Origin of the sequence: Collimonas sp. OK607 (genome assembly GCF_900111995.1) — a bacterium.
Classification (GTDB): Bacteria; Pseudomonadota; Gammaproteobacteria; order Burkholderiales; family Burkholderiaceae_D; genus Collimonas.
The window spans coordinates 1-57,671 of record NZ_FOKF01000031.1 but is presented as its reverse complement, the minus strand read 5'-3'; the positions used below and the strand labels follow the sequence as shown (position 1 = coordinate 57,671).

The window sequence follows — 57,671 nt, the reverse complement described above, 5'->3', positions numbered from 1 at the left end:
AATTCGGCGCCGGCTGCGACCGGTTTCATGCCGGCGCTACGGACACCGGTTTTAGTCAGTCCATGCAGCAAAGCGCCGGCGATCAGCGTCTTGCCGATTTCTGTATCGGTGCCGGCGACGAACCACGCGGCCTTTTGGGTACTTACGATAGCGTTAGTCATGATCGATCACGCTTTCGAAAACCGCGGCAGTGCGAGTTGCCAGCAACTCGATTTCTTCATCGTCGAGAATATACGGCGGCATCAGGTAGACAGTTTTTCCGATCGGCCGCAGCAGCAATTCATGTTCCACCGCGCTGCTGAAAAACCGGCGTGAAAATGTCGCGGCGTGCGCCTTGTTGTCGATGACGGCATCAAAGGCCCAGATCATGCCGCGCTGACGGAAATGCTGTACTTTCGGGTGCTGCGCCAATGGCGCCAGTGCCGCAGTGATGCGTTCTGCCCGCAGACGATTGACGTTGATCACATCGTCTTCCTCGAAAATCGCCAGTGTTGCCAGCGCAGCACGGCAAGCCAGCGGATTACCGGTGTAGGAATGCGAGTGCAGGAAACCGCGCGCCAGGGCGTTATCGTAAAACGCCTGATAGATTTCGTCGCGCGTCATCACCAGCGACAAAGGCAGGTAACCGCCGCTGATGCCTTTCGACAGACACAGGAAATCCGGCCAGATTGGCGCCTCTCCCGGCGCAGCCGCTTGTTCGGACGCGAAAAAAGTGCCGGTGCGACCGCAGCCGACTGCAATTTCGTCAAAGATCAGATGGACTTTGTAGCGGTCGCATAGAGCACGCAATTCGCGCAGATAAACCGGATCGTGCATCGCCATTCCGGTGGCGCATTGCACCAGCGGTTCGATGATGATGGCGGCGATATGGCTGGAACGTTGCTGCAATAATTTTTCCAGTGTGGCAGCCGCCCGGTGGGCGACGTCGGCAGCGCTCTCGCCGTCGCGTGCGCCACGCGCATCAGGTGACGCCACCACATGCGCCTGGCGCAACAAGGGACCATAGGCATCGCGAAACAGAGGCACATCGGTCACCGCCAGCGCACCGATGGTTTCACCGTGATAACTGCCTTTCAGGCACACGAATTCCTGCTTGTCGGCGTAGCCGGCGTTACGCCATGCATGGAAACTCATCTTCAGGGCGATCTCGACTGCCGAGGCGCCATCGGACGCATAGAAACAATGCCCCAGCACATTGCCGGTGCGCGCCGCCAGCTGTTCCGACAACTGCACTACCGGTTCGTGCGTAAAACCGGCCAGCATGGCATGCTCAAGCTGATCGAGCTGATCCTTCAATGCGGCGTTGATACGGGGATTGGCATGGCCGAACAAATTGACCCACCAGGAACTGATCGCATCCAGGTAACGTTTGCCGTCGGTGTCATACAGCCACGCGCCACGGCCGCGGCTGACCGCTATCAACGGTACCGATTCATGGTGTTGCATTTGGGTGCACGGATGCCAGACACTGTTCAGGCTACGCTGAACCAGATCCGACTGTGGTGCATGTGTATCTGTACTATTTTTACGCAATTTTGTTCCTGGCATAATTGTCGGCCAGCACATGCAACGCGCTGACCAACTGATCTATTTGTTCGATGCTGTGCGCCGCCGACAGCGATATGCGCAAACGCGCAGTGTCTTTCGGCACGGTCGGCGGCCGGATCGCCGGCACCCAGATGCCTTGCTCGCGCAGCCCGGCCATCAAGTCCAGCGCCAGCTGATTATCTTCAACGATCAATGCTTGCACCGGAGTCTCTGACGGCAGCAAAGGCCAAGGCAAGCTGGCCAGTCCGCCGCGCAGCCGCGCGATCAAATCGCGCAAGTGCTGTTGCCGCCAATCTTCGGTCTGCATCAGCTTGACTGCTGCCAGCAAAGCGCTCGCCAGCAAAGGTGGGCTGGCGGTAGTAAACACGTAGGTGCGCGCCCGTTGCAGCAGCCATTCGATAAGAAGCGCATCGCCGGCGACGAAGGCGCCGGCCACTCCCGCCGCCTTGCCCAAGGTGCCCATATACAAGATGCGTTGCGACTGCAATCCGAAATGCGCCAGGCTGCCGCGTCCTTGCGGACCCAATACACCGAAGCCGTGGGCATCGTCGACCAGCAACCAGGCATCATATTTTTCACACAAGGCCAGCAGTTCAGGCAACGGCGCGATATCGCCATCCATGCTGAACACGGCATCAGTGACGATCAGCTTGCGCGGGTGGTCGCTCTTGGCCAGCAATTGTTCCAGCCTTACCACATCGGCATGCGGGTAGATGCGGAACTGCGCGCCCGACAAGCGCGCGCCATCTATCAGGCAAGCATGATTCAGGCGATCTGAAAATACGACATCGCCGGGGCCGACCAGCGCCGGGATGGTTCCCATATTCGCCATGTAACCGGTCGAAAAATGCAAAGCGCGCGGCATGCCGACGAACTCTGCCAGCGCCAGTTCCAATTCCTCGACTACGCGGGTGTGGCCGCTGATCAAGGCTGATGCACTGGCGCCGACGCCGTATTGATCGAGCCCCGCCTGCGCTGCGGCACGCAGAGCCGGATGGTTCGCCAGTCCGAGATAATCGTTGCTGCAAAAGGACAGATATTGCCGGCCATCGACATCCAGCAACGGCCCCTGCGGACCGTCGACGATGCGCCGCTTGCGCAGCAGCTTCTGCTCTTGCAACGCAGCCAGCTGATCGCGGATCTGGGTCAGCAACTCAGGCATATTGGACTTCCGCTGGTGTTGCCGGTGTCGCTTGTTCTGTCGCTGACGGCCGTGCAAATTTCAGCGACAGCCGGTTCAGGCTGCGATATACCGCGTTGCCGCCCCATGATTGCGTAACGCCGGCCAGTTGTAGCTGAGGCAAGCGCTGCATCACGCTACGCATCGCGATTTCTGCTTCCAGATAGGTCAGCGTCGCACCGATACAGACATGCGGGCCATAACCGAAGGACAGATGTGCGCCCTGATTACGTTCGATATCGAGCCGGTCCGGATCTGTGAATTTGGCGGGATCGCGATTGGCGGCGCCGATCAGCGGAATCACCAGATCGCCCTTTTTCATCAACTGGCCGTGCATCTCGACATCGACCTTGAGCCGGCGGCCGGTATATTGCACCGGGCTGTCGAACCGCAGTAATTCTTTTAAAGCAGACGGCAGCAGCGACGGCATGTTTTGCAGCGCTTGCCATTGTTCTGGATGTTGCAACAGCGCCAACATGCCGTTACCGAGCAGGTTACGCGTGGTTTCATGGCCAGCGAACAGCAATGTACAACACTGTGCCAGCAATTCCTTGGTGGTGATGATGCCGCCTGTGGCTTCAGCACGTATCAGCTGGCTCATCAGATCGTCGCCCAACGCTGCGCGACGCTGCGGCAACAGCTGGCGGAAATATTCGTTCATGGCGATCAGGCTGACCTGGGCCGCGCGGGCGATTTCCAGCGTCGGCGTCGGGCTGCCGATGAAGGCGGCGATATCGTCGGACCAGGCGACAAATTCACTACGGTCTTCGGCGGCGATGCCTAGCATGCTGGCGATTACCAACGCTGGCAAGGGACGGGCGAAATCGCGCATAAAGTCGAACTCGGCCAACTCCCCGGACCCACTGTCAGCGGCCTTCGTTAATACCTGGTCCAGCAGGCGATCGACAATCATCTGGATCTGCGGTCCCAATTCCTGCAATGCCGCTGGCTTGAAGCCGGCATTCATTACTTGCCGCAAGCGAGTGTGCTGCGGCGCATCCACAAACAATAGCGAACGCGAAAAAATCCGTTTGAATTCGCGTAGTTCGGCCAACGCGCCCGGGCCGCTGCTATTGGCCCAACCGCCGGCGCGACGCACCGAGAAACGCGGATCGCGCAACACACTGGCGACGTCCGCATGGCCGGTCAGCAGCCAGGCGCCGCCGCAGAACTCCGGGCTCCAATGCAACGCGCCTTGGACACGCAATGCGTGATAAGCCGGGTAAGGGTCGTTCAAAAATGCTTCATTAATCATTTGCTATCTTTTCCGGCAATTAAATCTCTGCAAGGACGAGATTGTATGTGATCACAGCAAAGTCACCGCATGATCACTGCAGCCAGGACGGTTTGCGCTTCTCCAGGAAGGCGCGCACACCCTCCCGTCCTTCGGTGGAAGCACGGATTTTGGCGATCTCTTCGACCGTATCGGCAATCAGCACCTCCGTCAGCGGCTGGCCAGCAATCGCACGCACCAGACGCTTGGCTTCGGTGACAGCGTTGGGGCTGGCCGCCAACAACGCCTTGAGCAACAAACTCACGCTTTCATCCAATTTCTCTGCGGAAACCATCTCATGCACCAGGCCGAGCTTTTGCGCGGTTTCGGCAGAAAATCGTTCTGCGGTAATAAAATAGCGGCGCGCAGCCGATTCACCGATGGCCTTGATGACGTAGGGCGAGATGGTTGCCGGTATCAAGCCGATCTTCACTTCCGACAAGCAAAACTGCGCCGTATCAACCGCCGCCACGATATCGCAGACAGCCACCAGGCCAAGTCCGCCGGCATAACAATCGCCCTGCACCTTGGCGATCACCGGTTTCGGACATTGGTAAATGGTGCGCAGCATGGTCGCCAGCTGGGCGGCATCGGCGCGATTCTGTTCCGGCGTGTAATCCGCCATCGCCTTCATCCAGTTGAGATCGCCGCCGGCGCAGAACGCTACGCCATTTGCGGCCAGCACGATCGCCCTTACTTCGGCGTTGCCGCCCAGGTCGGCGAAGGCATGCGTGATTTCCGCGATCATGGTTTCGTTGAAGGCATTACGTACCTCGGGCCGATTAAGAACGATAGTAGCCACCTGCGACGCATGTTGTATTGCTAAATTCTGATAAGTCACTTGTTCATCTCCTTCAACGGCTCCGCGGAAAATCCATTTCGCCCAAGAAAATCCGCCACCACCGGCTCCCAGATGCTGAGACCGGATGAAAACAATAAATGCCCGTTCTTGGCAAACGGCGGCAGTAATTTGAATTCGGCCTGGCCGCCCGCCTGGTTAAACGCGGTGTACCAGGCCTGGCTGTATTGCGGACCGAAATACAGGTCATTCTGGGTATATACCCAAAGCATCGGTACCTTCGCAGTTTTGCCGAATTGCGCATACATGTTTTCCAGCTTGGCGCCCTGGCAAGGCACCCCTGGATGCACCTCGGGATCACCACCGGCGCCGCCGGCAAAATTGATCGCCGCCACCAGGCCTTGCGGCATCCTGGCTGCGGTAGCGGTAGTGGTGTAGCCGCCAACCGACTGCCCCACTAACAACACCCGCCCGGGATTAACGTATGGTTGTTGCTTGGCATAATCAAGTACGGCCAGCACTTCGCTGCTAGCTGCCTCGGCCATCGGCCCGTAGTCTTTATCGCGGCAGCCGCCGCTATCTTCAGGGTCGGGCTCGACACCGGCTTCGCCATAACCCAGCCGGGTCGGCACAAACACGGCAAAACCACGCTCGATGAAGAAGCGCACCTGCGGCGTGTAACGGAACCGCGGCGGCTTGGAGCGATCGGTGCCGCTCCGGCCGTGGTTGATGATTACAATCGGAAACGGTCCGACACCGGCAGGCTTGAATTGCGTCACTATGACATTGCCGCTGACGGGCCGGCCGTACAGATTCTTGACAGTGACCGGCAAGCGGGTGACAGCTTCGTTCAAATCCTGCGCCAGGGGCTGATCCGCTGCTTGCGCGCACCATGCACACAGACACAGGCATGCAGACGCCACAGCTTGTGTCACCGATATTTTTTTCATTGTGCGCATGATTGCTTTCTGTTCGCTATCCGGTTTTACATCCGGAACACGCCGAACCTGGTTTCCGCAATCGGTGCATTCAAGGCTGCGCTCAAACCCAGCCCAAGTACCCGGCGCGTATCGGCCGGATCGATCACGCCGTCGTCCCACAAGCGCGCGGAGGCGTAATACGGATGGCCTTGATGTTCGTACTGATCGCGAATCGGTTTTTTGAAAGCTTCTTCTTCTTCGGCGCTCCAGCTGCCGCCCTTGCCTTCAATGCCATCGCGTTTGACGGTTGCCAGCACGCCGGCAGCCTGTTCGCCACCCATCACCGAGATACGGGCATTCGGCCACATCCACAGGAAGCGCGGTGAATAAGCGCGGCCGCACATGCCGTAATTACCGGCGCCGAAGCTGCCGCCGATGATGACTGTCAGTTTAGGTACGGCAGTGGTTGCCACCGCGGTCACCATCTTGGCGCCATTGCGGGCGATACCTTCATTTTCGTAGCGGCGGCCGACCATGAAACCGGTGATGTTTTGCAGGAATACCAGCGGAATCTTGCGTTGCGAGCAGAGTTCGATGAAGTGAGTGCCTTTCACGGCCGCTTCTGAAAACAGAATGCCGTTGTTGGCGACGATGCCGACCGGCATGCCGTAGATATGAGCGAAGCCACAAATCAACGTGGTGCCGTAACGCGCCTTGAATTCATCGAATTCGCTGCCGTCGACGATACGCGCGATGACTTCGCGGACATCGAAGGGCTTGCGGGTATCGAGTGGAATCACGCCATACAGTTCATGGGACGGATACTTCGGTTCGACTACCGGGCGCAACAACGGGCCTTGCGGTTTCTGGCGATTCAGGTTGGAGACGATGGTGCGCGCCAGCGACAAGGCATGCATATCGTTTTGCGCCAGATGATCAGCCACGCCGGACAAGCGGGTATGGACATCGCCACCGCCCAGGTCTTCGGCGCTCACCACTTCACCGGTTGCAGCCTTTACCAGTGGCGGGCCGGCCAGGAAAATCGTGCCCTGGTTCTTGACGATGATCGACTCGTCGCTCATCGCCGGCACATAAGCGCCGCCTGCCGTGCACGAACCCATCACCACCGCGATTTGTGGAATGCCTTTGGCAGACAGGTTGGCCTGGTTGTAGAAGATTCGGCCGAAATGGTCACGATCCGGGAACACTTCATCTTGATTCGGCAAGTTGGCGCCGCCGCTATCGACCAGGTAGATGCAAGGCAGATTGTTTTGCTCGGCGATCTCCTGCGCGCGCAAATGTTTTTTGACGCTGAGCGGATAGTAGGTGCCGCCCTTGACGGTTGCATCGTTGCAGACCACCACGCATTCCTGCCCCGCGATACGGCCGATGCCGGTAATCACGCCGGCGGAGGGCGCTGCATCGCTGCCATCCTTGTCTTTGTAGACGTGATACGCGGCCAGTTGCGAAAATTCCATGAACGGCGTGCCGGGATCAAGCAGCATCTGCACCCGCTCGCGCGGCAGCAACTTGCCGCGCGCCACATGCTTTTTGCGCGCAGCATCGCCACCACCCTCGGCGATCTGCGAGACTTTCTGGCGCAAATCGTCAACCAGCAGATTAAGCGCGCTGGCATTTTCCTGGAATTCTTCGCTGCGTGGGTTCAGCTTGCTTTCTAACTGGGGCATTGCGATGTCCTTTGTGTCTAGAATTTTGAATCATCCTTTTGGAACGATTCTTTTGGAACCGTTCTTTTGGAACGATCTTTATGCGGTGTGGATATCGTTGAGTTTCAACTCATCCTTCATCGCTTCACGGATCTTGAATTTCTGTATCTTGCCGGTCACTGTCATCGGGAAAGCATCGACAAAGCGGATATAGCGCGGCACCTTGTAGTGCGCGATCTGGCCCTGGCAAAAATCACGCACGGATTGTTCGTCCGCGGTTTTCCCTGGGCGCAAGATAATCCAGGCGCATAATTCTTCACCGTATTTCTGATCCGGCACGCCGACTACCTGCACATCCTGGATCGCCGGATGACGATATAAAAATTCTTCGATCTCGCGCGGGTAGATATTCTCGCCACCGCGAATCACCATGTCCTTCATGCGGCCGACGATATTGACGTAACCTTCGGCATCCATGGTCGCCAGATCGCCGGTATGCATCCAGCCTTCGCTGTCGATCGCTTCGCGCGTCTTTTCTTCATCGCCCCAATAACCGTGCATCACAGAATAACCGTGTGTGCATAACTCACCTGAACTGCCGATGGGCATGATCGCGCCCGATTCCGGATCGATGATCTTTACCTGCAGGTGCGGCTGTACCTGGCCGACGGTGGAAACCCGTTTCTCGAGCGGTGTATCGGTCATGCTCTGACAGCTGACGGGGCTGGTTTCGGTCATGCCGTAGGCGATGGTGATCTGCGCCAGATGCATGTCGCGCACCACACGTTTCATCACTTCGATCGGGCATGGCGATCCGGCCATGATGCCGGTGCGCAGTGTCGACAGATCGAATTCGGCAAAGCGCGGATGATCCAGCTCTGCGATGAACATGGTCGGCACGCCGTGCAAACCGGTGCAGCGTTCTTCCTGTACTGCCTGCAGCACCGACAACGGTTCGAAGCCGTCATTCGGATAAACAATAGTCGCGCCGTGCGTCAGGCAGGCCAGATTACCGAGCACCATACCGAAGCAGTGATACAAAGGTACCGGAATACAGAGTCGGTCCTGCGCCGTCAGCTTCATCGCTTCACCAATGAAAAAACCATTGTTAAGAATATTGCGATGGGTCAGCGTCGCGCCTTTCGGAAAACCGGTGGTGCCGCTGGTGAACTGGATGTTGATGGGATCGCTTGCTTGTAATTGCCCGGCGATTTCTGCCAGTTGCGAATCGGACGGGTCGCCACTGGCGATAAAATCGGCAAAGCGCAACATGCCCGGCTGCGCATCGCTGCCAAGCTGGATCACGGTTTTCAACGTCGGCAGACGCGCCGCCTGCAAGCTACCCGCAGTGGCGTGTTCGATTTCAGGCGCCAGCGTGCGGATCATGTCCAGATAGTCGCTGCTCTTGAAACTGGTCATTGAAATCAACGCCTTGCAGCCGACATTGTTCAACGCATACTCCAGCTCGCTGACGCGATAGGCCGGATTGATATTCACCAGCACGATACCGGCATAGGCCGTGGCCAGTTGCGTCAACAGCCACTCGGCATTGTTGTGCGACCAGATGCCGATGCGGTCACCCGGCTGCAGCCCAAGCTTGAGCATGGCGCTGGCCAGCTGCCTGGCCTGGCTTTGCAGTTGCCGATAGCTCAGGCGGATCTGCTGATGGCGCGAGACCAATCCGTCATTGTCGGCGACCCGCTCCACCATCTCGTCGAAAAAGCTGCCGATGGTCTGTTCGATCAGCGGCAACTCCTGGCTGCCGCGATCGATGCTGGAATTCAGTTGCTTCATGATCTTGTCTCCTGTTAGGACCTGCTAATGCTTCCCGCAATGATTTTTATTTTTCGGGGAAACTGCCATCGACATAAAACCAGCGTGGCTGATCTTCTGCGCCAGGTTCACGCTCGCGCACAAAGCGGCTTACTTCGTGCAAGCGCTCTGCACGGCCGCCGATCTTGTAACGCGCTACAAATTCCACGATAGCGCTGTCGCCGTCGGCCTGATGCTTACGAACTTCAAGGCCCAGCCATTTCAGCCCGGCTTCGGCCACGATCGGCTCGGTCGGCCTGGTACTGCGATGCCAGGTCGCTTGCAAATAGGCGCCGTTGTCCATGACGTAGGCGCTGTAACGTGAGCGCATCAGCGCCAGTGCGGACGGCGCCACCTCGCTGCCATTGTGATAGCGACCGCAGCACTGTGCGTAATTGCCGCCACCGCAAGGACAGTCATCAACCTTATTCTTCAAATCTTGCCATCCCTCAGAAATGCTTCGAGTTGGTCGAAACGGTCGAAACCCCAGAACGGCTCGCCATCGACAATCATGAACGGCGAGCCGAACACGCCGCGCGCCATCGCCAGATCGACTTCCGCTTTCAGCTGATTCTTGATCGGCACGCTGTTGATGCCTTCGCTCAGGCCGGTGGTGTCGATGCCGCTGTGATGGCCGATCTCAAGCAGCTTCATCGGCTCGGCGATATTCGTGCCGTCGACAAAATAAGCTTTGTAAATCTGCTTGGCGTATTTGATGGCCTTGTCTTCACCTTGCTTGCCACGTACCCACAGCACGGCGCGTGCCGCTGCCTGGGTGGAAATCGGGAAAGCGCCGGGACGTTTGTACGGGATGCCGTGAAATCGCGCGCTGCGCTCGAAATCGTGGAATGAGTAATCGCCCTTGATCGGCACCTGCGGCAAGGGTGCCGAGCCGGTGGTCTTGAATACCGGCCCTAGCAAGATCGGATGCCATTCGACATCGCGCTTGTATTTTGCCGCCAGCTCGTCGATACGGGTGGCTGCGAAATAACCATACGGAGAGGAAAAATCAAAGTAGAAATCAATTGCTGCGGCCATCTTCTTATACCCTGTCTGAAATGGTAATTATTATTGCGACTATTGTGATTATTGCAATTCACGAAGACCGATAACAAAGATCAGCGTGAATTCGCGGAAAGTCCGCGAAAACCGCTGATCCATTTGATGCCTGCTACTCAGTTACATCAGAACTTGTTATAACGCATCAAACCAGTTCGACTGCGATGGCAGTACCTTCACCACCGCCGATACACAACGATGCCACGCCGCGCTTGCCGCCCTTAGCCTTCAAGGCGCCCAGCAGAGTGACGATAATGCGCGCACCGGAAGCGCCGATCGGATGGCCGAGAGCACAAGCGCCGCCATGGACATTGATCTTGTCGTGCGGAATATCGTGTTCTTTCATCGCGGCCATCGGCACCACGGCAAACGCTTCGTTGATTTCGTACAGATCGACGTCGCTGTTCTTCCAGCCGACTTTCTTGTACAGCTTTTCAATCGCGCCTACCGGTGCGGTAGTGAACCATTCCGGTTCTTGCGAATGGCTGGCATGGCCCAGAATGCGGGCAATCGGCGTGCAGCCGAGTTTCTTGGCAGTCGATTCGCGCATCAATACCAACGCGGCAGCGCCGTCGTTGATGGAGGACGACGAAGCCGCCGTGATGGTGCCGTCTTTCTTGAACGCTGCGCGCAGCGACGGGATCTTGTCGATCTTCGCCTTTTGCGGGCCTTCGTCCTTGTCGATCACCACTTCGCCGGCACGGCTGGTGACGGTCACCGGTGCGATTTCCCACTTGAAGGAGCCGTCGGCAGTGGCGGCTTGTGCGCGCTGTACCGACGCGATCGCAAACGCATCCTGGTCGGCACGGCTGAAATGGTATTTGGCTGCGCATTCTTCACCGAAAGTACCCATCGAACGGCCGCCGCCGCTTTCACCCTTGGAGTAAGCATCTTCCAGGCCGTCCAGCATCATGTGGTCGAAAATCGTGGCGTGGCCGATGCGATAGCCGCTGCGTCCTTTTGGAATCAGGTAAGGCGCATTGGTCATCGATTCCATGCCGCCGGCGACCACTACTTCATTGGTCCCCGCCAGCAAAGCATCGAAAGCGAACATCGTGGCTTGCATCGCCGAACCGCACACCTTGGAAATGGTGGCCGCATTGGTAGAAACCGGCAAACCGGCTTTGATGGTTGCCTGCCGTGCAGGCGCCTGGCCTTGGCCGGCTTGCAATACATTGCCAAACAACACGCCATCGACTTGCTCCGGCTTCAGCCCGGCGCGCTCAACTGCAGCCTTGATCGCCACGGCGCCCAGGTCACTGGCGGTCAATGCCGAAAAATCACCTTGAAACGCCCCCATTGGAGTACGTGCTGCACCGACGATAACGATTGGGTCATTCATGTTGCTTCTCCAGATTACGACAACTTGGTAAACCGCCTCAGGAATCACCGGTACTTCTCTGCGATTCGCGTAAGCGGCTTTGCTGCCTGGTTGGTTAAAAATAAAATGATTTGCGTAGTTCGGATGCTTCAATTTACTGCGTTTGTTACCGGTCAATCAACCTTGTGCGTAGGTAAAACGGCATTCTTGCGGATACGGGAAAACGTCGTCGAAATGTCCCTCAAGAATGTGCTGCTTGTGTTGTTGCCAATATTGCTGGGTCAATAGATCCGCGTGATGTTTTATAAAGTATTTCTTCACGTTTTGATTTCCGAGAAGAAATACACCGAATTGTTCCGGAAAGACATCGTTCTTGGCGATGGAATACCATGGCTCGGCAGACATTTCGTCTTCCTCGTTACGCGCCTGCGGGATAGTCCTGAAATTGCAGTCTGTAATGTATTCAATCTCATCATAGTCGTAAAACACGACACGATTGTGACGCGTCACGCCAAAATTTTTGTACAACATGTCGCCAGGGAAGATATTCGCCGCGACCAGTTCCTTGATAGCGTTACCGTATTCGGTGATGCCATGTTCCAGCGCTGCCTGGTCGTTGTTTTTCTCGGCGTTGTTCAGATAGATATTCAGCGGCACCATGCGCCGTTCGATATACAGATGCTTGATGACTATTTCGTCGCCATCTTCTTCGACTACCGACGGCGCTACCAGCTTCAATTCGGCTAGCAGTTCGTCGGAAAAGCGCGCACGCGGGAACGCCACGCTGGAATATTCCAGGGTATCGGCCATGCGGCCAACCCGATCATGATGCTTGACCAGCAGGTATTTTTCCTTGACCAGCGCATTGGTGGTTTCCTTCGGCGCCGGGAAATAATCCTTGATGACCTTGAATACATAGGGAAACGACGGCAAGGCGAATACCACCATCACCATGCCGCGAATCCCGGGGGCGCTCTCAAAATGATCCGACGAGTGCCGCAGATGGCGCAGGAAATCGCGATAAAACAATGCTTTGCCGAGTTTTTGCAAACCCAGGATGGTGTAGATTTCACTGCGTGGCTTGTTTGGCAACAGGCTGCGCAGAAACTGTACATAGGCTGACGGCACTTCCATGTCGACCATGAAATAAGCGCGCGTGAAAGAGAACAGGATCGTCAGTATCTTGGTGTCGAACAGCACCGCATCCAGCACCAGCTTGCCATCCCGGTCATGCAGGATAGGCACCACAAACGGATACTCGCGCGGGCCGTTGATCATCTTGCCGACCACGTATGCGCCCTTGTTGCGGTAGAACAGGTTCGACAGCACCTGGATCTGGTGATTCGGCTCCAGCGCGACGGTGCCGAAGGCTTGCTCTATGCGCTCTTCTGCCATTGAGACATCGCGGTCCAGGTCTGCGAACGGCCGCTGCAGCTGGAAGTTGGTAATCAAGCGCTTGAGCGTGTAATGCAAGCCGTCCTTGGATGGGTAGTACACCCGGTAAGTGGGCAAGGCTTCATCGGTGTCGATGTATTCAGTCGACACTGCCGGCCGCACGAAAATGAAATCGTTATGGAAATAGGCGCGATGCAGGATATTGCAGCAGACCGAGTTGAAGAAGGTCTCGGCCAGCTCCGGCTGCTTATGATCGGTCAGCATGCCGATGTAATGCAGCTTCACCTCACGCCAGACCTCGTCGGTCAGATCGCTTTGGTCGTATTCGTCTTCCAGCGCCTGCACACATTCATGCACCCGCGCGTCGTAGAAACCGATCCGCTCGCGCGCGGCGAGTTGGGCGGTTTTCCAGTCGGCGCTTTCAAAATGCTCCTTGGCCAGCACACTGGCTTCGCGGAATAAACGGTAATGCTTGTCGAAACCGTCCAATATCATGCGCGCAGTATCGAAAGCGATCTGCGACGACAGTAATTTTGGAAAGTTTGCCGACGTAATCACAGCGAGAACCGTTCCTTCCAGCCAGCCAGCATCGCCAGGCTGACGCCGATACCACCGCACACTACAATCAATGGCCGTTTATACGGCGCCAGCACCGGCAGTTTTTCGTAGGCTACGGCCAGCGCCGCGCCGCATGCCGGCTCCACCAGCGTGCGCATCTGATCGGCAAACGCCAGCGAGGCGGCGACCGCCTGGGCATCGCTGACAGTTACGCTGTGCACTTCATGCCGCCTGGTCCAGGCAAAACATTCATCGGCCACGCGCTTGGCGGCAAGGGTGCCTGCAATCGATGTAATCGCCGGCAAGGTCACCAATTCGCCGGCACGCACTGCCGCGTTCAGTGAAGCGGCGCCGTCAGTTTCTACTGCGATCAACGGAATGTGCGACAGGCCGTTGCGATGTAAACCGCTCAACACGCCGCTCATCAAACCGCCGCCGCCGACCGAGCAGATGACGACGTCGAAATCGACACCGAGCTCGCGCGCCTGCAGCACCGCTTCGTCGATCATGGTGGCGTTGCCGTCCCAGATGTCGGGGTGATCGAAAGGAGGAATGTAGACGGCGCCGGGCTGTTCGCACTGCGTCAGCGCCAGCTGGTTTGCTTCATCCCAGACGCTGCCGTGGACGATCACCTCGGCGCCGATATCGCGGATGCGCTGGCAAACTTCTGCAGCGGTGGTTTCCGGCACCACGATAGTCGTCTTGACGCTCAGCGCCGCACCGGCAAATGCCGCCGCAAAACCCGCATTGCCGCCCGAGGGGCAAACCAGGTGACTGGCGCCGCCGGCCACCGCGCGCTGGCACAGCAAGCCGATCCCGCGCAGCTTGAATGAGCCGGCCGGCTGGGTGTTTTCCATCTTCAACAAAACTTGCTTGTCGAGGGCGACGGACAGTTGCGGGTGTCGCAGTAATGCGGTGTGAATATGCAGTGAAGTCATGTTCTCGACGCTGTTGCCTTTATATTAAAAATGCAATTAAATTAATTAGCAGGTTTCCGCAAACAGTTCCCGGCCGATCAGCATACGGCGGATTTCGCTGGTGCCGGCGCCGATTTCATACAGTTTGGCGTCGCGCCACAAGCGTCCCACCGGATATTCATTGATGTAGCCGTTGCCGCCCAGCGCCTGGATCGCCTCGCCTGCCATCCAGGTAGCCTTTTCGGCCGAATACAAGATCGCCCCGGCGGCATCCTTGCGCAGAGCGCGAGCCGCAGCCGGTGTCCTGGCGCGGTCGCAAGCCTGGCCGACAGCGTACACATACGCCTTGCAAGCCATCATGGTCGAATACATATCAGCCAGTTTGCCCTGCATCAGCTGGAATTCGCCGATGGACTGGCCAAACTGCTTGCGGTCATGCACATAAGGGACGACTACATCCATACATGCTTGCATGATACCAAGCGGGCCGCCGGAAAGAACGGTGCGCTCGTAATCCAGGCCGGACATCAGCACATTGACGCCTTTGCCCAGACCGCCCAGCACGTTTTCCACCGGTACTTCGCAATCCTGGAATACCAGCTCGCCGGTGTGCGAACCGCGCATGCCGAGCTTGTCCAGCTTTTGCGCCACGCTGAAGCCCTTGAAGCTTTTTTCGATCAGGAAGGCGGTCATGCCGCGCGCGCCGGCTTCCAGGTCAGTCTTGGCGTAGACCACCAGCACGTCCGCATCGGGGCCGTTGGTGATCCACATCTTGGTGCCGTTGAGTACCCAGCGGTCACCCTTCAGGTCGGCCCGCAATTTCATGCTGACCACGTCGGAACCGGCATTCGGCTCGGACATCGCCAGGGCGCCGATATGGTCGCCGGAAATCAGCTTCGGCAGGTATTTGGCTTTTTGCTCGGTGCTGCCGTTACGCTTGATCTGGTTGACGCACAGGTTCGAGTGGGCGCCGTAAGACAGGCCGACCGAAGCCGAGGCGCGCGAGATTTCTTCCAGGGCGATGATGTGCGCGAGATAACCCATGCCGCTGCCGCCGTACTCCTCTTCAGCGGTGATGCCAAGCAAGCCGAGATCGCCCATTTTTTTCCATAAATCCATCGGAAACTGGTCGTTACGGTCGATTTCCGCAGCGCGCGGAGCGATTTCCACAGCGGCGAATTCCTGGATAGCACTACGTAGCGCGTCGATATCTTCGCCGTGATCAAACGTCAAACCGGGTAAGTGGATCATGTTGTCTCCTTCGTTATTTCGCTGGTTAGCTAATTGTTATGTGAATTTGCGGATAATCGTCATGGTGCATCACGGTGCGACGTGATCGCGCAGCTCGCCGCTGCTCAGCAGGCGGCGGCACTCATCCTCGTGCGCGGTAATTTCTGCCAGTGTCACTTCTATATCTTCGCGTTGCTGTTCCAGATGTTCGCGGTGGCGTGCCAACACCTGCAGGAACAGTTCCAGCTGGGACGTCGAATCCTTTGGCGAATCGTACATATCGACCAGACTCTTGATTTCAGACAACGTCAGTCCGAGCCGCTTGCCGCGCAAGGTCAGCTTCAAGCGCGTGCGCTCGCGGGCGGCATACACCCGGTTGCGGCCGCCGGCGCCGTCCCGCTTCGGACTCAGCAAACCCTGATCCTCATAGAAACGGATCGCCCTGGGGGTAATGTCAAATTCGCGGGCAAGTTCAGTGATGGTGTAAGTCGGCATGGTCTCAGGGTGACAGAGCAAGAATTGCTGGTTTAGGCACAACGGCAGTTAACGTTAACGTAAAGCACATTGTAGGCGCGCTTACGGAAAATGAAAACACCGAAAAACTACTAGCTTTACTAAAGTGACGTAGAAGTTGGAATTACTGCCGTGGAAGGTGGGATTTTTGCCTAGATAAATGAGACTGCATTAACTTGCATAAATGCCAGGAGGCAATAGCTACCGAATAAATATGGACTTCCCCACAGATATCTACAATCCTCGCTGTCTAGTCTGTATTTTGACAGGAAGTTGTTAATAGAAAGAAAACTCTGCTCAGGTTGTGGCGAATCGCTTCAACCACGCTCTCAAACTCCGAAGCAATGTTATTGCCCAAAGGGAACATTCATTCTGCATTCAAATTTTCTGCCGAATTTTAAAAAACACCTGTATCCATGCAGATTCTCCCGCATCCTCCCGCATCCTCCAGCAAATTTTGGCAAGATTTTTGGCCAAACATTGATCGCCCCGTCCTGACCGATAGCTAGAATAAATTCCTGAGGCAGCATTGTTCGGTATACTTCGCCGATGGAAAAACAATATGGAGTCCACTATTGTTCCCAAGGCCGGTTCTCACAAGCTGTGAAGGAGATTGTGGGAAATGCAAGTTCTTGCCAATTGGCAAGCGTCTCTGTTGCTCGATCAACGAAAACAGGGAAGAACGCTGAATGGCCGGCGGTTAAAGCAGCTTCCTTGCACTCGCTTACGCGTGCAACTGCAAAGCTGTTTGCGGCATGACTTGGCGGGATGCTCGCTTCACTGCGCAAATTCCGACCACGGCAGCGGACGAGTTGCGTCGGATAGCTGGATTTTCTTCCGGCGCTTCTGACCTGACTACGTTTCTGCACTCTCAAGCCAAAGATCTCTACGGAGACCATTTCAGCTGCGCCAGCCTACTATTCCATGCGGACTTCGGGGAATTAGCGGGCTATTTTGCATTGGTAAACGATTCAATTCCACTGACGGTAGTTGAAGACGCCGGGCCACCCGGCACGCCAAATATCACAACAGAAGAAAGGAGGTCGCGAATAAAGTAATCCCCGACATTTACGCTGTGTAGCCTTGATGCCCGTGTCGCCCATGGTCTGTGGCTGTCGCCACGATCTTGTTCGGTGGCGCCAAAGCGCTCCTGTTTCCGTGGATCATAGAACTTTTGGATCGCGCAAGAATTCGCATGCGCACCAAGGTTGTATGCGTGCGCGCATCGGGTAGAGAGGTATGTTATCTGGTCGACCAGCTTCAAGGTCGATTCAGGCCTGGCAATAAATTCCGATTTATTGCTCACAGCCGTATAAGACGTTTTTTTAGATATTTCTTCTTCGCCAAGATACCAGCCGTATCTTGGTCGAACGACGCTGCCCGTTCGCACATGAATCAAGCAGCGATGGTTCACGCCGACCTGAATTCGGCGTATCCGATGGTGCCCGATGTGGGTAGAGGTTCGCATCGGACGCGGCGACTAACGGTTGTAAATAATGAATTCTTTCTTAATCTTATGGAATAGTAATGTATAAATTGAAATCTGTCATCATCATTTTAGGAGCAATGCTCGGGATGGTTTTACAAGGTGAGGCGAACGCATGGGGATCGCGAAATCAGCCGCCAGCGCCGACGACAACGACCACCACCACCACTACTACCGCAGTCAGTTACGCCAATCCGCAAATGTACGGCGTGACCATCGACGATATATCGGGATTGACCGCCACTACCACCGCTCTGTCCAAACTGGCGAAGAAGCCAACCACCCGCATTGTGTTCGACGAATGGCAGCCTGCATCCGGCTACCGTAACGCGACTGTGGCGATCAACAAAGTCAGTTATGTGATGGGTGAGATCCTTGACTCGTCGGCGATGGATCAATACACCGTTCAGCAATACCTGAACCGCACAAGCGAGTACACGGGAGCCCTTGGCGACGTCGTGAACATTTGGGAAGTCGGCAACGAAATCAATGGGGAATGGCTGGGCAAAAACGCCGATGTGGTCGCCAAGATGACTGGTGCTTACGATCTGGTCAAAGGGCAAGGCAAGGTTGCCGCTCTGACGCTGTACTACAATCAGGACTGCTGGTCCAATCCCGCGAACGAGATGTTCACCTGGGCGAATGCGAATATTCCGGCGCGCATGAAAAGCGGGCTTGACTATGTGCTGGTCAGCTATTACGAAGAGGACTGCAACGGCTTGGTTCCTGATTGGAATGCGGTGTTTACGAAGCTGTCGGCCATGTTTCCGAACTCCAAAGTCGGATTTGGCGAAACCGGCACTACCACTACCAACAAGGCCGCCTACCTGACGCGCTACTACACCTTGAAGCCACCGGTAAAAAACTATATCGGCGGCTATTTCTGGTGGTATGGCAAAGAAGACCTGGTGCCGTCCACGCAACCGCTGTGGTCGACATTTAATAACGTGTTGTAAGGTAGCTGATAACAATCCGCTCCTGCTGCCCTGAAGGACTATCTCAGGTGCGTTCGTTTCAGTGCCCCTTACTAATAACGGCTCTAACAACTTCCGTTCCAGGTTAAGGGTGCTGACTTGAGTAGTCCTTCATGGTATCTGCGGCAAGGGGCTGGCCCTGCAGATTGTCCCTTGCGGTTTTCCAGTGAGCCTCAGCCCCCGTTTTCAGCAGCATTTTCAGAACCGACCAGCTCATTTACCAGGTCGCGGCTCACGTAATGCGGGCCATCGAACAAGTAAACGGAAAAGCCGTCATAAGCGGCAAGTTGCGGCTTGAGTTCTGCAGCTGTAACCGGTCGGAATCCTCCTCCCTGGCGCGGACGAAACGCTTCGGCGATGATACGTACTCGCTGTTTTCCAAAGCGAGCAGCCAGCACGTCTGAATAATGCCTGGCCACGCTTGCCTCGCGCGCGTGGATGCCGACGCCATCCTGAAAGAAAATGCCGACGTCTGGCGGTAGCCAGGAAGCAAGCCATTGCGACAGCGTTTCGGCGCCGACATTGGCGCTGTCGTACACGCTGATCCACAGTGGCCGCGGCAAATGTGCCAGCAGCGGACCAAGGCGGGCTGCATCGGACCAGCTCGAATCGACCTCCAGTGGGAAGAACCAACCCGCCACATGCAGCGGTGTCGGCAACGCGGCGAGCTTGCGCGACTCTTCAATTAACGCGGCAACATTTGCGCGGGCGGCCGTTTCGTCGAACTTGCCTGCCAATCCGACAATCACTTTGTTCGCCCAAGGTTCAGCGGCAATCCGTTGCCAATCAGGAAATCTCGCGGCAGCGCGGCCCTCGGCGCCTGGCAGGTAGTTGACGCCATCCACGGCCGTCCATTGGATGAGCAGCTCACGCGCCCCTAGCCTTTCCCAGTTTCCCATAGGATGCAGCGTCTGGTCATCGAGCTGCCACACGATTCCTCGCACGCGCGTCGGCGGAGATTGCTTGAGCCTGGCTTGCAGCGGGTCCTGGCAACCGCAGAGCGTTGTCACCACCAGCATGCCTAATATGCGGCGCCGATTGAACCTGCGCAAATTTGTCCTCGACTTCACATTGCAAACGGCGAGGTGCATCTTCATGGTTCGCTTCCTTGATCAGGGACGCCGGCGCATCGCTTACTCAATACGAGGCGCTGAGCCGGATGAACCAGCCTTCGGCCCGCTTGTCCCCGGCAATACGCCAGCGGTACTGCAGCGACAGGTCGACAAAGGAGCGCGGCGCATTATAGTAATCCTGCCGGAACCAGTAACGCATACTGGTTCCGATGCCGCTTCCGATTGCTTTTTTGTCGTGCTCAATGAGGGTCGAATCATAATCTGCGCCCATCACGAGGTGCGGAAACAGGACCAGGGTCGACCCGCTTGCGCCAAGTAGATAACTACGCCCCAATTGCCCTTCAACGGTGGCATAATTTTGCGGATGCTGGAAGTAGTGCCCCGCTTCAGCATACACGTGCGTGCTCAGCCAGTTGGTTTGATCCGCGTGCAAATCCAGTCCGGTGTCCGAAGAGAAGCCAGCCCGGGCAAGCCAGTCGCCGCTGGTAGCGTCCCCCAATGGCACCAGGCGCTCGAGCGCCAGTATGGCGTTGACCTCGCTGAACGGTTTCACGCGTGCGCCGAACGCAGCCTGGGCTGTGGCAGTTCCGGTCGGGACACCCGATCCGCCGCTTATTGTTTCATTGATCCGGCCATAGATTTCCATCAGCGCCCCATCCTGCACTCCAAACGGACGCCAGTATGCTTCAGCGGCGATGTCCTTGCCATCGATCGTGCCGCCATGCGGCACCCCGGTCCCAGCCGCAGCAACGGCTCTATCGCTCAGTGTTGCACGCACCCCCCAGCGGCGCTCCAGGTCAGCGGTTTCGCGTCGCACGTCGTAGAGCTGCTGTGCATCCAGCGCAAGATGGCCTGCTTGCGCCGCGTCGACGGTCCGGTTGAGGTACCCGATTGCCTGTTCATTGCGCCCCTGGTGCGCGGCAGCGTAGGCTGCGTCGTGGCGGGCGGCATCGGTGAGCGTGCCCTGTGCCTCCGCACGGCTGAACAGGTCGAGCGCATCCTGGTTATCTCCTGCCTGAAGGGCAAGATAGGCCAGCTCAAGCTCGGATCCTTTCTCTGGAGAGCGGCTTACCTCTGCCAGACGCGCACGCGCGTCTTCTTTCCGGCCAAGCCCGATCAGTGCCGCGATCTCGGTCCTGGGCGTTTTGTCCGGTGCGTTCAGCACGGCAGCATAATCCGCCTTGGCAGCAACCTGGTTTCCGCGGCGTTTTCGAATATCGGCGCGCGCCAGCAGCATGTCGGCATCGTTTCCAAAGTCGGCCAGGGAAGTACTGGCAGCCTGTTCCGCCTCGGCCAGCAATCCCTGCGCGCTCAGCGCCTGCACGTGCAAACGGCGATAGCCAAGATCGCGAGGAGACAATTGGATCGCTTCACCGGCCTTGCTGCTCGCCAGAGCGTAGTTCTTGCTGGCGAAAGCGCGATACGCTTGATCGGCAAGCAGGAATCCCGGATCCGCGGACGCCGCGCCGGGTTTGATGTCGCATGCCGAGACCAGGTCCGGTCCTGATGTGCAACTGACAAGCGGGAAGCTGAACGCCGGGGCGGCACGGCTTGGGTCGGATCGGCCAAGCATGATTGTCGCCAGCGCACGCCGCACTGTTGCTTCCTTGTCCTCGCCGCCTTGCAGAGGTTCGAGCAGGCGCAGCGCCCGCTGTGGATCGCCATTGGCCAACGCGGCGTCGGCAGCCACCAGCCGGATGCCACGCCGGTTAGCCGGGCCGGCGCCCGACAGGGCTTGATCGAAGTCTGCTTGCGCAGGTTCGACCGCGCCACGTTGCTGGCGTATGGCGCCACGCAGGAGCAGCGCTTCGCTCGATGGCGTTTCTGGCTTGATCGTGTCAGAGGCTGCTTGCTCCGCTTGCTCCAGCTCCCCGTTCGCGACCAGCGCATTGATCAGGGCGATGTGAAATGCAGGCAGGGCGGGTAGATAATCCACAGCCTTGCGCGCCTGCTCTACGGCCTGCGCAAAGTCGCGGCGCTCCAGGGCCTGGTAAGAGGCCGCGGAAGCGTTGAAGGCAAGCTGCGCCTGCGCCGTGCGACGCGCCAACTCAGCCTTTTCCAGCAGGTCGCGAAGGCGCGCGACATCCGGCCGCAAGCGGATCGCCTCGCGTGCCTTTGCCGCCGCGATATCATATTCTCCTTGTGCAAAAGCCTTGTATGCCTCATCGGCAATCCGATATGCCTGGCCGTTAAGCGGTCGCTCTGCGGCAGCGGCGCCAGCGGCCACAAGCAAGGTGACGGCGGCAAGACTGCTGCCTAGGAAATGCAGCGAAACCGGATATTTTCTCATGCGACTCCCAATGCTAATCTGAGTAAGGCCATTTGCTGCTGAACAGTTTCTTCGATAACGTCGCGCGACACAAGCCCCCGACCGACGAGAAAGTCGCCAATACGCCCATGTTGCGGAGAGAGGTAGTGTTGCATCGCCTGCTCCAGCGTTTCCCGCGTGATTTTTCCATTCTGGATCAGCAGTTCACCAAGGAGCGACGCACTTTTAAATTCTCTTTTGACGGTTTTAGCATGCATTTCTGCCATAGCCAAGCGCAATCCTGAAACTATTTCGCTGTCCCGCGCGATATGTTGCACGGGCTGTGTGCCAAATGCTGAGGCAAGTTCCCTGAGCGCATCTTCGGCAAGAGGCTTGCCGACTGCGACAATCGGTTTGCCATTGGCGTCCTGCCCGATCGGCATCGCGCCCAACCTTATACACATATCAAGCGATACCGGGGCCGGCAAGGAGGCTGCGATCCTGATTTCAGCGCGCGACAGATCGGATTGGAAGGCGATCGCTTCCGCCAGGGTTTCTTCGTCGATATAGCCGCGGGACACTAATATATGCCCAAGGGGAAGGTGCATCTCCGTGTGTTCCTGCAATCCCTTTTTCATGTCTTCCTCGGTGATCGCTTGCCACGAAACCAGCAGTTCACCGAGGCGTTGGCGCGTGCGCAAAAGCCGGTCGTCGGAGGGGAAATCGTGCATGGTCTTGTCCCATGCCAGGCGTTTCCCGAACAGCAGGTGCCCCAGGAACAACTTCCAGGCCCGAGCCACTGCTACGAAATTAATAAAATTGGCAACTATCATGCGCGGCGCGGAAAGCAATCCATGCACCGGTCCGTACAGGCGACTGACGAAATAGGCGCGTTGGGAGGCACGCAACGCCAGTGCGGTCAGATTGGCGTAGAGCACATAGTGGAGCCATGTTTGCGATTCCAGCAGCGACCTGGGGGTGAGCTTCCAGAATCCGAAATGGTCGGCGACCCAGAATGGCAGGAACTGCAACAGCAGCAGATAGGCGGGAACGCTGACGAGGGCGGTGACGATGCCTTTGCGGTCCCGAAACAGCAAGTATTTGTTTGCAAGCGAACCGCTCCAGCCGATTTGCGCCCACCCTTGCAGGCTGATGCCCAACACCCAGCGCGTTTTTTGCCGATAGGCCGTCTTGAACTGGTCGGGAAAATACTCGCGCACGCATAGCGGCATCTTGAGCGTGACCTGGCATTCTTTTCCGAAACCGAACCATGTTTTGCGACTGACCGAAAAGTGGACGGGAAAACGCGCAAATATGGATGTCATCCCTATGCTCGCCAAACGTGCGCCAATGTCATAGTCTTCAGTCAGCGTGTCGGTGTTGAATGGCTGGTTTTGATTGTCGTTGGCCAGTGCCTGCAGGGCGCGTCGCGAAAAACAGGTGCCGACGCCAGCCGAAGGCACCATGCCGCTGATACTTTCCCTGACAACGATGTCCTTGGCATGGGATTCAGCGAACTCATCCATATAGGTTCCTGCCACCAACTCGGACCATTTGCGTTCGAGCGACATTACGGGAAGCTGGATCATGTCCTTGCGCGGCAGCAGGTAATTGAAAAATTTAAGTTCGAGAGAATGCAACACGTCTTCGCTATCGTGAAGAATGACGCCGGCAAATTGATAACCGCGTTTCTTTTCATGCAGGAAAATCGCGTTGATGACCCAATTCAGGCAGTCCGCCTTGCAGGTAGGGCCAGCATGGGGCACTTCGACCCGATGCAATTGCTTGTAGCGGCGACGCATCCGCTCTACCTCTGCTATGGTGCGTGCATCATTGACATAGGTTCCGACGAAAATAACATAGTTGTGGTAGTTGAGAACCGTCACCATGTTTTCGATCATTTGGGCGATCACATCATACTCTAGCCACGCCGGCACCATGATCGCAAGCGGCTGCTCGGCGTGTTCCTCCAGTTGCCGCTCCGTGACCGGCCGATAGGTGCGCGTTCTGGTCAGCTGACGGTAAGCCTGGCGGATCCAGTACCACGCGTCGACAAACAGATCGTCAGCCGCTGACACCAGAAACAATACCGCGACAATGCAGGTGGTAAGTTCCAGCAGCGTATAGTAATCGGCAAGGAAATGTGGCCAGTAGGTTGTCATGGTGCCCGGAAAAATCAATGTAGGGAGACTTTGCAATGAAAGGAAAGCTCAAAACATGGGAGGCTATATAACCACGAAATCCTCCTGACCATCTATTGCGACCGGAGGCAGCTCTTCCGGCTTCGCAGCGAATTCCGTTACGGTCCGATTGAGCAGGGCCGCCACGATACGTTGTGACGCGTAGCCATCTCCATAGGGATTGTGGCGCAGGCTAATCGACTTCCATGCGGCATCGTCGTCATACAGTCTGTGGACGGCCGTCACGATGCGCTCCGCCTCGGTACCTACCAGTTCGACCGTGCCTGCGAGAACCGCCTCCGGCCTTTCGGTGACGTCGCGCATCACCAGAACCGGCTTGCCCAGCGATGGCGCCTCTTCCTGCACTCCGCCGGAGTCAGTGAGAATGACATGCGCGCGCTGCATCAAACGTACGAACGAGAGGTAATCCAGCGGAGCAATCAGATGCACGTTGCGCAGATGAGACAGGGCAGCCGAAACCGGTTGCTGCACATTGGGATTGAGATGCACCGGATAGACGATGTCAATGTCGGCACGCGCTGACAGCTCGGCCAGCGCCGCGCAGATATTTTGAAAGCCGGGTCCGAAATTTTCTCTCCGGTGACCGGTAACCAGCAGTATCTTGCGGTCCGGCTGGAGGAAAGGAAATTGCGCGTCGAGCCCGCTGCGCAATTCGTCGTCAAGCGAAATCCGCGTACTGGAAGCCATCAAGGCATCGATCACCGTATTGCCGGTAATATAGATCTTGCCGGCCAGATTTTCCCTGCACAGGTTTTGTTTCGATCCTTCGGTCGGTGCAAACAGCAAGTCGCTGACGATGTCGACCATCCTGCGATTCATCTCTTCAGGCCAGGGCTGCTTCAAATTGCCGGTGCGCAATCCAGCCTCGACATGCGCAACCGGAATCCCGCGATGGAACGCGGCAACGGCGCCCACCATTGCCGTCGTCGTGTCTCCATGCACCAGCACGCGATCCGGCTTTACTTGTTCGATCAAGGGATCGAGCGCAGCGAAAATGCGGGAACTCAGGCCATTCAATGTCTGGTTCGGCAGCATCAGGTCCAGATCGAAATCAGCCTGCAATTCGAAAACGTCCAGTACCTGGCGCAGCATGCTGCGGTGTTGCCCGGTGGTACAGACTAGGGACTCGATTTCCGCTTCTGATGCGAGACTCTTGAGTACCGGCGCCATCTTGATGGCTTCAGGGCGAGTGCCGAATATGGAAAGAATTTTCATAAGTCCCCCTTACTCATTGAGCATGAATCCAGAGATGCAATGCTGCTTTTACCGCGAGTACAACTGTAATTATTTGTAATTAATTGTGACCCTTTTGCCAGTCTAGAGGATGAATGTAATTTTTGCCAATAAAATCCTTTATAACAAGCGACGCCTGTATAAATGCCTTGCTTTGATTCGATAAAAACGACTAGCGGTTGGCGTGATGCGGTTTACCCGGTCGTGTCGCAGGCGCCGCAGATGAGATTGCGGATGCCTCAGGTGAGATTGCGGATGCCGCAGGTGAGATTGCTGGCGCCGCAGGTAGAGCCTGCGGCTCTCCAGGCGGTGGCGGAAACGCCGGCGCCGCAGGCGGACCCGCTGACACCATATCCAGTTTGGTCTCGGCGTGCTCGGGCAGGACTAGCCGTTTGAGAATGCCGCCTTCCAACAACAGCACATAGGTCTTATGCACTTCCTTGATGCTAGTCCCCGACTGCACTTCTTTGCCAACCCGGACCACTTGCGCGGGCTGGCCCTCTGCGCGCAAGATAGCCACGCTCTCCGCAGCATTTTGCGCGACTACCACACCCGTCAGCCGGTAATTGCTGGCAGCCAAGCTCCCATGATCGCCAAACAATCCGGCCGCCTGTGAAATGTCAATCTGTGGCGCCTCTGCTTGCGGCGGTGGCGCAACCGCACGCAGCGGCTGCTTGACCAGCGTCATGCCCCAATATGCGACGCAGGCACATAGCAGCATGAATAAGGGCAGACTGACGAGCGCGGGCAGACGCGCGCTATGGCGGCGCATATTTTTGCCGATAATTCTGTTGAAATAGCCGCCCATGTTCCTATTGCTCCCTGGTCCACAGCATCGCGCCATGGTTGGATCCGCGCTTGATCAATGACCAGGCAAGCGCGTCGAAAAATCCGCGCATCATCGCTGCGCCCCAACAGCTTAGGAACAATCGATGCCGCCGGGCATCCCCACAAGCACCGCAACCATGATTTCGATCAGTGCGAAGCCGCATTGCGTAACAGCCGCGTAGCGATGTCGAATGGCGGGGAATATTGCATTACGCATTTGCTTCCCTGTTAAAAATGGCGCGGTATATTTTTCAGTCGGGATTCTATTTTTATGCGGCAACAAGCCTGCTCGCTCTTCATCAATTTATAAAAAACGGGCGCGCAGAGTTGTCGTCATGACGAGCATACTCCAAATTTTTTCTTGGAGAAAAGCAGATTTATTACCCGACGGAAAACAACAATATCGACGACGATTTTTGCGCAAGATGTCGCATGGAGTCCTAGCTAAAATAGAACTTTCGCCTATACTTTAAGCTAACTTTTTGTGACATGAAAACGGACGTTCTCACAAGAATTCTCATAAGAAATAATCAGCGCGTTTTCTACCACATCCCGAGATTGCATCGCAGAAAGACGGATCATGATTACTATCAAGAAATCCCTCGGATGCAGGTCGATCAGGCCCCGTTCCTCGTCATTTTCTTCGCACTGTTTTGACGCGCGCGCAATCAAACAGCGATGGCGCGCGCGCTAGTCGGCAATATCCCACATTCAAAATTTGCATTGCTAGTATCCGGATGCGATATACCAGCCCGGTTTAAAGGAGTGGGCTGACGCTGAAGTACTCATCCTCGAAGGGAGGAAACCATGAAATCTACACATAAAATACGGTCGCACATTCTCATGGCTGGCATCGGCGCGGTGATTGGTTTTGCCGCATCCGCCAATGCAGGCAATGTCAACGTCGCGCCCCCTCCGAAGCCAGCTTTTGACACTGTGGTCGCGCCGGGCCAAGTGCCTGGCAAAAATATAGAGCACGGTCATCATCATAAGGGCGACGTCAAGAAGAATAAATCCAGTGATGATGAAGAGCGTAAACAAACCGGAAAAGCAGGTGGCCAATCATGAAAAAGATTGCAACCATTCTTATACTGATCGCCGAGCTGTTTGTTCTTAGCCCGTCGCCGGCAAATGCGCAGTTACTGACTACACCGATAAAAGTATTGATTGTGTACGATGCCCCTTCCCCTGATCAGTATGAGAAGCTGGGATTTGCCTACGCCATCATGCTGCGTAATCTGATTGGACATTTCAACAGTACCGTTGATCTGGTGCCGATACAAAACTATAGCGCCGGCAAAATCGAGTCCTATCAAGCCACTTTCTATTTGGGGTCGTATTATAACAATCCGATTCCGGCTGTATTTCTTAACGATGTTAATGCCACGCAGAAAACCATCGTCTGGTTCAAATACAACCTGTGGCAGTTCGCATGGAACGCGGCGTACAATTTCAATACCCATTACGGATTCAGTTTTAACGGCTTACAGGGACTGAATGCGGCGCCTAGCTCGACCAACCCGGCACCGGGCTTCTTCGACACCGTCTCCTACAAGGGTAAGTCGATGGTGAAGTACTATGCGTACGATGCTGCGAGCAACACAGTAAACGCCGATCCCGACGTCGGCATCACGCAGATCATTGATACGGCCAAGGCACAGACGCTGGTAACGATTACAAACAGCAAGACGTCCGCGCAGGCGCCGTATATTATCCGCTCCGGCAATTTCTGGTATTTCGCTGACATGCCATTGTCATACATCGGCCCTCGTGACCGCTATCTGGTCCTGTGCGATATATTGCACGACATATTCGCTGACAATCAACCGGTAAGCCATAAAGCTCTGGTACGACTGGAAGATGTCGATGCATTGGTCGATTACGGCACAATGAAAACGCTGTCGGATTATTTGGTGGGCAAACATATTCCATTTTCGATTGCGACCATCCCGCATTATATGGACCCGCTAGGCGTATACAACGGAGGGGTTGCGGAAGAAGTCCCGCTGTCGCAGGCCGGGACGCTCAAGAGATCGTTAAATTACGCGCTGGCGCGAGGCGGAAAAATCCTGATGCATGGTTATACCCATCAATACGATTCGATGCGGAACAAGAATACAGGGGTCAGCGCCGATGATTTTGAATTCTGGAATGCCGTGGCGAATACCCCGGTGGCCGAAGATTCGACTGCATGGGCATTGGGACGTCTCCTGGCGGGAAGGACAGAATTACTGCTTAACGGTTACATTCCATTTGCCTGGGAGACCCCGCACTATCAGTCATCACCGCTGTCCACGAAGGCTATACCGCAGGTATTCAATACAACCTATCAGCGCGCCGTGTATTACACCTCCGACACTCCTAACTTCACCTTGGCCCAGGGCAAGGATTTTGCAGTTGGACAGTTTTTCCCCTACGTCATCAAGCAAGACTACTACGGCCAGTGGATCGTGCCGGAAAATCTGGGGAACATTGAATACAACATCAGCGCTATCGATCCGTATTCAAACGTGGTCTACACGTGGCAAGATCTTTATCTGAATGCCCAATATGCTTTGGTGGTAAGGGATGGGGTCGCATCTTTCTTCTTTCATCCATTCTGGCTGGAGTCGTCGCTGGCACCGCTGGTTACGACCGGATTCAGCGATTTCAAAAGCATAATTCAAGGTATTACGGGATTGGGCTACACCTGGACTGATGCCAGTACACTCGGGCATCCATAAACCATGCATCGTCCCGCCAAAGGAGCCTGGATCCTTTGGCGGGCGACGACATTTCAACTAAAGGCTATCCCACGGGTCGGGCGACAGAATGGCATTTGTAATTTCGCGCCTGAATCTGTCCGCTGCTGGCTGGGCCGCCGGTCGCAATTAAGCCCATCGTCCGCGTCTTCCGTTGGTCAGGGTGCATGATCAATGCCAGCAAATTGGTATTGGAGCCGTCAACATTGACCGGGACGGATAGTCAACATAACCGGTATTCGCCATCTGCGCCAAGGCAGATGGCCGTCGCCGAAAACTGACGTCAAGCCACCGGAAATCCTTACAATAACGGGATAAACAGAAAATCTCATTTTCTGTGGCGAAGCCTAAAGAAGTATCATCTTCTGCGACAAATAATCCCAATATGTATGGCGCATCTGTAACCTATTGATTTTCCCTGTTTCCAGGGTCACCTTCCATAACACTTTATGGCTTTGCAAAAAATAGAAAGAATTCCTCGATGAACGCACTCGAAGCCCAGCTCAGCTATGCTTTCGGCGACACCTTGCCGGCCAGCGGCGCCACCCTCGAAGTCGCGCCTGGCGTACGCTGGCTGCGGATGGGCTTGCCATTTGCACTGGACCACATCAATTTATGGCTGCTGGAAGACAGCGTGGAAACCGACGACGGTATCCGCCACGGCTGGACTATCGTCGATTGCGGCATTGCCAACGACGCCACGCGTGCCGCCTGGGATGCCATTTTTGCAAGCGAGCTGCGCGGCCTGCCGGTATTGCGGGTGCTGGTCACCCATTGCCATCCGGATCACGTCGGCCTGGCCGACTGGCTATGCAACCGCTGGCAAGCGCCGTTGTGGATGAGTAGCGGCGAGTATCTTTCTGCGCGCATCATGTCGGCGGCGCTGCCCGGCGCTGATGGCAGTGCATCCTTGCCGCATTTTCAGCAGCACGGGATGCACGATCCTGAGGTTATCGCCAAGGTATCTCAGCGCAAATCCTACTATCCGAACATGGTACCCGCGGTGCCGCTGGCCTATCATCGGCTGGCGGATCAGCAGCAACTGCGTATCGGCCAGCATCAATGGCGCGTAATCACCGGCTTCGGCCATGCACCGGAGCACGTGGCGCTGTATTGCGCTGGTCTGGATTTGCTGATTTCCGGCGATATGGTGTTGCCGCGGATTTCCACGAATGTATCGGTGTTTGCAATTGAGCCGGAATCGAACCCGGTCCAGCAATATATGGATTCCCTCGAAAAATATCGCGCCCTGCCGACCACTACGCTGGTGCTGCCCTCGCACGGCAAGCCGTTCCGCGGTTTGCAAATCCGTATCGACCAGTTGCAGCAACATCATCGGGAGCGGCTGGCGGAGGTGGTGGAAGCCTGCACGGCGGCGCCGCAGTCAGCCAGCGACATCGTGCCGATCATGTTCCGGAGACCGCTGGATGCGCATCAAATGACTTTCGCGCTGGGCGAAGCGCTAGCGCATTTGCACAAGCTGTGGTTTGACGGCGTGCTGAAACGGCGGCTGGATGCTGATCAGGTTTACCGGTTCAGCATCGCCCGATAGCCAGGTAGGGTGGGCACGCCTTTGTGCCCACGCGTGAATTCACTCCACGCACAAGCACCTATTTCCATACCGTGAGGGCCTGTACTCCGGTTATCGCGGTCAAGCGTGGGCACGATGTGCCCACCCTACGGTATCGCCGCCACAATCATCGCTACCGCCAGCATCAGGCTACCGGCGACTCTGTCGGTAATCCTGACAAAACTCGGCCGGGTAGCGATGGTTTGCATTTTTCCGGCCAGGGCGGCGTAGCCGGTCAGGATAAAGAATTCCGGAATAATCGAACCCGCCGCCAGCCAGATCATTTGCGACGGTATGTTAGCGGTCGGATTGAGGAATTGCGGCAAGATGGCGATGAAGAAAATCAGCGCCTTGGGATTGGCCAGTTGCAGCGTCAGGCCGCTGAACCAGATTTTCCAGCCGGAGGCGTTGCGGCTATCCAGCTTGGAGGCGGTGATTGGCGAAGGCCGGCCGAATATTGCCGACAAACCGAGATACGCCAGATACGCCACACCCAGCCATTTCACTACGCTGAACAAGGTATGCGAAGCGACGATCAAGGCGCCCAGCCCGGTCGCCGAAATGGTGAAATAGATCGCATTGGCGGTCAGTATCCCCAAGATGGCGAAAACCGCCTTCTTCCAGCCCACCGTGATGCCGTAGGCAACCACCAGCATGACCGCCGGCCCCGGCGATGCCGACAGCGCAAACTCCGTCAGTACGAATAAGAAAAAATTGTGAAAGTCCATGTGCTCTGATCAGTTCGTTGTTTTGCGAGCCTTGTGCGGCGCTTTTGAAAACACCAAATCGTACAGCCAGTTCGGCAACAAGCGCAGTAATTTGGCGACAACGCCCATCTGCCACGGGATCACCTGATAGCTGCCGCCGCGCGCGACCGCAGCGCCGGTCTTGGCGGCGAACTGCCGCACCGGCATCAGGAACGGCATCTTGTAGTGATTGACCTGGGTCATCGGCGTGTCGATATAACCCGGGACGATGGTGACCACCTTGATGCCGCTGGCGCGTAACTCTACCCTGAGCGACTCGCAGTAACTGATCACCGCCGCCTTCGATCCGCTGTAGGCGCCGGCGCCCGGCAAGCCGCGAATGCCGGCCACACTGCCGACGCCGACCAGCCGCAGATCGGTTTGACCGGCCTTTGCCTGGCGTTTCATGGTGGCGATAAATGGTGTAAAGGTGGCCACCGTGGCCAGCACATTGGTGGCAAACACTTGCTCAAACACTTGCTGGTCTTCGGCATACTCGGTCAAGGTGCCTTGTGAAATCCCGGCACTGGCGATTACCACATCGACACCGTCGCCGGCGGCGATGAAATCTTCGGCCGCAGCAGTCAAGGCGACATGATCGTTGACATCCAGCGCGTACAGGCGATGCCGTTCCGGATGCGGCAAGCCCGCCAGCAATTGTTCCAGCACAGCCTGGCGCCTGGCAACCAGTCCCAGCGTTGCGCCCTGCTCTGCATAATATTGCGCCAGTGCGGCGCCGATGCCGCTGGAGGCGCCAGTGATGAATACACGTTTCATGGAAGTGCCTTTACGTCGATAAAAAAGCCCGCCCTCTTGCGAGAGGCGGACTTTTCAAGATCTGCTGCCGACTGACCGTGACGGTCAGCTTGTTTGCCTGCTTACTTCTTGGTCGCAGCGACCTTCGTCACCAGGCTATCCATCACTTGCAAGGTGGACTTGAACAGTTCCGGCTCGGTTTTGCCCGCGCCAGGCGTAGCGCCGACTATCGATGGCGATGTCACGTAACGGCCGTCAATCACCAATGTTGGCACGCCGTCTACCTTGTAAGCATTTTGCAGCTGGACGGCGCGAGTAACCTTGGTTTGTACTGCGAACGAATTGTACACATCCAGGAACTTGGCTTTGTCGAGACCTTGCTTCACCGCGAAATCGGTGACGGAGGCGTCTGTATCCAGGCGCTGACGCTGTACGTGGATCGCGTTAAAAACCTTCGCGTGCATTTCAGGCAACTTGCCCATGGCTTCCAGCGTGTAGTACAGCTTTTTCTGCGGTACGTACGGCGACTTTGGTTGCTGCTGGTTCGGATTAGCAGGATCGATAGCGAAATCGACCGGCACACGCTTGAAAGAAATCTTGTCGCCTTGCTTTGCTACCCATGCTTCCAGTGTCGGTTCGAGCGCATTGCAATGTGGGCAGAAATATCCGAAAAATTCAGTGACTTCGACTTTTTTCCCGAGACCGGAATCGGTTGGTTGCGGGTTATCGAGAACTTTGTATTCGGCGCCGGCAACCGGGTTAGACGGCGATGCGCTTGCGCTGGCGGCAAGCAGGCCGAAACTCAAAGTAAGACCAGCGACAGCCAAGGCTTTTTGAAAAAAACGCATGAAATATCCTTATTATTAAATGGCGAAGCAAATTATTTACGGGAAAAAATCAAGCTGCCACCGGGTTTAACCTTGTGGCCACTCACACCATTCCCAACCAGTTAGATTAAACAAACCGCATAAATCACAAACAAAAACATTCACTTACTTGTAATCGAAGCCTGTTATTTCGCAGCCCGTACCACTGCTGCATTAACGCCGTTATCTGACAACTTTCCGCGTATCCGGTTCATTGTTTCCAACTGATTAAATGGCCCGACCCGTACCCGATACAAAGAACCGGTATCGGCCTGGCGTTCGCTGATCTTGGCTTCGAAACCCATCAGAGCCAATCGGGCCTTGGCGCTTTCAGCTTCGCCCTGCTCACGGAAGGCGCCGACCTGCAGGAAATAAATCCAGTTGTCGTCAGCCGCAGCGGCTTTGGTTTTGGCTTCGGCGATGTCGCCGGCCGCTTTCTTGGTCTTGTCGGCGGTCGATTTATCGACGACAGGAGGTAACTTGCTGTCCTGCGCCTTGGCAACCAGTGCATCCAGCTTTTTCTCTGCAGCCGGGCTTGGCGGCGGCGTACCGTCGGCGGACGGTGTAGTAGCGGTAGCCGGAGGAGTAAACGCCTTGGCTGCTTCCTTCGCCGCATCCTTGTTACCGTACAGCGACTTGTTCGGATCCGGCAGATCGTTCGATGGCGCTGCCGATGTAGATGCCGCCGGTGCGGTGGCGACATCTGGTGTTTTTTCGGTCTTGGTAGTCTTGTTGGTAAACGGCGTCGGGGTTTTGGTGATCATGATCGCCACCACGACGGCAATCGCCAATCCGATAATCAGGCCGAAAATCAGGCCCAGTAAGGTACCGCCAGCTTGCTTGTTGTTAAGTTTGCTCATACTTCCCCAATGACATCCTTATTGCAGACGATTACAAACCGTCTCCGGCAACGGCTGCCAGAGATCGCCGATTGTAGATTTACATCACATGCGGGCTGGCGCCGATACGCCGATCAGCGCCAAGCCGTTGCGCAACACCTGGCGGGTTGCGTACATCAAGGCGAGGCGCGCCATCTTGAGCGCTTCATCGTCAACCAGAACCCGCTCAGCATTGTAGTAGCTATGCAGCTCACCCGCCAAATCGCGCAGATAAAATGCAACCTGGTGCGGTCCCAGCTCTTCCAGCGCATGCTGCAGCATATCCGGATATTCGGCCAGCTTGGCCAGCAGGCTGGCCTCGCGCGGTGCTGTCAGCGGGCTCAGGTCGACGCTGCCGATGCCGGCTTCGTCGCCAGTCCATTGCGCCAGCACTGAACAGATCCGGGCGTGGGCGTATTGCACGTAGTAGACCGGATTTTCGTCGGATTTGGCCAGCGCCAGATCGACATCGAATACGAATTCAGTATCAGCCTTGCGCGAGATCAGGAAGAACCGCACGGCGTCGCGGCCGCGGGTCAGGTCGCGCGGTGCGCCGTTGTCCTGCGCGCCATCTGTAGCGCCATCCTCGCCAGACGACCATTCGATCAGGTCGCGCACCGTGACATACGAACCGGCGCGCTTGGAAATTTTCACTTCCTCGCCGTTCTTCATCACGGTCACCATCTTGTGCAGCACGTAGTCGGGATAGCCTTGCGGAATTCCCATGTTGACGGCTTGCAGGCCGGCGCGTACCCGCGCAATCGTGCCATGGTGATCGCTGCCCTGGACATTGATGACCTTGCCGAAGCCGCGCTGCCATTTGACGATATGGTAAGCAACGTCGGGCACGAAATAGGTGTAGGTGCCGTCGGACTTCTTCATCACGCGGTCTTTGTCGTCGCCGTAGTCGGTTGTGCGCAGCCACAATGCGCCGTCCAGCTCATAGGTGACGCCGGCAGCGATCAAGGCCTCGACTGTGGCATTGACCTTGCCGTCCTTGTATAGCGACGATTCGAGGTAATAGTTATCGAACTTGACGCCGAAGGCCAGCAAATCCAGATCCTGCTCGCGGCGCAGGTAAGCGACGGCGAATTTGCGGATCGACTCGATATCGTTAATGTCGCCACTGGCGGTGACCGGTTCGCCATCGCTGGCGGCAACCGTCTTCTTCGCCAGGAAATCCTGCGCAATATCGGCAATGTAATCACCGTTGTAAGCATTTTCCGGCCATTCCGCATCGCCCGGCTTGAAGCCGTTGGCGCGCGCCTGCACTGAAGTCGCCAGGGTAGCGATCTGGACCCCGGCGTCGTTGTAATAAAACTCGCGGGTGACGTCGTAACCTTGCATCTCGAACAACGCAGACATGGCATCGCCAAGCGCGCCCTGGCGACCGTGGCCGACATGCAAAGGTCCGGTCGGATTAGCGGAAACAAACTCCACCAGCACTTTTTTGCCGGCGCCAAGCTTGCTCTTGCCGTAGTCGGCGCCCTCTTGCAGCACGGTCTTGACCACTTGCTGCTTGGCCGCCGCCGTCAAACGCAGGTTGATGAAGCCGGGGCCGGCGATTTCTGCCGTTTCGATCAGATCGCGATGTTCGGTGCTGGCCAGTACCGCCGCTACCAAGGCTTGCGCCAGTTCACGCGGGTTCTTTTTCAGCGGCTTGGCCAGTTGCATGGCGATATTGCAGGCGACGTCGCCGTGTGACGGGTCGCGCGGACGCTCCAGCGTCACTGTCGGCTGCAACTCGCTGCCGGCAATAATAGGCTGCAAGGCAGCATTGAAAAGGTCGATGATCTGTTGTTTCTGTGGTGCAAGCATAGGATAGGTGGTCAATAGTACGGAGGCCGTACTGGATTAATGCGAAAAGTCTATGGGACTGCCCCATTCACTTGATTATTCTCGATTATACCGGCTTGGCGGGGCAATCTTCACCCTGCATGCCCGTGCCAGATTACAACATCCTGTAAATCCAGCCGCGCGCTGCAAGCATCAAAAACTGCTGCTAAGATGCTGCGTCTCGGCCAGAGCATTTTTGACAAGTTTATGAAACGTTTCTGAAACACATCTAAACCGCCCTTGGCCGCAACGATTTTGCCTTGTTAATTTATCTACAGGAACCTCATGACCCAGTCCACACCACGTGTAGCCGACCACCCTGCCCATCCGCAGTTCCTCAGCCGCTGGTCGCCACGCGCCTATGCCAATGACGCGATTTCCGAACAAGAATTGCTGACCATCCTGGAAGCGGCACGCTGGGCGCCATCGTCCTACAACTCGCAACCTTGGCGTTTCGTCTTCGCACGCCGCGGCACACCGCACTGGAACAACCTGCTGCCTTTGCTCAACGATTTCAATCGCAGCTGGGCGGAAAATGCGGCGGCATTGGTGATCATCTTGTCGAAAACCACCTTTGCGCCACCGGGCAGCAGCGAAGAACACCCGATGCCGACCCACTCTTTCGACGCCGGTTCAGCCTGGGGCTACCTGGCGCTGCAAGCCAGCTTGTCCGGTTGGCATGCACACGGCATGGCTGGCTTCGACAAGGAAAAGACACGTAAGGAATTGAACATCCCGGCCGATTTCGCGATTGAAGCTGCGGTAGCCATCGGCAAGATCGGCGACAAAGCCATGTTGCCGGAAGGTTTGCGCGCCAAGGAAGCGCCAAGTCCACGTTTGCCGTTGCAAGCGTTGGTTTCCGAAGGAACTTTCAAGGCCTAAGAACTTTGTGGATTTGATCCGCTTTTTGCGGGTTGCCAAATTTAATGCGGATAAACAGTGAGAACCGTTTATCCGCATTTTTTATTTGCTTTGCCAATTCACCAGCACAATCCCGCTCAACACCAGCAACGCACCGAATACGAATGGCAAACCGATCGGATCACCCAGCAGCAATACGCCGAAACTGACACCGAACAACGGCGTCAGGAAAGAAAACACCGTCAGCCGCGAAGCGAGATAGCGGCGCAACATCCAGAACCAGGCCAGGAAACTGCCGAAAGCGACTATCAACGACTGGAACACCAGGCTCACCCACATGATGCCGGTCAGCGGCGCTACTTCAGTCTGCCCCGAAACCAGGGCCACCAGCGGCAGCGTCAATGCGGCTATCGCCAGCTGGTACCACAAGGTCATGCTGGGAGAGGCGTTGGTGAGGACGCTGCGCTTGATCATGATCGTGGTGGCGGCCCAGAATACGGCAGCCAGCACACCCAACGCATCGCCGATCAGCATACGGCTGAATCCCGCGCCGGCTTCAAAGCCACCGGCAAAGGCCACGGTAATCCCGGCAAATGCGGCAATCACACCTAGCCATTGGGTGACGCCGAAACGTTCGCCCGGCACCAGCCAGTGTAAACCCAGCACGGTGAAAATCGGCGCGGTGTAAACAAAGACCGACATGTGCGAAGCGGTGGTGTAATTCAAGCCGATAGAGACGCACAGGAATTCGCCGGCAAACAACAAGCCGGTTGCCAGTCCCGGCCAGAAGGTGCCGTCGGTCAGCGAAAATTTACTGCCGCGCCACCACATCAGGCCACTCACCAGCACTACCGCCACAGCCGAGCGCAAGCCGTTTTGCAGAATCGGCGAGATGCTGGGCGCCGCCACTTTGATTGCAACTTGTTGCAGCCCCCAGCACAGGCACAGTATCAACATCAGGCTCATGGCCAAACCGTCCAGCGGTTTGCGAGTCGCGGGCATATTGCTATCTTTCAGAGACGGGGATTGTTTGTCATAAATGTCATTTTACTCAGCGCTGATTTATCCCTATCATCAGCGTGTTCGGGCAGGAGTGCCCGGTAAAAATCCGAATGCAGATTGCAAGGAGTATGCTTGAAAGTAGTCACTTTTGCATTACCGGCAGCAAACCGATGATGGCCGGAGCATATTATTCATAAGCCAGTCAAAGCCCCGCGCCCACGTAAACTATTACTGTTAAGCGTCTCCGCCGGCGCCGGCCACATGCGCGCCGCCGAGGCGCTCAGGGCCTATGCCGCCGCCGAATTCCCCGACACCGAAGCGATCCACCTGGATGCGATGGACTACGTACCCGCCGGGTTCCGTGCGGTATATACCGATTTTTATCTGCATCTGGTAAATCGCCATCCTGCGTTGTGGGGCTATGTTTACCAAAAGAGCGACAAGGCCTTGACCAACTCGCCAACGCAAAAACTGCGGCGTGCGATTGAACGCATCAGCACCCGCCCCTTGCGTGCCGCGATCCAGGCGGCGGCGCCGGACGCCATCATTTGTACCCACTTCCTGCCGGCCGAATTGCTCGCGCGCGAAATCGGCAGCCAGCGTGTGGTGTGCCCGGTCTGGGTACAAGTTACGGATTTCGATTTGCACAGCATGTGGCTGCAACCGCTGATGCGCGGTTATTTTGCCGCCACCGAAGAAATCGCCTATCGCATGCGGGCGCGCGGCCTGGCGGCCGATGCGGTACACGTGACCGGCATCCCGATCATGCCGGGATTCGGGCAACCGCTGGATCGCCGGCGGTGCGCACAGCAATTCGGCCTGGATCCCGACCGCAAGATTATCCTGATGATGTCGGGCGGCGCCGGTATCGGCGATCTCGATAAGACCGTGCAACGGCTGCTGGAGCTGACCGACGATTTCCAGCTGGTGGCGCTGGCGGGTAAAAACGCCACGCTGCTAGCCAACCTGCAGCAACTGGCAGCGGCCCATCCCGGCCGCCTGTTTCCTTTCGGCTTTACCCACCACGTGGAACAATTGATGGCGTGCGCCGATCTGGCGATTACCAAACCGGGCGGCCTGACTACCTCCGAATGCCTGGCGATGGGGGTACCGATGATCATCCACTCGCCGATCCCGGGCCAGGAAGAACGCAACGCCGACTATCTGCTGGAACAAGGCGCAGCGCTGAAAGCGATCGACCTGACCGCACTGGCATTCCGGGTTCAGCAACTGCTGCAACAGCCGGAACAGCTTCAACGCCTGCGGCAGCACAGCCTGACGTTGGGCCGCCCGCATGCCGGCCGCGCGGTGCTGCAAACTGTCTTTAGCAAACTCGATTCTCAATTTCATACGATATCCACATGACCGCAACGACACCTTTCCGCCGCTTGTTCGGCATGCTGTTCTGGGCGGTGCTGACTGCCTTTTTTTTCGCCAATGTAGAAATCCAGATCGAGGGCGCCGCCGGCTGGGCCGCCAACTTGCCGACCTGGCGCATCGAACATCACTGGCTACTCGACATCTTCTGGGGCGGCCGCGCCATGACCGGTTATCACGCCTGGATTTTCCCTTTCATTGCGCTGATGTTCCACTATCCGATCTGGTTCAACGGCAGTTGGGACTGGCGCGCCGAAGCCCGGATCATGGCATCCATCATGGTGTTCTGGATCAGCGAAGACTGGCTGTGGTTTGTACTCAACCCGGCTTATGGACTGGGACGCTTCAATCCGGTCGACGTCCCGTGGCATAAGCATTGGCTTGGCGGCGTGCCGGTCGACTACTGGATTTATTCGGTAGTGGCGATCCTGTTGTTGTGGCTGGCCGAGCGCAAGTCGCGTCCGGCAAACGTAGCGTTGAAACAAAGCTGAACCAATATGTGAATCTCTGGTTCTGTATAGAAGTAGAGATTCACATATGTATTGTAAAAACAACCGGAACTTGGTAAATTGCGGACCCGTTCCAAGTTTGAAATGTTGTTAATGCTGATCAAAAAAAACGCAAAAAAAACGCCTCTCTCTCAAAAAAACGCGTCTCTCTCGCAAAAAAATGCGTCTCTCCCGATAGAAAACGGGTCTGATCCGCGCTTGCCGCGTTATCTGCAAGTCCGTGACGATCTGCTCCAAAGGATCGCTTTGCGTAGCTGGGCCGCTGATGAAGCGCTGCCATCCGAGGACAAACTGGCCGCCGAATATGAAATTGCAGTCGGCACCATGCGCAAGGTGCTGGACGCGCTAGTCACCGACGGCGTCGTCGATCGCGTGCGCGGACGCGGGACATTCGTCGCGCGTGCTGCCGAACGCTCATCGATGCTGCGTTTCGTGCGGCAACACGTTAAAGCTAAAAACCAGCTGCCGACCGCTGAGATCCGGTCGATGACCACCGCCATACCGCCCGTTGCGGTGGCGGATAAACTCAAGCTCAAGCCTCGCGACAAAGCGCTGTATCTGCATCGCACTCGTTCTTTAGATGATGAAATCGTGCTGTCGGAACATATCTGGTTGCCGCTGGCGCGCTTCAGGAAGCTGCAAAAATATCTGAAAAACAATTCTCCTGCATCCCTGTATCCCGTCTATGAGAGCGAATGCGACGTGCTGGTCTCGCGCGCCATCGATGATTTGACAGCGAAGCCGCTGAACCGGGCCAATGCTTCCGTGTTCAAGCTGAAAACCAAGACAGTGGCGATCTGCGTCGAGCGGCTGATGCTGGATCACGCCGGCGAACCGGTCGAGTGGCGCACTTCCTTTGTGCCGGCTGAGCGTTTCCAGTATTCGGCAGAAATCCGCTAGGGTTTTGCCAATTGGGGCAGTGCGCCATCCTCCCTGGCTGTCGATTCACGACGTATTCCTGCATTTCGTCGCTTTGCGCTTCTCCCGCTTCTGCGGCGACCAGATAATCGCCGCAGATCAATCAACCGGAGAACGACATGCTTGCACAGATCATTTCACACACACCGCTTTGGGTTTGGGCTCTACTGGCTTTCCTGATCTATCGCGGCGTCCTGGCCAGTATCGATCGCGAACTGACGCTGAAAAAGCTGGCCATTATTCCGCTGGTAATGTTGGCGCTGTCCTGGCAGGGCGTGTCCACTGTGTTCGGCGTCACGCCGCTGCCTATGCTGTGCTGGCTGCTGGCGGCCACCGTCGCGGCGAGCTTGAACTGGCGCCTGTTCAGGAAGGATCGCGTAACTGCTTATCCGGAACGCGGGGTGGTGTTCCAGCGCGGTAGCTGGCTGCCATTGATGCTGATGATGGGGATTTTCCTGACCAAATATACGGTCGGGGTGACGCTGGCGATGCATCCGGCGTTAGCGCACGATGCCGCATTTACAGCCGTTGTCTGCGCACTTTATGGCATCTTTAACGGCATGTTCATCGGCCGCCTGCCGCGTGTCGTCAGCCTGTATCACAATGCACAACAAGGACAACAAGCGCCAGGCGCTTGTAACGGTCAATTGAACGGCTGAAAACAGGGCGAAAAAAATGCCGACCGGCGAACCGGTCGGCACAAACATCCCCCACAGGACGCCTAATTTTTAAGCAGCTAGCAGCAGCGGCCAACCCGGCCATTGCCGCCATAGCGCGCTTCCTGGCGTTCCTTGAAAAACTCTTCGTAGCTCATCATCGGTTCGCCAGGATGGGTGTTTTCCATATGCGTGACGTAAGTGCCGTACTCAGGCAAACCCACCATCAGCCGCATGGTTTGCCCGAGATAGCGCCCGGCTTTCGATAATTCTTCCAGCATGACCAACCTTTCAGGCGGACGGCAGAGCGCTCGCCGGTAATGATTCAAACGGAGTTTCGCTGGTGCTCGGGCGATGGCTCGCGCGCGCAGCCAGCACGGTCTTGATGCCGAAACCGAGAATGCTCACCAGCACCAGGATGAAGAAAGCGGCCAGGCCTGCATCCAGGTAATCGTTGAAGATCACCTGCTGCATTTGCGCGATCGATTTCGCCGGCGCCAGCAATTTTCCTTCTGCCAGCGCAGCCTGATACTTGGCGGCGTGGGTCAGGAAGCCGACGCGTGGATTGGCGTCGAATATTTTTTGCCAGCCTGCGGTCAAGGTGCAAATCAGAATCCAGACGGTCGGCACGATGGTGACCCAGGCAAAGCGGTCGCGCTTCATCTTGAACAATACGCAGGTCGCCAGAATCAAGGCGATCCCCGCCAGCATCTGGTTGGAAATGCCGAACAAAGGCCACAAGGTATTGATGCCGCCCAGCGGATCGACTACGCCTTGGTACAGGAAATAACCCCAGCCGGCGACGCACAAAGCGGTCGCAATCAGGCTGGCCGGCAGCGAATCGATCTTGCGCATGGATGGCACGAAAGTACCGAGCAGATCCTGCAGCATGAAACGACCGGCGCGCGTGCCCGCATCGACTGCGGTCAGGATGAACAGCGCTTCGAACAGAATCGCAAAGTGATACCAGAACGCCATCATCACTTTTCCGCCGCCGATGCTCGACAAGATGTGCGCCATGCCGACCGCCAGCGTCGGTGCCCCGCCGGCGCGGGAAATGATGCTGTGCTCGCCGACGTCTTTAGCCACCTGTGCCAGCATTTCCGGCGTTACATGGAAACCCCATTGCGACACGGCTTGCGCTGCCGTTTCAACGGTAGTGCCGATCAACGCGGCCGGACTGTTCATCGCAAAATACACGCCTGGCTCGATGCAGGATGCCGCGATCAACGCCATGATGGCGACAAACGACTCCATCAGCATCGCACCGTAGCCGATGAAGCGCGCATGGCGTTCGTTTTCCAGCAGTTTCGGCGTGGTGCCGGAAGCGATCAGCGCGTGGAAACCGGATACTGCGCCGCAGGCTATGGTAATGAACAGGAAGGGGAACAAGCTGCCTGACCAGACCGGGCCGGAGCCGTCCATGAATTGGGTGAAGGCCGGCATTTTCAGCTCCGGCGCAACGAACACGATACCCAGCGCCAGGCCGACGATGGTGCCGATCTTGAGGAAAGTCGACAAATAATCACGCGGCGCCAGCAACAGCCAGACCGGCAGCACCGAAGCGATGAAACCGTAACCGATCAGCATCCAGGTCAGTTCCTTACCGGTGAAGGTGAACATGGCGCCCAATACCGGATGTTCCTGCACATACTGGCCGCCGACAATCGCCAACATCAACAACACAAAGCCTATCAGCGAAATTTCGCCGATACGTCCCGGCCGAAGATAGCGGGTATACACGCCCATGAACAAGGCGATCGGGATAGTCACCGCGACCGTGAAAGTACCCCACGGCGATTCTGCCAGCGCTTTAACGACGATCAACGCCAGCACCGCCAGGATGATCACCATGATCATGAAAGTGCCGAACAAAGCGATCACGCCCGGTACCGTGCCCAACTCGGACTTGATCAGATCGCCCAGCGAGCGACCGTCGCGGCGGGTTGAGATAAACAACACCATCAAGTCCTGCACCGCGCCGGCAAACACCACACCGGCCAAGATCCACAACATGCCCGGCAGATAACCCATCTGCGCGGCCAGCACCGGGCCGACCAACGGACCAGCGCCGGCAATTGCGGCAAAGTGATGGCCGAACAAGACATTCTTGTTGGTCGGAACATAGTCCAGCCCGTCGTTGTACTTATAGGCAGGCGTCATGCGCGTGGCGTCGAGACCCAGTACTTTGTCGGAAATGTAGAGGCTGTAGAAACGGTAGGCGATCAGATAGACGCAGACAGCGGCAATCACGATCCAGATAGCACTGATGGATTCGCCACGTTGCAGGCCGATATAGCCAAACGCGAATGCACCAAGCAGGGCCAGCGCAAGCCAGCCCATTTTTGAAAATAGACGATTCATTGTTCTCCTCCCAGGCGGGATTGGATGTTGTGGAATATTGTTTTTATCAGGCGGCAGAGTGCGCCGCCGCAGCATCGAGGCCGCGGCCAAAGTATTTGGCATATGCGATTTGTGGACAAGCGAGGAACTACGCAATGTGCTTACGTAGCACTACGTAGTCGAAGTGGAAATTCGCGTCGGCTTACTAGACGTTTTTTGTGAATCCCTCGCGATTCCGAGTAAAGTAACGCCATGAAATTACGGCAAAAAATCATCTTCCTGGCCATCGTTCCCCTGATCCTGGCGCTATGCGCGATCGCCCTGGCGGTGCGCCACCAGGCGATTTCGCTTGGCCAGCAGCAACGCGCAACAATCCAGGCGGCCTATCTGGCCAGCAAGGAAGCCGAGCTGAAGCACTACGTGGCGCTGGCCACGCGTTCGATCGCCCATCTGTACGATTCCGGCCGTAACGATCCGGCCACGCTGGACGAGGCAAAGGCAATCCTGGCCAAGTTATCTTATGGCGACGACGGTTACTTCTTTATCTACGACATGCAAGGCAAGAGCCTGATGCATCCGCGCCAGCCGGAACTGGTCGGACAAGATCTGTGGGATATGAAAGACGCCAACGGCAGCCTGACTATCCAGCATCTGATAGAACGCGCCAAAAGCGGCGGTGGCTTTGAGCGCTACCTGTGGGAAAAACCGTCCAGCCACCATGTCGCGCCCAAACTCGGTTATGTGGTGGCGCTGCCCAACTGGGGCTGGATGCTGGGCACCGGCATCTATCTCGATGACGTCGACGAAGCACTGAACCAGATCGACGCCCAGGTATCCGGCAATATCCGCAACACCATGTGGTGGATTACCGCCATCGCAATCCTCAGCGCGCTGGCGGTAGGTGTATCGGGACTGGTATTGAACATCAGCGAACATCGGGTGGCTGACGCCAAACTTAAAGTCCTGGCGCAACGCGTGGTGCGCTCGCAGGAGGAGGAGCGGGCCAGGCTCTCGCGCGACCTGCACGACGGCATCAGCCAGTGGCTGGTATCGATCAAATTGCAGATCGAAGCCGCCATCGCCAGGCTCGACAGCGGGCCGCAACAGATCGCCGCCGCCCGCGCGACTTTCGAACGCACTGCCGGCCAGCTCAATGACGTATTAGGTGAGGTGCGCCGCATCTCGCACGATCTGCGGCCGGCGATCCTGGATGATCTCGGGTTAGCGGCGGCACTTGATCATCTGACACATGAATGGCTGGAACATGCCGGCATTCCGATCACGTTCAAGCACACCGGCAGTACCGACGGCATGCCTGCGGTCGCCAATACGGTGTTGTTCCGCATCGCCCAGGAAGCCTTGACCAACATCTCCCGCCATTCCCAGGCAACGCAGATCAATGTGCTGTTGCAAGGCGATGCGCAAGCGATTACCCTGACCGTGCAAGATAACGGCGTCGGTTTCGATGTCGATCAGATCGACGGCAATCCGAAACGCGGCATCGGCCTGCGCAATATGGTTGAGCGGCTGGAAGCGGTTGGCGGTACCCTCAAGGTCAGTTCTTCAGCAGCAGGCACCACGGTGCTCGCAACCATTCCGCACCCACACTATTCCTATGTCTGAAACAGTCACAAAAATCATGCTGGTCGACGATCACCCATTGGTGCGCGACGGCTTGCGGGCGCGGCTTGAAGCCGTACCGACGTTCGCCATCGTGGCCGAAGCCGGCAGCGCCGAAGAAGCTTTGCAACGCGCGGAACAGCAGCCGATCGACCTGATCCTGATGGATATCAATCTGCGCGGCAGCATCAACGGCATCGACCTGACCGCGCGCTTTCACGTCGACTTCCCGGAAATCGCGGTGCTGATCCTGAGCATGCACGACAAGACCGAATACCTGATGCAGTCGGTGCAGGCTGGCGCCCGCGGCTATGTATTGAAGGATGCGCCCGGCAAGGACATCGTGCATGCGATAGAAACCGTGATTTCCGGCGGCATGTACTACAGCGCCGCGCTGGCGCAAAAACTGGCGCGGCCGATGACGCCGGGGCAATTACTGACCGCGCGCGAACGCCAGGTATTGCAACATATCTCCAATGGCGAATCGAACAAGCAGATCGCGCGCGAGCTGGATTTAAGCGTGCGCACCGTTGAAACCCACCGGCTGAATATCAAGCGCAAGCTGGAGATCGAGGGGCAGGCGGAACTGATCAAGTTTGCAGTGGAAAACAATTTCCGCTGAAGCGTTTACTCAAACCTGCAATTGTTACCCTAGCCGGCCCTCTGCAGCCAGTTCGCGGATCACTCGAATGGTGTCGATGTCAGCTTCTTCATAAGCCGAGCGCCGGAATTCGTCATAAAATTCCTGTTCGGCTTGCGCCGCCGGTTGCCGCTCAACCGCCTCGTCTTCATACTCAAACCGTACGAACAACATGTCCGGTCCGGGTTCTTCAATCGTCATGATCAGGCTGGAGCCGCCGATATCTTGCTGTTTGGGCACCTGATAGCGCACCTGCAACTGCGGCAGGTAACTGACCACGTCCTTGACGATTACTTTGCCATACCGCAATTCACGCGTCACCGACTGCACCGATTTGTCGGACAGGCTGCAATCGTCCAGATGTTCAACAAACAACTTCGGCTGTTCAGCCCGCATCACGAGCCCTCGCCATAGCTGTTCGCGGGTCAAAGAGTCGATCAGCGGGTTAAGGGGATCGTTGATTTCGATCAGATGACTGAATTTCATGGCATGTCCGGCAAGATAGTTGATAACGGATTGTCCCATATTCAGCACTAAAGCTGCTGCAACTCGCTGATACAACACGCCAGCAACCGTACCCGCCCCTCGCGCACTGTTAAAATACAGCGCTTTGCTCCTTCAGGTCAGTCGCTGCGCTGTAACTTATGTCGTCTACTCCCAATTTCGGTCTCAATACTCCCCAACGGGAAGCCGTCAAGTACCTCGACGGCCCCTGTCTGGTGCTGGCCGGCGCTGGCTCGGGCAAGACACGCGTGATTACGCAGAAAATCCAGCATCTGATCGAGGATTGCGGTTACGACCCCAAGCATATCGCCGCGCTCACCTTTACCAACAAGGCTGCCACCGAAATGCAGGAGCGTATCGCCAAGCTCCTGAAAAACCCGAAACAAGCCAAGCACATCACCGTCAGCACCTTCCATTCGCTGGGGGTCAAGATCCTGCGCCAGGAAGCGCGCGAACTGGGCTTGAAAGATCGCTTCTCCATCATGGATAGCGACGACTGCTTTTCGATTGTGCAAGACCTGGCGATTACCACCGATAAACAGCTGATCCGCCGTATCCAGACCGCCATGTCGCTATGGAAGAACGGCCTGATCGATCCCGAACAAGCCATCAAGCAAGCCGTTACCGAAGACGAAGCGCAGGCAGCGCGGATTTACCGCAGCTATGTGGCGACGCTGGCGGCCTATCAGGCGGTCGATTTCGACGATCTGATCCGCCTGCCGGTGGAACTGTTCCGCAGCAATGAAGCGGTGCGCGATAAATGGCAACGACGGCTGCGCTATCTGCTGGTCGATGAATATCAAGATACCAACACCTGCCAGTACGAACTAGTCAAGCTGCTGGTGACGGGGCTTGGCAAGAAGCCGATGTTCACCGCGGTGGGCGACGACGACCAGGCGATCTACGCCTGGCGCGGCGCTACCATCGAAAACCTCAAAACCCTGCAGGTCGATTTCCCCGACTTGAAAGTAATCAAGCTGGAACAAAACTACCGTTCCTCGACCCGCATCCTGCAAGCCGCCAACGCGGTGATCGGCAACAATCCCAAGCTGTTCGACAAAAAACTGTGGTCGGAACACGGGCTGGGCGATCCGATCAAGGTGATGGGCATGGAGGACGACGAAAAGGAAGCGGAGCAGGTGGCGATCATGCTGTCGGCGCATCGCTTCGAGCGGCGCGCCAAATTTTCCGATTACGCCATCCTGTACCGCGGCAACCATCAGGCGCGGACCTTTGAAAAAGCCCTGCGGCGCGAACGCATCCCGTACACGATGTCGGGCGGCCAGAGCTTTTTCGACCGCGCCGAAATCAAGGACATCATCAGTTACCTGCGCCTGATCGCCAACGAGGACGACGATCCGGCCTTCATCCGCGCCATCACCACGCCCAAGCGCGGCGTCGGCCAGGCTACGCTGGAAGTGTTAGGCACTGTGGCCGGGCAATGGCAATGTTCGCTGTTCGAAGCGGTGTTCAAGGGCGGCATCGAAGCCAAGCTGACCGATCGCCAGCTCTATCCGCTGCGTGAATTCTGCCATTTCATCAATCAGCTGGAAGCCCGCGCCAGCCGCGTCGGCCCTGCCGGCAGCGGTGAGAATGCCGCCGCCGTGCTGGACGACATGATGAAGGAAATCAATTACGAACATTATCTGTACGATAGCTTCGACGACCGTGCGGCGCAAGGCAAGTGGCAGAACGTGCTGGACTTCACCAACTGGCTGAAGGAAAAAGGCACCGGCGGCAAGGATGGCGCCGGCGAAGAGCGCAATCTGCTAGAGCTGACCCAGATGGTGGCGCTGATGTCGATGCTGGAAGGTCGCGACGAGGAACCGGATGCGGTACGCATGTCGACTTTGCACGCTTCCAAGGGCCTGGAATATCCGCATGTGTTCCTGATCGGGGTCGAGGAGGGCATCTTGCCGCATAAGGGCGATCCGGATGCACCGCCTGAGACTATCGCTGCCCGGATCGAAGAAGAACGGCGCCTGATGTATGTCGGCATCACGCGCGCCCAGCGCAGTTTGCATGTCAGCTGGTGCAAGAAGCGCAAGCGCGCCGGCGAATCGGTTGTTTGTGAAATATCACGCTTCGTCAAGGAAATGCGGCTCGACGAGGGCGACGCCATGCCAACCGAGGCTGAACAGATCACTCCGCAAAATCGTCTGGCCAATTTGAAGGCTTTGTTGCAGAAGCCGAGAGCCGCGTGAGATGATAAGCACTACAGCAAAACCACTCCAGGAGTAATACCATGAGCATAGACAACATCAAGACATCGCTGGAAAAACTCCGCAGCACGCTGGAAAGCAGCGGCACGGTGGACAGCGAGTTGAACGGCTTGCTGCAATCGCTGGATACCGACATCCAGGAATTGCTGAAATCTTCGGAGGCCACAACAACGACGCCAACGTCGACGGCGTCAGAACCCGCCTCCGATATCCGCTCCGCCCTGATAGAACGCGCCCAAGGCATTTCTGCTCGTCTGGCGGTACGTCATCCGCATCTGCAACCTGTATTGCGTGAAATTGCGGATACCTTGACCAATATGGGCATTTGATCGAGACTAGATCGAAGCTCATCTGGCAGGCCGGAGAGGATAGCACCTCCCGTCCTGCACACTTTTCAGGCAAGCCTGGCGACAGCTGCAAGAATTAGCGCTACGCTCATCCGCCCTGCTTGTTTAGCCATCTCATTTGATTGCTTTGCTCCCTGAACTCCCCCTGCTTAGCCGGTTGGGAACAGAGCAATTGTCGTTATTTTTTTATTGGAACAATATGTGGTTTAAAAATCTGCAGATCTACCGTATTCCCGCACCATGGGCCATTTCGGCCGAACAACTGGAGGCGTTCCTGGCGCCGCAGGCATTTGCCAAGTGCAGCAGCCTGGAATTGCAAAGCCAGGGTTGGCTGTCGCCGCGCGACAACGGCATGCTGGTGCATACCGTAAATCGCCAGATGATGATTTTGCTGGGTACGGAAAAGAAATTATTGCCGGCCACGGTCGTCAATCAGGTGACCAAGGCGCGTGCCGCGGAAATTGAAGAGCAACAAGGCTATGCGCCCGGCCGCAAGCAATTGAAAGATCTCAAGGAACAAGTTACTGACGAACTGCTGCCGCGCGCGTTCAGTATCCAGCGCAATACCTGGGTCTGGATCGATCCGGTCAACGGCTGGCTGGTGATCGACGCCGCCAGTCCGACCAAGGCAGAAGAAATCCTCAAACTGTTGCTGGGATCCGTCGACAAATTGCTGGTTTCGGGTCTGCGCACTGCCCATTCGCCGCTGACCTCGATGACCAACTGGCTGGCATCGGACGAAGCGCCGCACGGCTTTACCGTGGATCAGGACACCGAATTACGCGCCGCCGGCGAAGGCAAGGCCACCGTGCGCTATGTGCGCCACACTATCGAAGCCGACGACGTGCGGCGTCATATCGCCTCCGGCAAGCAATGCACGCGGCTGGCAATGACCTGGGCCGACCACATTTCCTTCGTGCTGACCGAATCGCTGGCAATCAAGCGTATCGCCCCGCTAGACGTGCTGAAGGAAGGCAACGACACCAGCAGCAAGAATGACGACGAACGTTTCGATTCCGACATGATGCTGATGACCGGCGAGCTCAACAAGATGCTGGGCGACCTGGTATTTGCGCTGGGTGGCGAACCGGCGGTCTGAAACCCCGGCCCGCCATTGCTCTAACCCTTAGAAAGCCCTGATGGTGGTGCCGCCGTCGGAAGACTCGAAACTGTCAGGGCTGATCATGACGCGGTTACGGCCTGCCGCCTTGGCACCGTACAGCGCCATGTCGGCGCGCTGGAATGCCTCGTCGATGCTCTCGCCCGGGCGGAAATCGGTAATCCCGATGGAGGCCGTCAAAATAATATCCTTGCCGAACTTGCTCCAGTCGTACATCTCGGTCTCGGCGCAGATCCGGTCCAGCGCCGTCACCCCCTCTTGCACTGTGGTGCCGGTCAACACCAGTACGAACTCGTCGCCGCCGTAACGGGCAAAGTGGTCGCTCAGGCGCATTTCATTACGCACGATCTCAACAAAAGTCTTCAGCACCATATCACCGGCAGCGTGGCCAAAATTGTCGTTAACCGACTTGAAGCCGTCCAGATCCAGGATCGCGATGCAGAAAGGCGTGCCGCCACGCTGGAATCGCTTTTGCTCGACCGCCAGGATTTCCATCAGCGAACGGCGGTTTTCGATATTGGTCAGCTCATCGCGGGTAGCCAGCTCCTGGACCCGTTTCATCGCCAGCACCAGTTGCTGGTTCTTTTCCATGATCTTGCGCTGCATGCGGCTCAGCATATTGGTCAGGTAGATGCAACGGCCCAGCGTCAGGATGAAGGACAGGCACACCAGCAACTGGCTGAAATTGTTCGCCACCGGTAGCCGCAGGTGCGCTCCGGCCACGCTGAAAGCCAGCACCAGGGCTAGCGAACCGATCAGCCAGCTCACCACGTACCAGAAGGTACTCAGCCCCAGTACCCCGAAGCCGTAGATGATGAAGAAATTGATCAGGAACAGGTAGCCTACCTGCGGCGCCAGGATCATGAATCCGGTCTGTAGCAGCAAGGCGATGACCACTTGCGGGAACGTCAGGGCCGGATCCTTGTAACCCCGGTTGAAGCCGCCACGGATTATCAGGTAGAAAATACCGTTGGTTATCACCACGGCCATGCCGTAAAGCAGCGCGATTTCCGGCTCGATCACCCCGGCGCGGGCAAAACCCCACAGCAGCAGGGTATCCAGCAGGCTGCTCAAGGCAGCACGCCCGAGCATGCCCAATGCCATCGCATTCACTTCTTTTCGTCGTTGCTGTTTCATGTCTCCGACTTCCCGTTGATTGCCATTGTTTTATTCACCCTCATAGGCAACCAGCGGTCACGTATGACCGACAGCGATTCATGTTTCGGGAGAAATGGGTGCAGGACATGGTGCCAAAGAGAAACAATAATGCCATGTTCTGGTGATCGCACGGATGCGGAATTAAGTTATGTATCAAAATTATTGCACTACAGATATTCTATAGCTTACTGGGAAATTAAGCCGCATCGGCATAAGTGGCGCAGTAAATTTTAGGCGTCTTTAGCGTTTTAAGGGGTTCAGGGCACCATGAGAGTCATTATTTTGTTATTAGTTGCCGTCGGGATAGGCGGTTGGTACTGGAATCGTCAAAATTCCGTCGATGAGGCGAGCGTCACACGCTTTTACGACACTGCCACCGAGCACCTCCTGAATGGCCGCGGCAAGGAGTTGTGCGCCATGCTGAGCAAGGATTTCACGCGTACCGGCATCAACTCCACCAGCCAGGGACGGCTCCAAGAGAATTTCGACAAGGAAGAAACCTGCGACAAGTACGACAAGATGTTTGAATCGCTGGCCCAAGCCGGAAGGCAAGGCGGCATATCGACCAATTACCAGGTCACCATCGAGCATATCGAGATAGGCAAGGATCGCAAGAGCGCCGAGGTAAAGGTCGCCACCAATATCAGCATGGCCATCGGGCCGGTCGGCAGGATCGCCGAAACCAGGGATAAGAGCAGCGAAACCCTGGTGATCCGCAATGGCAAGCTTCTGCTGCAAAAATCCGAGGGTACTGCGATTACCCGTACCATCGGCGATCGGTTCTGATAGCACCTTAAATTGCGGGCGAAAAAAAAGACGACCTTGCGGTCGTCTTTTTCATGTTCTGGCGGAGTGGACGGGACTCGAACCCGCGACCCCCGGCGTGACAGGCCGGTATTCTAACCAACTGAACTACCACTCCTAAACTACTGCTTCATTTACGATCATTTGGCCACTTGGTGGGTGCTGAGAGGCTCGAACTCCCGACCTACGCCTTGTAAGGGCGCCGCTCTACCAACTGAGCTAAGCACCCAAAATGCACACTTAGACAGCCAAATTTTCTTAACGTATGTCACTACGTCTGAAGGGGGCAGATTGTACAACGGTTTTTTTAAATTTGCTAGTGCTTCGTCGCATTTTGTTTTGAAAAGTTTTTTGCAGTGCTGCATTATCGCCTGCAAACCCGCGTATTTACTAGGTTAGCGGGGGTTCGCAACGGGTTTTAATTTTCTCCGTAATTCGTCTCTGGAATTATTTTTACCGAGTCGGTTTGCCGAAACGGAACATCAGGCGCATATCGATTGTCTTAACAAAATACAGCCTGATAGAGATCGTTGCCAACGGTGCTGCTGCCGGATAATCCAGTCATCTTGGACTTTCGTTAAAAATTATCAATACTTATAAAATAATCAATAAAATCTATGGAGATGACTAAGATGAATGCCCGAATCAGGATTGGCTTGTACTCCATCAGCGCGCTCATGCTGGCCGCCTGTACCAACAAGCTGGCAGAATCGCCGCTGTCCTCCACCACTTCGACCGCAACCTCAACCGCCACCACGCTGGACGACTACAAGCGTGGGCTGGCGCAAAGAATTGCCGCGGTCAACTCGACCGAGGTATACGTCGGACGCCCGCAGGCATTATTGCGCGCCGTGATTGTCGTCAAATATTTTGTAGGCGCCGAAGGCCAACTGCTGCGCGCGGACATTTTGCGCACCAATCGAGACCGCACGGCCGAAGCAACCGCGCTGGCAACGCTACGCCGTGCCGCCCCCTTCCCCAAACCTGATAGCAGACTCGTGCGACGAGGCGAAGTCGAGATCTCCGAAAGCTGGCTGTTCAATAACGACGGCCGCTTCCAATTGCGCTCGATCGCAGAACGGCAGATGGACGAGTAACCACTATCCCACAGTCAGGACGCGATTGCGTCCGACTTGCTTCCAGCGCGCTTCTCGCCTACCATCGAGCTACCAGCCGGAACGCAAAGACAGACCCCGTGTGAGACTCCGCCTCGCCGCGTTCGCAAATTTATCCCCTTTATCCCCTTGATCCCCTTTTTTACGAGACAGCATCGCAATGGATAATCAGCCGCCACTCATCATTTCCAGTTTCGACCTGGAGCGCATTGAACAATTGATGGCATCGAACGCCTACCGCAACCTGCCCGGCATCGACGCCTTGCAGAACGAACTGGGCCGCGCCACCGTGGTAGCTCCCGAAGAAATTCCGCCGGGCGTCATCACGATGAATTCGGCGGTGCGTTTCGTCGATGAAGTCAGCAATACGGAATACGGCATGACGCTGGCCTATCCGGGCCCATCCAATGCACCCGACGCAGTGTCGATCCTGGCGCCGGTCGGCAGCGCTCTGCTGGGCCTGTCGGTGGGACAAAGCATCTCTTGGCAAGGTCCGGGCGGGCGGCCTTTAAAGCTGCGCATACTGGATGTGACCTATCAGCCGGAAGCCAACGGCGAATTCCATCTTTAACGGAACAGGCAATAGCGCGCTGCATCCATCAACGGTCCAGCCGCAAGTTTTCAATACGCGGGATTTTCGCATCGTTACACAAAGAATAAAGACAAACATCATGTTAAGCGCAGATTATCAACGCCCTACCAAACTCTACCGTTATTCGGAGCGGCAATGGCTGGAGCGCTCGCTGACGCTCGGAGAGTTCCGTTTGCGTCCACCCGCAGAGAGTCTGCAAATCAGCAACCTCCATCATTCGCGCGGCGCGACAAGCCGGGCGGCGCCGCAAATGCTGACCTTGAGCATGAGCAGCAGCGGTGACGCCAGCTTGTTCAACGCGTTCGCACCAGCCGATTGCTGCCTGGTGATTCACGACACAGAACAATTCGGCGAGCTGATCCACCGCGCCGCGCAGCGCGTGCTGCCGAACTGGGCCGGGATTGACGCCGCTGTCAGCTACGGCCAGCCGAGCCCGCTGGGCAGTGCTTTCAGCAAAACCAAACGCGACGCTTCTCACCACGAATGGCTGTTTGCCTGGCGGCCGGCGCAAGCGACGATTGCTTTGCGCCCCATTGTTATCCAGATCGGCAACATCGAAGCGATTGCGGAACTGCAGAACAAGAAATAAAAAATGCGATATAAAACTTGATTGCCGCAACATCAGTCGCCCGCACCGGGTGACCGCCAGACGCAAAGTAACTATCAAAAAAGCACTGTGTTGGCAGACTGGCATAAGAGCCTGTATTATCGACACACATCGATACGCCTAAGTTAGTAACACCGCAGCTTTTTACAGAAGCGGTTGCTACACTTGAAATTTACGAATGAAGGAGCTACACGATGCACCGATCCACTCTGAGAACCCGCAGCGATATCCGCAGCATGGTCGAAGATGCGCAACAACTGTTTCGCGAAGCAGCCACCAGCACCGGCGAAAAAGCCGAAGATCTGCGTAACAAAGGTTTGGAACTACTTGACTCTGCCGTGTCTAAGGCACAAGACGTGCAAGCTGCCGCAATTGAAGCAGGCAAGGAAATCGCCGCCACCACCGACGACTACGTCCAGGAAAATCCATGGCGAGCAATTGCTATTTCGGCCGGTATCGGCTTGCTGGTCGGCCTGGTCATTTCCCGCAAATAATCGCAATATAACTATCAGGCTCGCATGAACCCACAACAAGCCAAGCAAGGCAGTCCGGGTCTGGTGTCCGGGCTGGTCGGCACCGCCAAGAACATGTTTGCGCTGGTGATCAGCCGCATCGAGCTGGCCGCCCTCGAATTCTCCGAGATCGGCTCCCACCTGTTCAAGTTATTCCTGGTCTGCGCGCTCGGCATGGTCGCCTTGTGGTTTGCCCTGGCCTTCTGGAGCGGCCTGGTGCTGGTGCTGGCCTGGGAAACCCTCGGCTGGAAGATACTGCTGATCCTGGCCGTCTTCTTTACCATTCTTGCGATAGGCACCGGCCTGTACGTGCGTAGCGTGTTGCGCCAGGGCCGGCTCGGTTTGCCAGTGACCATGGCAGAGCTGCGTAAAGATCGTGACGCCTTACTTTGAACACGGGACCTGACATGAGCAGATACTCAGGGCTGGACAGTAAACTTTCAACCGCCGAGCGCAAGCAAATGCTGCTGGCGGAAGGCGCCGCCTTCCGCGCCGACATGCTCGCCTCGCGCGATATCGTGCGCGCTAACCTGAACAGCAAATCGGTAGCGTCCATTTTGCTAGGCCGGATAACCGGTATCGCTTCTTCGGCATTCAGCAATCCGATCAATCTCAAGACCGGCAATCTGCGCACCGTGCTGCCGCTGCTGCTGACCGGCGCCTCATGGTTATCCAGGCGCGGTACCCGCAAACCCCTTCTTATCGGCGCAACCGTCATCGCAGCAATCGGCGGCGCCTTATTTTTCAGCAGTAGAAATACCAAGGCAACAACGGACGACGAATAACCGCAATCTCCAACCGGAGATGCGGTTTTTTTGCTGATGCTGTCTCAACATTAGAGAGGAAATACCATGCATAAATTCAAGATCGGTGCCCTGGTTCTGGCAGTTACCGTGGCAACAGCAGGCTGTGCCAACATGACAGAAACCCAAAGAGACACGGGCATAGGCGCCGGCGCCGGCGCTGTACTGGGTGGCCTGGTGGGTGGTATTGCAGGCCCGGGCGGAGCCAAACGGACAGCTGCCGGTGCTGCAATTGGCGCTGCAATTGGCGCGGTTGGCGGCAATATCTGGGGTAAGCGCCAGCAAGAGCAAAAAGCAGCGATGGAAAAAGCTACTGCCGGTACTAACGTACAAGTCACTCAAACTGCGGATAACCGCCTGAAGGTCAACGTTCCAGCCGATACCGGCTTTGCTACCGGACGCGCCGACCTCAATCCGGCCCTGCGCCCGATCCTGGACCAGCTGGCGACAACACTGGTTCAAAGTCCGACATCGCTGGTGGAAGTCTACGGCCATACGGATAATACCGGCACCGACGCCATCAACGGCCCGCTGTCACGCCAACGCGCGCAGAATGTCAGCAGCTACCTGAGCAGCCGCGGCGTCGCGCCAAACCGCATCAGTATGGATGGCCTTGGCTCATCCCAGCCACTGGTTGCCAACGATACTGCGGCCAATCGTGCGGTTAATCGCCGTGCCGAGATTTATGTTCGCGAGCCGGCTCCTGCTCAATAAGGCCAGCAACCGGCTAATTGATCTGCCGACCAAGCCCACGGTCGAAAAAAAACCAGTCGATGTTTCGACTGGTTTTTTTTACGACTTCCGGATGCGGAATGAATTATTTTGCTGCCGGCTCCGAAGCAGCGCTGGCTGCGGCGGAAGCTGAAGCAGCCGCACTTGCCGATGCACCGGCAGCAGCGGCTGGCGCAGCGGGCGCCGGCACTTCCGGTTCCTTGAACTTGCCACCGGATTGATTGGCCATGTAGACCACGGCGCGCGCAACTTCGATATCGTCCAGGTCGGCATTACCGCCCTTGGCCGGCATCGCCCGCAAACCGTGCAACGCATATCCGACCACCTTGTCGTAGCCATCGGCCAGACGCGGACCCCAGGCGCCGGCATCGCCGACCTTAGGTGCACCGGCTACGCCAGCTGCATGGCAAGCTGCGCAAGTGGATTTGAAAACTTCTTCGCCCGACAATAATTGCTTCGGTGCGTTGACATCTTTGAAGGTGAAACCGGCATCGGCCACAGGGCTGATACGGGCGGCAATCGCTTCCGGCGTCTGCCCCTCGGAACCGGCGCCGACTTTCTTGCCGGCGGTAACGTATTGCACCAGCAATACGATGCAGATGATGGGGACCAAAAAGCCCGCTGCAATGGCAATGATCAGTTGCTTCGGTGTTCTGATCGCGGATTGATGTTCTTCGTTATGTGCGTCGCTCATGATTCCCTCAGTGCAATTTTCAAAGCCGTAGCCGGATAGGCGCAAAAAAACAGTTGAAACCGCCCAAACAGCACACGATCCCCCGCCAAACCCTTGATTATAGTCGCAATAATTACTATTTGGAACGGAGAAACGTTGCTTTACATGGACGCGCGCGCAGAAAAACGGTATCCTTCATGCCTCTTCACCGTTCCTCTTATGCGGCTGTAGCTCAGTGGATAGAGTATTGGCCTCCGAAGCCAAGGGTCGCTGGTTCGATTCCAGCCAGCCGCACCAGTTTTTCCCATACAAATCATTAGTTATGTGATGCGATATATTGCAGTGTGATACGGTATTTTGCTTATTTTGGCACACCACAATAGCTACTGATCTGACCCTTCCGGTATCCAATCGGAAATTTGTTCACCCAATCCTTGAGCTGATTCAGCTCAATAGTAATTTCCTGGCCACGTTTGAGTGTTGCAACGAATTCACTCCAAAATATCGCGGCTAAAGATATCGCATCATCATGATTGAGTAGCGCAAACCAGTGCAAGATTCCTTGCGTCACGCTCAACTCATATTTATATGGACGCCTCCTATTTGCCAAGGTTTTTTGTGTACTGCCAAACAGATAAGGATGCAGTTTTATATCCGGCCTTGTTGCAGACTGAACTCTGCTGGCCTTGATGGAATCCGCTGGCCCACACCTAATTTCTTTGACGAGCTCTTGGCTCTAAAGTGAGTTCAGGTTTCGTGAGCCCCGGTCTGACCTGTTTACCATCACACTCAATTACCTTGCGCAACCTTTCAACGTACTCATGTTGTAAAACTAATCAACTGCTGCTACGTAGCGCTCTATTCATGCAGCCTTGGTGCTGACGTAAGCGCGCTCATACTTTCGATCGTGCGCCAATAGCGCCCAGAT

At 56.5% G+C, this 57,671-nt stretch carries 55 protein-coding genes and 3 tRNA genes (1 of these 58 running past the window's edge); 23 read left to right on the top strand and 35 right to left on the bottom strand.

What is annotated here, in order from left to right; all coding sequences use genetic code 11:
* The 16 genes from bioD to BM029_RS25710 all read right to left on the bottom strand — a co-directional run.
* A protein-coding gene (gene bioD, locus BM029_RS19010) for a dethiobiotin synthase (RefSeq protein WP_092438691.1) crosses the window boundary here: on the bottom strand, positions 1-161 show its start. 580 nt of this gene lie to the left of the window's left edge; 161 of the gene's 741 nt are visible here — the first part of the coding sequence; the start codon lies at positions 159-161; its stop codon lies off the left edge, out of view.
* A complete protein-coding gene (gene bioA / locus BM029_RS19005; RefSeq protein WP_092438690.1) occupies positions 154-1,548 on the bottom strand; it encodes an adenosylmethionine--8-amino-7-oxononanoate transaminase in 1,395 nt (464 codons plus the stop codon). The genes bioD and bioA overlap by 8 nt, the downstream gene beginning before the upstream one ends.
* Positions 1,526-2,710 (bottom strand): 8-amino-7-oxononanoate synthase, encoded by a 1,185-nt coding sequence (gene bioF, locus BM029_RS19000; protein ID WP_092438689.1) that lies wholly within the window; start codon positions 2,708-2,710, stop codon positions 1,526-1,528. The genes bioA and bioF overlap by 23 nt, the downstream gene beginning before the upstream one ends.
* The gene (locus BM029_RS18995; protein WP_092438688.1) at positions 2,703-3,983 is read right to left on the bottom strand and encodes a cytochrome P450; all 1,281 of its coding nucleotides are present in this window, start codon (positions 3,981-3,983) and stop codon (positions 2,703-2,705) included. The genes bioF and BM029_RS18995 overlap by 8 nt, the downstream gene beginning before the upstream one ends.
* Positions 3,984-4,056: 73 nt before the next feature.
* A complete protein-coding gene (locus BM029_RS18990) occupies positions 4,057-4,842 on the bottom strand; it encodes an enoyl-CoA hydratase/isomerase family protein (protein WP_092438687.1) in 786 nt (261 codons plus the stop codon).
* A complete protein-coding gene (locus BM029_RS18985; protein WP_092438686.1) occupies positions 4,839-5,759 on the bottom strand; it encodes an alpha/beta hydrolase family protein in 921 nt (306 codons plus the stop codon). Before BM029_RS18985 ends, BM029_RS18990 begins: the two co-directional genes overlap by 4 nt.
* A 26-nt stretch (positions 5,760-5,785) precedes the next feature.
* The gene (locus BM029_RS18980; RefSeq protein WP_092438685.1) at positions 5,786-7,408 is read right to left on the bottom strand and encodes a carboxyl transferase domain-containing protein; all 1,623 of its coding nucleotides are present in this window, start codon (positions 7,406-7,408) and stop codon (positions 5,786-5,788) included.
* 78 nt (positions 7,409-7,486) lie between these two features.
* Positions 7,487-9,181, bottom strand: a complete 1,695-nt coding sequence (locus tag BM029_RS18975; protein ID WP_092438684.1) for an AMP-binding protein — start codon at positions 9,179-9,181, stop codon at positions 7,487-7,489.
* 46 nt (positions 9,182-9,227) lie between these two features.
* Complete coding sequence (locus BM029_RS18970; RefSeq protein ID WP_244545125.1) at positions 9,228-9,635, bottom strand: YchJ family protein; 408 nt, start codon at positions 9,633-9,635, stop codon at positions 9,228-9,230.
* Positions 9,632-10,237 (bottom strand): 2-hydroxychromene-2-carboxylate isomerase, encoded by a 606-nt coding sequence (locus tag BM029_RS18965; protein WP_092438681.1) that lies wholly within the window; start codon positions 10,235-10,237, stop codon positions 9,632-9,634. Before BM029_RS18965 ends, BM029_RS18970 begins: the two co-directional genes overlap by 4 nt.
* 166 nt (positions 10,238-10,403) lie before the next feature.
* Complete coding sequence (locus BM029_RS18960) at positions 10,404-11,600, bottom strand: acetyl-CoA C-acetyltransferase (RefSeq protein WP_092438703.1); 1,197 nt, start codon at positions 11,598-11,600, stop codon at positions 10,404-10,406.
* 156 nt (positions 11,601-11,756) lie between these two features.
* Positions 11,757-13,529, bottom strand: a complete 1,773-nt coding sequence (aceK, locus tag BM029_RS18955) for a bifunctional isocitrate dehydrogenase kinase/phosphatase (RefSeq protein ID WP_092438701.1) — start codon at positions 13,527-13,529, stop codon at positions 11,757-11,759.
* The gene (locus BM029_RS18950) at positions 13,529-14,470 is read right to left on the bottom strand and encodes a pyridoxal-phosphate dependent enzyme (protein ID WP_092438679.1); all 942 of its coding nucleotides are present in this window, start codon (positions 14,468-14,470) and stop codon (positions 13,529-13,531) included. The genes aceK and BM029_RS18950 overlap by 1 nt, the downstream gene beginning before the upstream one ends.
* 45 nt (positions 14,471-14,515) lie before the next feature.
* Entirely contained in the window at positions 14,516-15,700 is a 1,185-nt protein-coding gene (locus tag BM029_RS18945) for an isovaleryl-CoA dehydrogenase (RefSeq protein ID WP_092438677.1), read from the bottom strand.
* Between the two features lie 69 nt (positions 15,701-15,769).
* A complete protein-coding gene (locus BM029_RS18940; protein WP_092438675.1) occupies positions 15,770-16,174 on the bottom strand; it encodes a MerR family transcriptional regulator in 405 nt (134 codons plus the stop codon).
* A gap of 967 nt (positions 16,175-17,141) precedes the next feature.
* Complete coding sequence (locus tag BM029_RS25710; protein WP_139217288.1) at positions 17,142-17,660, bottom strand: hypothetical protein; 519 nt, start codon at positions 17,658-17,660, stop codon at positions 17,142-17,144.
* A 59-nt stretch (positions 17,661-17,719) separates the two neighbouring features.
* Between BM029_RS25710 and BM029_RS18930 the strand changes: the two genes are divergently transcribed.
* Entirely contained in the window at positions 17,720-18,634 is a 915-nt protein-coding gene (locus BM029_RS18930) for a hypothetical protein (RefSeq protein ID WP_092438671.1), read from the top strand.
* 191 nt (positions 18,635-18,825) lie between these two features.
* Here BM029_RS18930 and BM029_RS18925 read toward each other — a convergent pair whose 3' ends face one another.
* From BM029_RS18925 to BM029_RS25705, 6 genes are all read right to left on the bottom strand, one after another.
* Entirely contained in the window at positions 18,826-19,743 is a 918-nt protein-coding gene (locus tag BM029_RS18925; RefSeq protein WP_371329141.1) for an alpha-amylase family protein, read from the bottom strand.
* 46 nt (positions 19,744-19,789) lie between these two features.
* Entirely contained in the window at positions 19,790-22,015 is a 2,226-nt protein-coding gene (locus tag BM029_RS18920) for an NfrA family protein (protein WP_092438669.1), read from the bottom strand.
* On the bottom strand, positions 22,012-24,135 hold the full coding sequence (locus tag BM029_RS18915; protein ID WP_092438667.1) for a glycosyl transferase family protein: 2,124 nt from the start codon (positions 24,133-24,135) through the stop codon (positions 22,012-22,014). Before BM029_RS18915 ends, BM029_RS18920 begins: the two co-directional genes overlap by 4 nt.
* A 63-nt stretch (positions 24,136-24,198) precedes the next feature.
* Positions 24,199-25,389, bottom strand: coding sequence for a non-hydrolyzing UDP-N-acetylglucosamine 2-epimerase (gene wecB, locus BM029_RS18910; RefSeq protein ID WP_092438665.1), 1,191 nt, complete (start codon positions 25,387-25,389; stop codon positions 24,199-24,201).
* Positions 25,390-25,579: 190 nt separating this feature from the next.
* A complete protein-coding gene (locus BM029_RS18905; RefSeq protein ID WP_170851140.1) occupies positions 25,580-26,179 on the bottom strand; it encodes a type II secretion system protein N in 600 nt (199 codons plus the stop codon).
* Between the two features lie 147 nt (positions 26,180-26,326).
* Complete coding sequence (locus tag BM029_RS25705; RefSeq protein ID WP_139217287.1) at positions 26,327-26,452, bottom strand: prepilin-type N-terminal cleavage/methylation domain-containing protein; 126 nt, start codon at positions 26,450-26,452, stop codon at positions 26,327-26,329.
* A 590-nt stretch (positions 26,453-27,042) separates the two neighbouring features.
* Here BM029_RS25705 and BM029_RS18900 point away from each other — a divergent pair.
* The 3 genes from BM029_RS18900 (at position 27,043) to BM029_RS18890 (ending at position 30,528) form a co-directional block, all read left to right on the top strand.
* A complete protein-coding gene (locus BM029_RS18900) occupies positions 27,043-27,303 on the top strand; it encodes a hypothetical protein (RefSeq protein WP_139217286.1) in 261 nt (86 codons plus the stop codon).
* On the top strand, positions 27,300-28,958 hold the full coding sequence (locus BM029_RS18895; protein WP_092438659.1) for a DUF2334 domain-containing protein: 1,659 nt from the start codon (positions 27,300-27,302) through the stop codon (positions 28,956-28,958). The genes BM029_RS18900 and BM029_RS18895 overlap by 4 nt, the downstream gene beginning before the upstream one ends.
* Before the next feature lie 499 nt (positions 28,959-29,457).
* Complete coding sequence (locus BM029_RS18890) at positions 29,458-30,528, top strand: MBL fold metallo-hydrolase (protein ID WP_092438657.1); 1,071 nt, start codon at positions 29,458-29,460, stop codon at positions 30,526-30,528.
* Positions 30,529-30,653: 125 nt separating this feature from the next.
* Here BM029_RS18890 and BM029_RS18885 read toward each other — a convergent pair whose 3' ends face one another.
* The 5 genes from BM029_RS18885 to argS form a co-directional block, all read right to left on the bottom strand.
* Positions 30,654-31,274, bottom strand: coding sequence for a LysE family translocator (locus tag BM029_RS18885; protein WP_092438655.1), 621 nt, complete (start codon positions 31,272-31,274; stop codon positions 30,654-30,656).
* Positions 31,275-31,283: 9 nt separating this feature from the next.
* Positions 31,284-32,069: an SDR family oxidoreductase gene (locus BM029_RS18880; protein ID WP_092438653.1), complete on the bottom strand. Its 786-nt coding sequence runs from the start codon at positions 32,067-32,069 to the stop codon at positions 31,284-31,286.
* Between the two features lie 101 nt (positions 32,070-32,170).
* On the bottom strand, positions 32,171-32,896 hold the full coding sequence (locus BM029_RS18875) for a thiol:disulfide interchange protein DsbA/DsbL (RefSeq protein WP_092438651.1): 726 nt from the start codon (positions 32,894-32,896) through the stop codon (positions 32,171-32,173).
* A gap of 164 nt (positions 32,897-33,060) precedes the next feature.
* A complete protein-coding gene (locus tag BM029_RS18870) occupies positions 33,061-33,774 on the bottom strand; it encodes an SPOR domain-containing protein (RefSeq protein ID WP_092438649.1) in 714 nt (237 codons plus the stop codon).
* Positions 33,775-33,858: 84 nt separating this feature from the next.
* On the bottom strand, positions 33,859-35,610 hold the full coding sequence (argS, locus tag BM029_RS18865) for an arginine--tRNA ligase (RefSeq protein WP_092438647.1): 1,752 nt from the start codon (positions 35,608-35,610) through the stop codon (positions 33,859-33,861).
* Between the two features lie 303 nt (positions 35,611-35,913).
* Here argS and BM029_RS18860 point away from each other — a divergent pair, with 303 nt between their 5' ends.
* A complete protein-coding gene (locus tag BM029_RS18860; RefSeq protein WP_092438645.1) occupies positions 35,914-36,510 on the top strand; it encodes a nitroreductase family protein in 597 nt (198 codons plus the stop codon).
* 81 nt (positions 36,511-36,591) lie between these two features.
* Here BM029_RS18860 and BM029_RS18855 read toward each other — a convergent pair whose 3' ends face one another.
* Entirely contained in the window at positions 36,592-37,491 is a 900-nt protein-coding gene (locus tag BM029_RS18855; protein ID WP_092438643.1) for a DMT family transporter, read from the bottom strand.
* 261 nt (positions 37,492-37,752) lie between these two features.
* On the opposite strand from BM029_RS18855, the gene BM029_RS18850 reads away from it, so the two are divergent.
* The 4 genes from BM029_RS18850 (at position 37,753) to BM029_RS18835 (ending at position 40,954) form a co-directional block, all read left to right on the top strand.
* A complete protein-coding gene (locus BM029_RS18850; protein WP_092438641.1) occupies positions 37,753-38,856 on the top strand; it encodes an MGDG synthase family glycosyltransferase in 1,104 nt (367 codons plus the stop codon).
* Positions 38,853-39,359, top strand: coding sequence for a hypothetical protein (locus BM029_RS18845; RefSeq protein WP_092438639.1), 507 nt, complete (start codon positions 38,853-38,855; stop codon positions 39,357-39,359). The genes BM029_RS18850 and BM029_RS18845 overlap by 4 nt, the downstream gene beginning before the upstream one ends.
* A 216-nt stretch (positions 39,360-39,575) precedes the next feature.
* The gene (locus BM029_RS18840) at positions 39,576-40,277 is read left to right on the top strand and encodes a GntR family transcriptional regulator (RefSeq protein WP_244545123.1); all 702 of its coding nucleotides are present in this window, start codon (positions 39,576-39,578) and stop codon (positions 40,275-40,277) included.
* 137 nt (positions 40,278-40,414) lie between these two features.
* The gene (locus tag BM029_RS18835) at positions 40,415-40,954 is read left to right on the top strand and encodes a DUF6622 family protein (protein ID WP_092438635.1); all 540 of its coding nucleotides are present in this window, start codon (positions 40,415-40,417) and stop codon (positions 40,952-40,954) included.
* Positions 40,955-41,031: 77 nt separating this feature from the next.
* On the opposite strand, the gene BM029_RS18830 is transcribed toward BM029_RS18835, so the two are convergent.
* The gene (locus BM029_RS18830; RefSeq protein WP_041742732.1) at positions 41,032-41,232 is read right to left on the bottom strand and encodes a YbdD/YjiX family protein; all 201 of its coding nucleotides are present in this window, start codon (positions 41,230-41,232) and stop codon (positions 41,032-41,034) included.
* A 10-nt stretch (positions 41,233-41,242) separates the two neighbouring features.
* On the bottom strand, positions 41,243-43,315 hold the full coding sequence (locus BM029_RS18825) for a carbon starvation CstA family protein (RefSeq protein WP_092438633.1): 2,073 nt from the start codon (positions 43,313-43,315) through the stop codon (positions 41,243-41,245).
* Positions 43,316-43,546: 231 nt separating this feature from the next.
* Between BM029_RS18825 and BM029_RS18820 the strand changes: the two genes are divergently transcribed.
* Both BM029_RS18820 and BM029_RS18815 read left to right on the top strand, forming a co-directional pair.
* Entirely contained in the window at positions 43,547-44,917 is a 1,371-nt protein-coding gene (locus BM029_RS18820; protein WP_092438631.1) for a cache domain-containing protein, read from the top strand.
* Positions 44,910-45,536: a response regulator gene (locus BM029_RS18815; RefSeq protein WP_092438629.1), complete on the top strand. Its 627-nt coding sequence runs from the start codon at positions 44,910-44,912 to the stop codon at positions 45,534-45,536. Before BM029_RS18820 ends, BM029_RS18815 begins: the two co-directional genes overlap by 8 nt.
* A gap of 24 nt (positions 45,537-45,560) precedes the next feature.
* Here the strand turns inward: BM029_RS18815 and BM029_RS18810 are convergent, their stop codons facing one another.
* Positions 45,561-46,040 carry an SRPBCC family protein gene (locus BM029_RS18810; RefSeq protein ID WP_092438697.1) on the bottom strand — a complete coding sequence of 160 codons (480 nt, stop codon included), beginning with the start codon at positions 46,038-46,040 and terminating at the stop codon, positions 45,561-45,563.
* Between the two features lie 158 nt (positions 46,041-46,198).
* Here BM029_RS18810 and BM029_RS18805 point away from each other — a divergent pair, with 158 nt between their 5' ends.
* The 3 genes from BM029_RS18805 to BM029_RS18795 all read left to right on the top strand — a co-directional run bounded on the left by BM029_RS18805 (position 46,199) and on the right by BM029_RS18795 (position 49,726).
* On the top strand, positions 46,199-48,262 hold the full coding sequence (locus BM029_RS18805; protein ID WP_092438627.1) for a UvrD-helicase domain-containing protein: 2,064 nt from the start codon (positions 46,199-46,201) through the stop codon (positions 48,260-48,262).
* A gap of 41 nt (positions 48,263-48,303) precedes the next feature.
* Positions 48,304-48,609 (top strand): DUF4404 family protein, encoded by a 306-nt coding sequence (locus tag BM029_RS18800; protein WP_092438625.1) that lies wholly within the window; start codon positions 48,304-48,306, stop codon positions 48,607-48,609.
* A 217-nt stretch (positions 48,610-48,826) separates the two neighbouring features.
* Entirely contained in the window at positions 48,827-49,726 is a 900-nt protein-coding gene (locus tag BM029_RS18795; RefSeq protein WP_092438623.1) for a recombination-associated protein RdgC, read from the top strand.
* Positions 49,727-49,753: 27 nt separating this feature from the next.
* On the opposite strand, the gene BM029_RS18790 is transcribed toward BM029_RS18795, so the two are convergent.
* The gene (locus BM029_RS18790; RefSeq protein ID WP_092438621.1) at positions 49,754-50,884 is read right to left on the bottom strand and encodes a GGDEF domain-containing protein; all 1,131 of its coding nucleotides are present in this window, start codon (positions 50,882-50,884) and stop codon (positions 49,754-49,756) included.
* Between the two features lie 288 nt (positions 50,885-51,172).
* Between BM029_RS18790 and BM029_RS18785 the strand changes: the two genes are divergently transcribed.
* A complete protein-coding gene (locus BM029_RS18785; protein ID WP_092438619.1) occupies positions 51,173-51,691 on the top strand; it encodes a hypothetical protein in 519 nt (172 codons plus the stop codon).
* A 59-nt stretch (positions 51,692-51,750) separates the two neighbouring features.
* Here BM029_RS18785 and BM029_RS18780 read toward each other — a convergent pair.
* Together BM029_RS18780 and BM029_RS18775 are read right to left on the bottom strand one after the other, a co-directional pair.
* Positions 51,751-51,827, bottom strand: a tRNA-Asp gene (locus BM029_RS18780).
* A 35-nt stretch (positions 51,828-51,862) separates the two neighbouring features.
* Positions 51,863-51,938 (bottom strand) — tRNA-Val (locus tag BM029_RS18775).
* A gap of 403 nt (positions 51,939-52,341) precedes the next feature.
* Here BM029_RS18775 and BM029_RS18770 point away from each other — a divergent pair.
* The 7 genes from BM029_RS18770 (at position 52,342) to BM029_RS18740 (ending at position 56,052) form a co-directional block, all read left to right on the top strand.
* Complete coding sequence (locus tag BM029_RS18770) at positions 52,342-52,806, top strand: energy transducer TonB (protein ID WP_170851139.1); 465 nt, start codon at positions 52,342-52,344, stop codon at positions 52,804-52,806.
* 178 nt (positions 52,807-52,984) lie between these two features.
* Positions 52,985-53,395 carry a nucleoside diphosphate kinase regulator gene (gene rnk / locus BM029_RS18765; protein ID WP_092438617.1) on the top strand — a complete coding sequence of 137 codons (411 nt, stop codon included), beginning with the start codon at positions 52,985-52,987 and terminating at the stop codon, positions 53,393-53,395.
* A gap of 100 nt (positions 53,396-53,495) precedes the next feature.
* Positions 53,496-54,005, top strand: a complete 510-nt coding sequence (locus BM029_RS18760) for a hypothetical protein (protein ID WP_092438615.1) — start codon at positions 53,496-53,498, stop codon at positions 54,003-54,005.
* Positions 54,006-54,217: 212 nt separating this feature from the next.
* Positions 54,218-54,517, top strand: coding sequence for an ElaB/YgaM/YqjD family protein (locus BM029_RS18755; protein ID WP_092438614.1), 300 nt, complete (start codon positions 54,218-54,220; stop codon positions 54,515-54,517).
* Positions 54,518-54,541: 24 nt separating this feature from the next.
* The gene (locus BM029_RS18750; protein ID WP_092438612.1) at positions 54,542-54,928 is read left to right on the top strand and encodes a phage holin family protein; all 387 of its coding nucleotides are present in this window, start codon (positions 54,542-54,544) and stop codon (positions 54,926-54,928) included.
* Positions 54,929-54,942: 14 nt separating this feature from the next.
* Complete coding sequence (locus BM029_RS18745) at positions 54,943-55,320, top strand: hypothetical protein (protein WP_139217285.1); 378 nt, start codon at positions 54,943-54,945, stop codon at positions 55,318-55,320.
* A gap of 66 nt (positions 55,321-55,386) precedes the next feature.
* Positions 55,387-56,052 carry a YiaD family glycine zipper/OmpA-like lipoprotein gene (locus BM029_RS18740; protein ID WP_092438608.1) on the top strand — a complete coding sequence of 222 codons (666 nt, stop codon included), beginning with the start codon at positions 55,387-55,389 and terminating at the stop codon, positions 56,050-56,052.
* Positions 56,053-56,155: 103 nt separating this feature from the next.
* Here the strand turns inward: BM029_RS18740 and BM029_RS18735 are convergent, their stop codons facing one another.
* Positions 56,156-56,764: a c-type cytochrome gene (locus BM029_RS18735; RefSeq protein ID WP_092438606.1), complete on the bottom strand. Its 609-nt coding sequence runs from the start codon at positions 56,762-56,764 to the stop codon at positions 56,156-56,158.
* Positions 56,765-56,964: 200 nt separating this feature from the next.
* On the opposite strand from BM029_RS18735, the gene BM029_RS18730 reads away from it, so the two are divergent.
* A tRNA-Arg gene (locus BM029_RS18730) sits at positions 56,965-57,040 on the top strand.
* Positions 57,041-57,671 lie beyond the last annotated feature (631 nt).

Coding starts and splice junctions, on each gene's coding strand:
- bioA (WP_092438690.1), bottom strand. CDS start 1,548: ATGCCAGGAACAAAATTGCGTAAAAATAGTACAGATACACATGCACCA.
- bioF (WP_092438689.1), bottom strand. CDS start 2,710: ATGCCTGAGTTGCTGACCCAGATCCGCGATCAGCTGGCTGCGTTGCAA.
- BM029_RS18995 (WP_092438688.1), bottom strand. CDS start 3,983: ATGATTAATGAAGCATTTTTGAACGACCCTTACCCGGCTTATCACGCA.
- BM029_RS18985 (WP_092438686.1), bottom strand. CDS start 5,759: ATGCGCACAATGAAAAAAATATCGGTGACACAAGCTGTGGCGTCTGCA.
- BM029_RS18980 (WP_092438685.1), bottom strand. CDS start 7,408: ATGCCCCAGTTAGAAAGCAAGCTGAACCCACGCAGCGAAGAATTCCAG.
- BM029_RS18975 (WP_092438684.1), bottom strand. CDS start 9,181: ATGAAGCAACTGAATTCCAGCATCGATCGCGGCAGCCAGGAGTTGCCG.
- BM029_RS18965 (WP_092438681.1), bottom strand. CDS start 10,237: ATGGCCGCAGCAATTGATTTCTACTTTGATTTTTCCTCTCCGTATGGT.
- BM029_RS18960 (WP_092438703.1), bottom strand. CDS start 11,600: ATGAATGACCCAATCGTTATCGTCGGTGCAGCACGTACTCCAATGGGG.
- BM029_RS18950 (WP_092438679.1), bottom strand. CDS start 14,470: ATGACTTCACTGCATATTCACACCGCATTACTGCGACACCCGCAACTG.
- BM029_RS18945 (WP_092438677.1), bottom strand. CDS start 15,700: ATGATCCACTTACCCGGTTTGACGTTTGATCACGGCGAAGATATCGAC.
- BM029_RS18940 (WP_092438675.1), bottom strand. CDS start 16,174: ATGCCGACTTACACCATCACTGAACTTGCCCGCGAATTTGACATTACC.
- BM029_RS25710 (WP_139217288.1), bottom strand. CDS start 17,660: ATGCGAACCTCTACCCACATCGGGCACCATCGGATACGCCGAATTCAG.
- BM029_RS18930 (WP_092438671.1), top strand. CDS start 17,720: ATGTATAAATTGAAATCTGTCATCATCATTTTAGGAGCAATGCTCGGG.
- BM029_RS18925 (WP_371329141.1), bottom strand. CDS start 19,743: ATGCACCTCGCCGTTTGCAATGTGAAGTCGAGGACAAATTTGCGCAGG.
- BM029_RS18920 (WP_092438669.1), bottom strand. CDS start 22,015: ATGAGAAAATATCCGGTTTCGCTGCATTTCCTAGGCAGCAGTCTTGCC.
- BM029_RS18915 (WP_092438667.1), bottom strand. CDS start 24,135: ATGACAACCTACTGGCCACATTTCCTTGCCGATTACTATACGCTGCTG.
- wecB (WP_092438665.1), bottom strand. CDS start 25,389: ATGAAAATTCTTTCCATATTCGGCACTCGCCCTGAAGCCATCAAGATG.
- BM029_RS18905 (WP_170851140.1), bottom strand. CDS start 26,179: ATGCGCCGCCATAGCGCGCGTCTGCCCGCGCTCGTCAGTCTGCCCTTA.
- BM029_RS25705 (WP_139217287.1), bottom strand. CDS start 26,452: ATGCGTAATGCAATATTCCCCGCCATTCGACATCGCTACGCGGCTGTT.
- BM029_RS18900 (WP_139217286.1), top strand. CDS start 27,043: ATGAAATCTACACATAAAATACGGTCGCACATTCTCATGGCTGGCATC.
- BM029_RS18895 (WP_092438659.1), top strand. CDS start 27,300: ATGAAAAAGATTGCAACCATTCTTATACTGATCGCCGAGCTGTTTGTT.
- BM029_RS18890 (WP_092438657.1), top strand. CDS start 29,458: ATGAACGCACTCGAAGCCCAGCTCAGCTATGCTTTCGGCGACACCTTG.
- BM029_RS18885 (WP_092438655.1), bottom strand. CDS start 31,274: ATGGACTTTCACAATTTTTTCTTATTCGTACTGACGGAGTTTGCGCTG.
- BM029_RS18880 (WP_092438653.1), bottom strand. CDS start 32,069: ATGAAACGTGTATTCATCACTGGCGCCTCCAGCGGCATCGGCGCCGCA.
- BM029_RS18875 (WP_092438651.1), bottom strand. CDS start 32,896: ATGCGTTTTTTTCAAAAAGCCTTGGCTGTCGCTGGTCTTACTTTGAGT.
- BM029_RS18870 (WP_092438649.1), bottom strand. CDS start 33,774: ATGAGCAAACTTAACAACAAGCAAGCTGGCGGTACCTTACTGGGCCTG.
- argS (WP_092438647.1), bottom strand. CDS start 35,610: ATGCTTGCACCACAGAAACAACAGATCATCGACCTTTTCAATGCTGCC.
- BM029_RS18860 (WP_092438645.1), top strand. CDS start 35,914: ATGACCCAGTCCACACCACGTGTAGCCGACCACCCTGCCCATCCGCAG.
- BM029_RS18855 (WP_092438643.1), bottom strand. CDS start 37,491: ATGCCCGCGACTCGCAAACCGCTGGACGGTTTGGCCATGAGCCTGATG.
- BM029_RS18850 (WP_092438641.1), top strand. CDS start 37,753: ATGCGCGCCGCCGAGGCGCTCAGGGCCTATGCCGCCGCCGAATTCCCC.
- BM029_RS18845 (WP_092438639.1), top strand. CDS start 38,853: ATGACCGCAACGACACCTTTCCGCCGCTTGTTCGGCATGCTGTTCTGG.
- BM029_RS18835 (WP_092438635.1), top strand. CDS start 40,415: ATGCTTGCACAGATCATTTCACACACACCGCTTTGGGTTTGGGCTCTA.
- BM029_RS18830 (WP_041742732.1), bottom strand. CDS start 41,232: ATGCTGGAAGAATTATCGAAAGCCGGGCGCTATCTCGGGCAAACCATG.
- BM029_RS18825 (WP_092438633.1), bottom strand. CDS start 43,315: ATGAATCGTCTATTTTCAAAAATGGGCTGGCTTGCGCTGGCCCTGCTT.
- BM029_RS18820 (WP_092438631.1), top strand. CDS start 43,547: ATGAAATTACGGCAAAAAATCATCTTCCTGGCCATCGTTCCCCTGATC.
- BM029_RS18815 (WP_092438629.1), top strand. CDS start 44,910: ATGTCTGAAACAGTCACAAAAATCATGCTGGTCGACGATCACCCATTG.
- BM029_RS18810 (WP_092438697.1), bottom strand. CDS start 46,040: ATGAAATTCAGTCATCTGATCGAAATCAACGATCCCCTTAACCCGCTG.
- BM029_RS18805 (WP_092438627.1), top strand. CDS start 46,199: ATGTCGTCTACTCCCAATTTCGGTCTCAATACTCCCCAACGGGAAGCC.
- BM029_RS18800 (WP_092438625.1), top strand. CDS start 48,304: ATGAGCATAGACAACATCAAGACATCGCTGGAAAAACTCCGCAGCACG.
- BM029_RS18795 (WP_092438623.1), top strand. CDS start 48,827: ATGTGGTTTAAAAATCTGCAGATCTACCGTATTCCCGCACCATGGGCC.
- BM029_RS18790 (WP_092438621.1), bottom strand. CDS start 50,884: ATGAAACAGCAACGACGAAAAGAAGTGAATGCGATGGCATTGGGCATG.
- BM029_RS18785 (WP_092438619.1), top strand. CDS start 51,173: ATGAGAGTCATTATTTTGTTATTAGTTGCCGTCGGGATAGGCGGTTGG.
- BM029_RS18770 (WP_170851139.1), top strand. CDS start 52,342: ATGAATGCCCGAATCAGGATTGGCTTGTACTCCATCAGCGCGCTCATG.
- rnk (WP_092438617.1), top strand. CDS start 52,985: ATGGATAATCAGCCGCCACTCATCATTTCCAGTTTCGACCTGGAGCGC.
- BM029_RS18760 (WP_092438615.1), top strand. CDS start 53,496: ATGTTAAGCGCAGATTATCAACGCCCTACCAAACTCTACCGTTATTCG.
- BM029_RS18755 (WP_092438614.1), top strand. CDS start 54,218: ATGCACCGATCCACTCTGAGAACCCGCAGCGATATCCGCAGCATGGTC.
- BM029_RS18750 (WP_092438612.1), top strand. CDS start 54,542: ATGAACCCACAACAAGCCAAGCAAGGCAGTCCGGGTCTGGTGTCCGGG.
- BM029_RS18745 (WP_139217285.1), top strand. CDS start 54,943: ATGAGCAGATACTCAGGGCTGGACAGTAAACTTTCAACCGCCGAGCGC.
- BM029_RS18740 (WP_092438608.1), top strand. CDS start 55,387: ATGCATAAATTCAAGATCGGTGCCCTGGTTCTGGCAGTTACCGTGGCA.
- BM029_RS18735 (WP_092438606.1), bottom strand. CDS start 56,764: ATGAGCGACGCACATAACGAAGAACATCAATCCGCGATCAGAACACCG.